Origin of the sequence: Streptomyces sp. WG5 (genome assembly GCF_049974565.1) — a bacterium.
Classification (GTDB): domain Bacteria; phylum Actinomycetota; class Actinomycetes; order Streptomycetales; family Streptomycetaceae; genus Streptomyces.
Genome location: NZ_JBNGGC010000037.1, coordinates 1 through 56,764, shown reverse-complemented (window position 1 = coordinate 56,764; position 56,764 = coordinate 1). Strand labels below are relative to the sequence as shown.

At 72.8% G+C, this 56,764-nt stretch carries 49 protein-coding genes and 1 pseudogene (1 of these 50 cut by a window edge); 32 read left to right on the top strand and 18 right to left on the bottom strand.

The genetic code is table 11. The annotated features are described in order from the left end of the window. On the bottom strand, positions 1–1,081 hold the 5' portion of the coding sequence (locus tag ACP4IX_RS30305; protein WP_426524080.1) for an SAM-dependent methyltransferase. 50 nt of this gene lie to the left of the window's left edge; 1,081 of the gene's 1,131 nt are visible here — the first part of the coding sequence; it begins with the start codon at positions 1,079–1,081; its stop codon lies beyond the left edge, outside the window. Between the two features lie 118 nt (positions 1,082–1,199). On the opposite strand from ACP4IX_RS30305, the gene ACP4IX_RS30300 reads away from it, so the two are divergent. The 3 genes from ACP4IX_RS30300 to ACP4IX_RS30290 all read left to right on the top strand — a co-directional run bounded on the left by ACP4IX_RS30300 (position 1,200) and on the right by ACP4IX_RS30290 (position 3,873). After that, positions 1,200–2,405, top strand: coding sequence for a sensor histidine kinase (locus ACP4IX_RS30300; protein WP_426524083.1), 1,206 nt, complete (start codon positions 1,200–1,202; stop codon positions 2,403–2,405). 58 nt (positions 2,406–2,463) lie between these two features. Next, on the top strand, positions 2,464–3,138 hold the full coding sequence (locus tag ACP4IX_RS30295) for a response regulator (RefSeq protein ID WP_426524085.1): 675 nt from the start codon (positions 2,464–2,466) through the stop codon (positions 3,136–3,138). A gap of 102 nt (positions 3,139–3,240) precedes the next feature. Next, a complete protein-coding gene (locus ACP4IX_RS30290) occupies positions 3,241–3,873 on the top strand; it encodes an ATP-binding protein (protein ID WP_426557728.1) in 633 nt (210 codons plus the stop codon). 107 nt (positions 3,874–3,980) lie between these two features. Here ACP4IX_RS30290 and ACP4IX_RS30285 read toward each other — a convergent pair whose 3' ends face one another. After that, positions 3,981–5,087, bottom strand: a complete 1,107-nt coding sequence (locus ACP4IX_RS30285) for a DUF5937 family protein (protein ID WP_426557726.1) — start codon at positions 5,085–5,087, stop codon at positions 3,981–3,983. A gap of 155 nt (positions 5,088–5,242) precedes the next feature. On the opposite strand from ACP4IX_RS30285, the gene ACP4IX_RS30280 reads away from it, so the two are divergent. Then, positions 5,243–5,458, top strand: coding sequence for a hypothetical protein (locus tag ACP4IX_RS30280; protein ID WP_426557724.1), 216 nt, complete (start codon positions 5,243–5,245; stop codon positions 5,456–5,458). A gap of 206 nt (positions 5,459–5,664) precedes the next feature. Here ACP4IX_RS30280 and ACP4IX_RS30275 read toward each other — a convergent pair whose 3' ends face one another. Continuing rightward, positions 5,665–6,903, bottom strand: a complete 1,239-nt coding sequence (locus ACP4IX_RS30275; RefSeq protein ID WP_426557722.1) for a threonine aldolase family protein — start codon at positions 6,901–6,903, stop codon at positions 5,665–5,667. A 221-nt stretch (positions 6,904–7,124) separates the two neighbouring features. Between ACP4IX_RS30275 and ACP4IX_RS30270 the strand changes: the two genes are divergently transcribed. The 10 genes from ACP4IX_RS30270 to ACP4IX_RS30225 all read left to right on the top strand — a co-directional run bounded on the left by ACP4IX_RS30270 (position 7,125) and on the right by ACP4IX_RS30225 (position 15,576). Continuing rightward, positions 7,125–8,186 (top strand): Rossmann-like and DUF2520 domain-containing protein, encoded by a 1,062-nt coding sequence (locus tag ACP4IX_RS30270; RefSeq protein ID WP_426557720.1) that lies wholly within the window; start codon positions 7,125–7,127, stop codon positions 8,184–8,186. Further along, positions 8,183–9,184, top strand: coding sequence for a pantoate--beta-alanine ligase (gene panC / locus ACP4IX_RS30265; protein WP_426524097.1), 1,002 nt, complete (start codon positions 8,183–8,185; stop codon positions 9,182–9,184). Before ACP4IX_RS30270 ends, panC begins: the two co-directional genes overlap by 4 nt. Then, the gene (locus ACP4IX_RS30260; protein ID WP_426557718.1) at positions 9,181–10,914 is read left to right on the top strand and encodes an L-aspartate oxidase; all 1,734 of its coding nucleotides are present in this window, start codon (positions 9,181–9,183) and stop codon (positions 10,912–10,914) included. The genes panC and ACP4IX_RS30260 overlap by 4 nt, the downstream gene beginning before the upstream one ends. A 5-nt stretch (positions 10,915–10,919) precedes the next feature. Continuing rightward, a complete protein-coding gene (gene nadC, locus ACP4IX_RS30255) occupies positions 10,920–11,900 on the top strand; it encodes a carboxylating nicotinate-nucleotide diphosphorylase (protein ID WP_426524179.1) in 981 nt (326 codons plus the stop codon). 5 nt (positions 11,901–11,905) lie between these two features. Continuing rightward, the gene (locus ACP4IX_RS30250) at positions 11,906–12,703 is read left to right on the top strand and encodes a type III pantothenate kinase (RefSeq protein WP_395572929.1); all 798 of its coding nucleotides are present in this window, start codon (positions 11,906–11,908) and stop codon (positions 12,701–12,703) included. A gap of 343 nt (positions 12,704–13,046) precedes the next feature. Further along, positions 13,047–13,694 (top strand): hypothetical protein, encoded by a 648-nt coding sequence (locus ACP4IX_RS30245; protein ID WP_426557716.1) that lies wholly within the window; start codon positions 13,047–13,049, stop codon positions 13,692–13,694. Between the two features lie 23 nt (positions 13,695–13,717). After that, the gene (locus tag ACP4IX_RS30240; protein ID WP_426524106.1) at positions 13,718–13,897 is read left to right on the top strand and encodes a hypothetical protein; all 180 of its coding nucleotides are present in this window, start codon (positions 13,718–13,720) and stop codon (positions 13,895–13,897) included. A 148-nt stretch (positions 13,898–14,045) separates the two neighbouring features. Next, positions 14,046–14,456, top strand: a complete 411-nt coding sequence (locus tag ACP4IX_RS30235; protein WP_426524108.1) for a BlaI/MecI/CopY family transcriptional regulator — start codon at positions 14,046–14,048, stop codon at positions 14,454–14,456. A 9-nt stretch (positions 14,457–14,465) separates the two neighbouring features. After that, complete coding sequence (locus ACP4IX_RS30230) at positions 14,466–14,975, top strand: amino-acid N-acetyltransferase (RefSeq protein ID WP_426524110.1); 510 nt, start codon at positions 14,466–14,468, stop codon at positions 14,973–14,975. 265 nt (positions 14,976–15,240) lie between these two features. Next, a complete protein-coding gene (locus tag ACP4IX_RS30225; RefSeq protein ID WP_426524112.1) occupies positions 15,241–15,576 on the top strand; it encodes a histone-like nucleoid-structuring protein Lsr2 in 336 nt (111 codons plus the stop codon). 43 nt (positions 15,577–15,619) lie between these two features. Here the strand turns inward: ACP4IX_RS30225 and ACP4IX_RS30220 are convergent, their stop codons facing one another. Then, positions 15,620–16,297, bottom strand: a complete 678-nt coding sequence (locus ACP4IX_RS30220) for an SCO3374 family protein (RefSeq protein ID WP_426557714.1) — start codon at positions 16,295–16,297, stop codon at positions 15,620–15,622. A 431-nt stretch (positions 16,298–16,728) separates the two neighbouring features. On the opposite strand from ACP4IX_RS30220, the gene ACP4IX_RS30215 reads away from it, so the two are divergent. Then, a complete protein-coding gene (locus ACP4IX_RS30215; RefSeq protein ID WP_426557712.1) occupies positions 16,729–19,254 on the top strand; it encodes an ATP-dependent Clp protease ATP-binding subunit in 2,526 nt (841 codons plus the stop codon). A gap of 68 nt (positions 19,255–19,322) precedes the next feature. Here the strand turns inward: ACP4IX_RS30215 and ACP4IX_RS30210 are convergent, their stop codons facing one another. Together ACP4IX_RS30210 and ACP4IX_RS30205 are read right to left on the bottom strand one after the other, a co-directional pair. Beyond that, a complete protein-coding gene (locus tag ACP4IX_RS30210; RefSeq protein WP_426557711.1) occupies positions 19,323–22,289 on the bottom strand; it encodes an NACHT domain-containing protein in 2,967 nt (988 codons plus the stop codon). A gap of 46 nt (positions 22,290–22,335) precedes the next feature. Beyond that, entirely contained in the window at positions 22,336–22,974 is a 639-nt protein-coding gene (locus ACP4IX_RS30205; RefSeq protein ID WP_426557709.1) for an HAD family acid phosphatase, read from the bottom strand. Between the two features lie 880 nt (positions 22,975–23,854). Between ACP4IX_RS30205 and ACP4IX_RS30200 the strand changes: the two genes are divergently transcribed. After that, positions 23,855–24,529 carry a M23 family metallopeptidase gene (locus tag ACP4IX_RS30200; protein ID WP_426524122.1) on the top strand — a complete coding sequence of 225 codons (675 nt, stop codon included), beginning with the start codon at positions 23,855–23,857 and terminating at the stop codon, positions 24,527–24,529. Between the two features lie 52 nt (positions 24,530–24,581). Here the strand turns inward: ACP4IX_RS30200 and ACP4IX_RS30195 are convergent, their stop codons facing one another. Beyond that, positions 24,582–25,169, bottom strand: coding sequence for a TetR/AcrR family transcriptional regulator (locus ACP4IX_RS30195; protein WP_426524124.1), 588 nt, complete (start codon positions 25,167–25,169; stop codon positions 24,582–24,584). Between the two features lie 179 nt (positions 25,170–25,348). Here ACP4IX_RS30195 and ACP4IX_RS30190 point away from each other — a divergent pair, with 179 nt between their 5' ends. Next, positions 25,349–26,953: an MDR family MFS transporter gene (locus tag ACP4IX_RS30190; RefSeq protein ID WP_426557707.1), complete on the top strand. Its 1,605-nt coding sequence runs from the start codon at positions 25,349–25,351 to the stop codon at positions 26,951–26,953. A 246-nt stretch (positions 26,954–27,199) separates the two neighbouring features. Here the strand turns inward: ACP4IX_RS30190 and cseC are convergent, their stop codons facing one another. The 5 genes from cseC to ACP4IX_RS30165 form a co-directional block, all read right to left on the bottom strand. Beyond that, on the bottom strand, positions 27,200–28,804 hold the full coding sequence (cseC, locus tag ACP4IX_RS30185) for a two-component system sensor histidine kinase CseC (RefSeq protein ID WP_426557705.1): 1,605 nt from the start codon (positions 28,802–28,804) through the stop codon (positions 27,200–27,202). 16 nt (positions 28,805–28,820) lie between these two features. Next, positions 28,821–29,525 carry a two-component system response regulator CseB gene (gene cseB / locus ACP4IX_RS30180; protein ID WP_426524130.1) on the bottom strand — a complete coding sequence of 235 codons (705 nt, stop codon included), beginning with the start codon at positions 29,523–29,525 and terminating at the stop codon, positions 28,821–28,823. A 177-nt stretch (positions 29,526–29,702) separates the two neighbouring features. Next, positions 29,703–30,383 (bottom strand): hypothetical protein, encoded by a 681-nt coding sequence (locus ACP4IX_RS30175; RefSeq protein ID WP_426524132.1) that lies wholly within the window; start codon positions 30,381–30,383, stop codon positions 29,703–29,705. Next, complete coding sequence (locus tag ACP4IX_RS30170) at positions 30,371–30,910, bottom strand: SigE family RNA polymerase sigma factor (protein ID WP_426524134.1); 540 nt, start codon at positions 30,908–30,910, stop codon at positions 30,371–30,373. The genes ACP4IX_RS30175 and ACP4IX_RS30170 overlap by 13 nt, the downstream gene beginning before the upstream one ends. A gap of 419 nt (positions 30,911–31,329) precedes the next feature. Continuing rightward, positions 31,330–32,388 (bottom strand): A/G-specific adenine glycosylase, encoded by a 1,059-nt coding sequence (locus tag ACP4IX_RS30165; RefSeq protein WP_426557703.1) that lies wholly within the window; start codon positions 32,386–32,388, stop codon positions 31,330–31,332. 346 nt (positions 32,389–32,734) lie between these two features. Here ACP4IX_RS30165 and ACP4IX_RS30160 point away from each other — a divergent pair, with 346 nt between their 5' ends. Beyond that, a complete protein-coding gene (locus tag ACP4IX_RS30160) occupies positions 32,735–34,294 on the top strand; it encodes a histidine kinase (protein WP_426557701.1) in 1,560 nt (519 codons plus the stop codon). Between the two features lie 98 nt (positions 34,295–34,392). Continuing rightward, entirely contained in the window at positions 34,393–35,064 is a 672-nt protein-coding gene (locus ACP4IX_RS30155; RefSeq protein WP_426557699.1) for a response regulator transcription factor, read from the top strand. A gap of 6 nt (positions 35,065–35,070) precedes the next feature. Here ACP4IX_RS30155 and ACP4IX_RS30150 read toward each other — a convergent pair whose 3' ends face one another. After that, positions 35,071–35,724, bottom strand: coding sequence for a phosphatase PAP2 family protein (locus ACP4IX_RS30150; RefSeq protein WP_426557697.1), 654 nt, complete (start codon positions 35,722–35,724; stop codon positions 35,071–35,073). Positions 35,725–35,899: 175 nt separating this feature from the next. Here ACP4IX_RS30150 and ACP4IX_RS30145 point away from each other — a divergent pair, with 175 nt between their 5' ends. Then, on the top strand, positions 35,900–36,754 hold the full coding sequence (locus ACP4IX_RS30145; protein ID WP_426557695.1) for a hypothetical protein: 855 nt from the start codon (positions 35,900–35,902) through the stop codon (positions 36,752–36,754). Between the two features lie 219 nt (positions 36,755–36,973). Here ACP4IX_RS30145 and disA read toward each other — a convergent pair whose 3' ends face one another. After that, on the bottom strand, positions 36,974–38,098 hold the full coding sequence (gene disA, locus ACP4IX_RS30140; protein ID WP_426524146.1) for a DNA integrity scanning diadenylate cyclase DisA: 1,125 nt from the start codon (positions 38,096–38,098) through the stop codon (positions 36,974–36,976). Positions 38,099–38,179: 81 nt separating this feature from the next. Further along, a complete protein-coding gene (gene radA / locus ACP4IX_RS30135; RefSeq protein WP_426524148.1) occupies positions 38,180–39,589 on the bottom strand; it encodes a DNA repair protein RadA in 1,410 nt (469 codons plus the stop codon). A 387-nt stretch (positions 39,590–39,976) separates the two neighbouring features. On the opposite strand from radA, the gene ACP4IX_RS30130 reads away from it, so the two are divergent. Then, on the top strand, positions 39,977–41,920 hold the full coding sequence (locus tag ACP4IX_RS30130; protein WP_426557693.1) for a BACON domain-containing protein: 1,944 nt from the start codon (positions 39,977–39,979) through the stop codon (positions 41,918–41,920). 19 nt (positions 41,921–41,939) lie between these two features. Here the strand turns inward: ACP4IX_RS30130 and ACP4IX_RS30125 are convergent, their stop codons facing one another. Then, positions 41,940–42,869 carry a hypothetical protein gene (locus ACP4IX_RS30125; RefSeq protein ID WP_426557691.1) on the bottom strand — a complete coding sequence of 310 codons (930 nt, stop codon included), beginning with the start codon at positions 42,867–42,869 and terminating at the stop codon, positions 41,940–41,942. 71 nt (positions 42,870–42,940) lie between these two features. Here ACP4IX_RS30125 and ACP4IX_RS30120 point away from each other — a divergent pair, with 71 nt between their 5' ends. From ACP4IX_RS30120 to ilvD, 4 genes are all read left to right on the top strand, one after another. Beyond that, a complete protein-coding gene (locus ACP4IX_RS30120; RefSeq protein ID WP_426557689.1) occupies positions 42,941–43,873 on the top strand; it encodes a Ppx/GppA family phosphatase in 933 nt (310 codons plus the stop codon). Between the two features lie 243 nt (positions 43,874–44,116). Further along, positions 44,117–45,046: a sugar phosphate isomerase/epimerase family protein gene (locus tag ACP4IX_RS30115; RefSeq protein ID WP_426557687.1), complete on the top strand. Its 930-nt coding sequence runs from the start codon at positions 44,117–44,119 to the stop codon at positions 45,044–45,046. Continuing rightward, complete coding sequence (locus ACP4IX_RS30110) at positions 45,043–45,654, top strand: TetR family transcriptional regulator (RefSeq protein ID WP_426524156.1); 612 nt, start codon at positions 45,043–45,045, stop codon at positions 45,652–45,654. Before ACP4IX_RS30115 ends, ACP4IX_RS30110 begins: the two co-directional genes overlap by 4 nt. 142 nt (positions 45,655–45,796) lie before the next feature. Further along, positions 45,797–47,650 (top strand): dihydroxy-acid dehydratase, encoded by a 1,854-nt coding sequence (gene ilvD, locus ACP4IX_RS30105; RefSeq protein ID WP_426524158.1) that lies wholly within the window; start codon positions 45,797–45,799, stop codon positions 47,648–47,650. Positions 47,651–47,767: 117 nt separating this feature from the next. Here ilvD and ACP4IX_RS30100 read toward each other — a convergent pair whose 3' ends face one another. Then, on the bottom strand, positions 47,768–49,939 hold the full coding sequence (locus ACP4IX_RS30100; protein WP_426557686.1) for a serine/threonine-protein kinase: 2,172 nt from the start codon (positions 49,937–49,939) through the stop codon (positions 47,768–47,770). A gap of 196 nt (positions 49,940–50,135) precedes the next feature. Here ACP4IX_RS30100 and ACP4IX_RS30095 point away from each other — a divergent pair, with 196 nt between their 5' ends. From ACP4IX_RS30095 to proC, 7 genes and pseudogenes are all read left to right on the top strand, one after another. Beyond that, positions 50,136–50,465, top strand: coding sequence for an SH3 domain-containing protein (locus tag ACP4IX_RS30095; RefSeq protein WP_426524162.1), 330 nt, complete (start codon positions 50,136–50,138; stop codon positions 50,463–50,465). Between the two features lie 233 nt (positions 50,466–50,698). Then, positions 50,699–50,869 (top strand): annotated as a pseudogene (locus ACP4IX_RS30090) (DUF4232 domain-containing protein); the annotation flags it as partial. 67 nt (positions 50,870–50,936) lie between these two features. Further along, the gene (locus ACP4IX_RS30085) at positions 50,937–51,437 is read left to right on the top strand and encodes an EamA/RhaT family transporter (protein ID WP_426524164.1); all 501 of its coding nucleotides are present in this window, start codon (positions 50,937–50,939) and stop codon (positions 51,435–51,437) included. A 226-nt stretch (positions 51,438–51,663) separates the two neighbouring features. Continuing rightward, the gene (locus ACP4IX_RS30080) at positions 51,664–52,458 is read left to right on the top strand and encodes a class I SAM-dependent methyltransferase (protein WP_426557684.1); all 795 of its coding nucleotides are present in this window, start codon (positions 51,664–51,666) and stop codon (positions 52,456–52,458) included. A gap of 32 nt (positions 52,459–52,490) precedes the next feature. Next, a complete protein-coding gene (locus ACP4IX_RS30075; protein ID WP_426557682.1) occupies positions 52,491–53,315 on the top strand; it encodes an ABC transporter ATP-binding protein in 825 nt (274 codons plus the stop codon). Beyond that, the gene (locus tag ACP4IX_RS30070) at positions 53,312–54,109 is read left to right on the top strand and encodes an ABC transporter permease (protein WP_426557680.1); all 798 of its coding nucleotides are present in this window, start codon (positions 53,312–53,314) and stop codon (positions 54,107–54,109) included. The genes ACP4IX_RS30075 and ACP4IX_RS30070 overlap by 4 nt, the downstream gene beginning before the upstream one ends. A 116-nt stretch (positions 54,110–54,225) precedes the next feature. After that, entirely contained in the window at positions 54,226–55,038 is an 813-nt protein-coding gene (gene proC / locus ACP4IX_RS30065) for a pyrroline-5-carboxylate reductase (protein ID WP_426524172.1), read from the top strand. 166 nt (positions 55,039–55,204) lie between these two features. Here proC and trpS read toward each other — a convergent pair whose 3' ends face one another. Next, positions 55,205–56,215: a tryptophan--tRNA ligase gene (gene trpS, locus ACP4IX_RS30060; RefSeq protein ID WP_426557679.1), complete on the bottom strand. Its 1,011-nt coding sequence runs from the start codon at positions 56,213–56,215 to the stop codon at positions 55,205–55,207. Positions 56,216–56,764: the final 549 nt, after the last annotated feature.

The following is a 56,764-nucleotide window of genomic DNA, read 5'->3' as shown; positions in this document are numbered from 1 at the left end:
CGGGCCCGACCGGCTGGATCAGCCACCGGAAGTCGCCCAGCCCGCCGAGCCCGCCCGGCGCGATCAGCTCGGCGGCCTGCGAGGCGGCCGCGAGGGCGCGCACGTACGCCGCGGGGTCGGTGGAGGCCAGCGCGAGCGGGGGGCGTGCGCCCGCGACACCGAGGGCCCGCAGAGCCTCGCGCTGGGGGCGCAGAAGCGCACCCGAGGGCGTGTGCTCCGGAGTGCACCTCGCGGTGTGGGACGCCGCGCACGCGTCCAGCGCGACATGCGCGGTGATGTCGCACGACCCGTCCGGCACCGGCGGCGTCTCCCGCCCCGCCCGGAAGCCGGTGAGCGTCCCGAACGGCGGACGGTCGTCCACGGTGTGCGCGTAGTCGGCGGCCACGGCGAGCCCCGCGTCCAGTGTGGACACGGCGGACGCCCAGGCGGTGTCCCGAGGGAGCCCGATCTCGGCCCGCAGCCCCTCCTCGCCGGGCAGCGGCCACCACCGCGCCAGCCACGCGGCCTCAGCCCCGTCCACCGGCTCCCCGAGCCGCTCGGTCCCGTCGTCCCGGACGAGGACCCGCCGCGCCACACCCGCGGAGTCCACCTCCGCCACCTCCACCGGTACGTTGTCCAGCCACTCGTTGGCGAACAGCAGCCCGGTCGTGCCGGGCGGCGGCTCGCCGAGCCACTCGATCCGGTGATCCAGCCCGTCGGGGCGGCCGGCGACCTCGACGGCGTACGCGCGCGTGCGGGCGGCCACGTCGGCGGGGAGCGCGGCCAGTACCCCGGTGACCAGTTCGCCCCGCCCGGCCGCCATGTCCACGAAGTCCAGAGCCGCGGGCCGCCCCAGCGCCTCGTCGACCCGGCACAGCAAACGCGCCACGGCCCCGGCGAACAGCGGCGACGCGTGCACGGACGTGCGGAAGTGCCCGGCCGGGCCCTCGGGCCCGCGGTAGAACCCGGCCGGTCCGTAGAGGGCGTCCTGCGTGGCCTCCCGCCAGCTGCGCCAGCCCGCACCCGCCCCTGAGACCTCTGTGGGCCCTGCTGCCCCTGCTGCCCCAGCTTCCCCCGCTGCCCCTGCTGTCTCTCGCGTCACCCGCCCAGGCTAGGCGCACGGGAGAACGAAGCCTCCACCTTGCGGAGTATGCGCGGGGAGCGCGGATCGGCCCTCCGGTTGACCCCTGCACCTATTCCGCTTCCATACGCTGGGTTACGTGCAGCGCCTCTACGACTTCATCCGCAGACACCCGACCGGGGTCGACAGTTTCTGGGCCCTCGTCGTGCTCGGGATTTCCGTGGTGTTCGTGGTCTCCCCGCAGCCGCGGGGGTACGGGACGGACTCGACGGCGTTGATCCTCGCCTTCACGGCGCCGCTCTGCGTCGTGATCGCGCTGCGGCAGCGGCTGCCGGAGAAGATGCTGCTGCTGGCCGCCGGACTCGGCGTGGCACAGCTGGCGCTGGACGTCGCCACGTTTCCGGCCGACTTCTCCTTTCTCGTGATCGTCTACACGGTGGCCGCGAAGGGTGCCCGGTGGGCCTCCCGTACCGCGCTGGTCATGGGCCTGTGCGCGTCTCCCGTCGCCCAGCTGCGCTGGTCCGACGGCGAGCTGGGGATAGGCGCCAACATCGCCATAACGGTCTTCCAGGGCGTGCCCTTCGCCCTCGCCTGGGTGCTCGGCGACTCCGCCCGCACCCGCCGCGCCTACTTCGCGCAGCTGGAGGAGCGGGCCGCCCGGCTGGAGAAGGAACGCGAGGCGCAGTCCAAGGTCGCGGTCGCGGCCGAGCGCGCCCGGATCGCGCGCGAGCTGCACGATGTCGTCGCGCACAACGTCTCCGTGATGGTGGTGCAGGCCGACGGCGCCGCCTACGTCCTGGACGCGGCCCCCGACCAGGCCAAGAAGGCCCTGGAGACGATCTCCTCCACAGGCCGCCAGGCGCTCGCGGAGATGCGCCGCCTGCTCGGCGTACTGCGCACCGGCGAGCACCAGGAGGCCGGCGAGTACGTCCCGCAGCCCGACGTCCAGCAGATCGAGGAGCTCGTCGAGGAATGCCGCGGCTCCGGCCTGCCCGTCGACTTCAAGGTCGAGGGCACTCCGCGTCAGCTGCCCAGCGGTGTCGAGCTCACCGCGTACCGCATCGTGCAGGAGGCGTTGACCAACACGCGCAAGCACGGCGGCCCCAACGCGGGCGCGAGCGTGCGCCTGGTCTACTTCGACGACGGACTCGGGCTGCTCATCGAGGACGACGGCAAGGGCGCCCCGCACGAGCTGTACGAGGAGGGCGGCTTCGACGGCCAGGGCCACGGCCTGATCGGCATGCGCGAGCGGGTCGGCATGGTCGGCGGCACCCTGGACGCGGGTCCGCGGCAGGGAGGAGGGTTCCGCATCAGTGCGCTGCTGCCGCTGAAACCCGCACACTGAGACCCGTCCCCCTACGCACGTACGGCGTTGACACCTGTAAGGAAGAAGAGGACCCACGATGGCGATCCGTGTCATGCTCGTCGACGACCAGGTGCTGCTGCGCACCGGGTTCCGGATGGTGCTGGCGGCCCAGCCGGACATGGAGGTCGTCGGGGAGGCGGGCGACGGCGTCGAGGCCCTCCGGGTGCTGCGCTCCACCTCCGTGGACGTCGTCCTGATGGACGTCCGCATGCCCAAGCTCGACGGAGTCGAGGCCACCAGCCGGATCTGCGTGGACCCGAACGCGCCGAAGGTGCTGATCCTGACCACCTTCGACCTCGACGAGTACGCCTTCTCGGCACTGAAGGCGGGCGCCTCCGGTTTCATGCTCAAGGACGTGCCGCCCGGCGAGCTGCTCGCCGCCATCCGCTCCGTGCACAGCGGCGACGCGGTGGTCGCCCCCTCGACCACCCGCCGGCTCCTGGACCGGTTCGCGTCGATGCTGCCGGCCACCGGTCAGGAGCCCCGGCACGCGGGGCTCCAGCGGCTCACCGAGCGCGAGCGCGAGGTGATGGTGCTGGTCGCGCAGGGCCTGTCCAACGGAGAGATCGCGGCCCGGCTCGTGCTGTCCGAGGCGACCGTGAAGACGCACGTGGGACGCATCCTGACCAAGCTCGGCCTGCGCGACCGGGTGCAGGTGGTCGTCCTGGCCTACGAGACCGGGCTGGTGCGGGCCGGCGGCGGACCGGGCTGACGGCGGACCGGGCCGGCGGCGGGCCTGGCCTACGAGACCGGGCCGATGGCGGACCGGGCTGACGGCGCCCGCGGCGGGCCCCGCGTCGGTAGGGTCTCCGGCATGCTCCTGTGGATCAGCGGCCCCTTCGGGGGCGGCAAGACACAGACCGCGTACGAGATGCACCGCAGGCTGCCCGGCAGCATCGTCTGCGACCCCGAGCACGTGGGCTTCGGCCTGCACCGCATGCTGCCGCCCGGGCTGCGGGGTGACTTCCAGGACCTGGCTGCCTGGCGGCAGGGTGTCGTGGAGGTCCTCGACCTGGCCCTCACCGAGCACGACGGTGTGGTGATCGCGCCCATGACGGTCACCGACTCCGGGTACTTCGCCGAGACCGTCGGCCGGCTGCGCGGACTCGGGCACGACGTCCACCACTTCACCCTCCTCGCCGAACGCGGGACCGTCCTGCGACGGCTGCACGAGCGCGGCCTCGGACACGTCCTGCGGTACGTCGCCGGGAAGGACGCCGGGCTGCGCCGCGAGAGCTGGGCCGTGGAGCAGCTCGACCGCTGCCTGGAACGGCTGCGGGAGCCGGAGTTCGCCGAGCACCTGTGGACGGACCACACGACCGTCCCGAAGACCGCGGACCGGATCGCCGTGCTGGCGGGACTCACCCTGAAGCCCAACAACGAGGGCGCGCTGCGTACGCGTCTGAGGCAGGCGGGGGTGGGAACCCGCCACATCCGGTTCGACTGACCTGCCGGTGGACCGGGCCCGCCGGCCGCCCCGCCCCGGCCTGCCGGTGGACCGGGCCCGCCGGCCGCCCCGCCCCGGCCTGCCGGTGGACCGCTGTGTGACGGCGGCTACCGGAGTATTCCCTCCAGGAAGTCGCTGCCCAGCCGGGCCACCACCGTCACGTCCAGCTGGTGCAGTACGTACCGCCCGCGGCGGCGGGTGCTGATCAGACCCGCCTTCTTCAGCACCCCGAGGTGCCGGGATATCTCCGGGGCCGTCATGCCGTGCGCCTGCGCCAGCTCGCTCGTGGTGTACGCGCTGCGGGCCAGATGGCGGCAGATCCGCATCCGGACCGGGTGGGACAGTGCGGACATCCGCAGGGTGAGCTGCTCGACCGACGGCGGCGAGGCCAGCTCGGGGGAGCCGACGGGATAGTGCAGCACCGGCTGCCAGTCGTGCCGGTGGAGGACCATCAGGTGCGGCCAGCCCAGGCTCGTCGGGACGAGCAGCAGCCCGCCGTCCCCCGTCGCCGAACGGCCGTCGCCCAGCTTGTCGACCGTGATCCGCGCGGCGGACTCGTCCAGCGCCACCGCCGGGGACACGGCGGCCAGCGCCTCGGCGAGCCCCTTGCGGTGCAGCAGGTCCGTCTTGTGGCGGGCGTCCGCCGCGAGCTGGTGGCGCAGCCGCGCCCAGGCATCCGCGAAGAACGCCTCGTCGCAGTCCTGCGCGAACTCCCGCAGCCACCCCCGGATCCGCGGCGGATCGGCCAGCAGGCGCTCGCTGAAGCGCAGCTGCTGCGGCCCGCGCGCGGCGGCCAGGTCCAGCGCGCGCCGGCGCGTCTCGGCGTCCGCGAGCGCGGAGGCCCCGCCGGTGCTGTAGGGCAGGGCGCAGGTGAACTCCAGCGCCGCGTCCACGAACTGCTCGTCGGACAGCTTGTCGAGCAGGTCCAGGTCCTCGGCGAGGGTGGCGCCGGGCAGTGTGCTGCGTCCCGGTACCCCGGCGAACGGCATGAACAGGTCCGAGAACGTCGTCCGCCACAGGAAGTCGGCCTCGCACATCCGGTCGGCCAGATGCGAGTCGAGCCGGGCGGTCACACCCGTCGCCCAGCCCTGCAGACCCGGGTGGTGCCCCGGCTCGGACAGGGCGTGCAGCGCCATGCCCAGCTCGGCCAGGGGCGAGGGCACGACGGCGACCCTCTCCGGCCGCAGCCCCGCGATGTCGATACGCACGCTCATGCCCTCATGGTGCACCCCACCACCGACAACGCCACCGCCGATTGACGCCCGCCGTCAATCGGCGCGACGGGAGGGCCGTACCGGAGCAACCTGGAGGCACCGGGGCAGCCGCGGAGCCCGATTCCCACCACACGTTCCTTCGAGAAGGCGACCCCATGAGCATCACCCAGCAGTACCTCCTCGACACCTACCGGGCCCGGCAGCTCGGCGAGCCCGCGCCGCCCGCGCCCGGCGCGCACGACTGGCAGGTCGTGCGCGAGTGGCACGACCGCCGACAGTTCCACGCCGTCCTCGCCGGCCGCCCGGCGCACGGCCGGGCACGGCGGGCCCTGCGCCGGTGGTGGTCCCTGTGGCCGCGTGCCCTCGGCTGACCCGGGTGGCCGGCGCGGGGCCGGGCAGCACTCCGGTCCGACCGGCCAGTCCGCCGGGGTCGCCCGGTCCTGACCGGTCCGCCCGGTCAAATCCGCCCGGTCTTCCCGGCCCGACCGGTCGGTCATCCCGGTCCGACCGGTCAGGACTGCCGGCCTGACCGGTCAGCAGTCCCGACCTGACCGGTCACTACGCGAGCCCGGTCGCGTCAACCCTCCAGCCTGGCCGCGAAGTCGGCGACCGCCGCCTTCACGTCGTCCGCCGTCCACCGAAGGCCCGCCTCGTCCACGCTGACCTCCGTGACGGCGAGTCCCGGGCCGGGTGTGAGCCACCCCCGGGAGAAGAGCATGGTCCCCGTCTCCTCGCCGTGCCGGACCGCGGCCTCGCCGACGACCTCGGCGTCGTACGGCAGCCAGACCTGGAACTCGTGGGTGTGCGGCTCCTCGGGCTGTACCCGCGCCCACGGCAGCCCGGCTTCCGCGAAGCCCTCCCGCAGCGCGGCGGCCACCACGCGCGCGTGGGTCACGTACTCCGGCAGCCGGGGCAGTTCGCGCTCCAGGCCGGCCAGTGCCGACAGCGCCGTCGGGAACTGCTGGAACACCGCGCCGCCGTACCGGTGCCGCCATGCCTTCGCCTCCTCGGTCAGCGTCCGGGGGCCTGCCAGGGCGGCGCCTCCGTAGCCCTTGAGGGACTTGTAGAACGAGACGTACACGCTGTCCGCGAGGCCCGCGATCTCGGCCAGGGGGCGGCCGAAGTGGACGGTGGTCTCCCACAGACGGGCCCCGTCGAAGTGGACCACGGCGTCGCGCTCCCGCGCGGCCTCGACGACGTCGGTGAGCTCCTCCCAGGTGGGCAGGACGAAACCGGGCTCCCTGAGCGGCAGTTCCAGCATCAGGGCCCCGAACGGCTCCTCGAAGTCGCGCACCTCGGCGGCGGTCGGCAGCCGGGGCGCGCTGGTCACCCGCACCGGGCGCAAGCCGCTGACCAGGCTGAAGGCGTTGCGCTCGTGCATCTCGGGATGGCTGAGCCCGTGCAGGGCGACGACCGGACTGCCGGTGCGGCCCGCCCAGCAGCGCAGCGCCACCTGCTGGGCCATCGTGCCGGTGGGGAAGAAGGCCGCGGCCTCGGTGCCGAGCAGGGCGGCGACCTTCTCCTCCAGGGCCTCCACGACACCGTTGCCGTACATGTCGGACGGCTCGTCGAGGTCGTACAGCTCGGCGGCGCCGCCGAGCAGGGCGAGTCGCTCGCGCAGGGTCGTGCCGAACCCCGGCCCGGCGAGCACCCGCCGGGCGTTGCGGTGGGCGGCCACGCGCCGTTCCCGGAGTCGCCGGCTCCGTTCCTCCGCGGATCCCTCCGCCGGCTCCGCCCCGGCCACCTTCCCGGCCACCTCCCCGGGCCGCCGCTCGTTCTGTTCCGCTCGCTCGTCCTGTTCCGCCGTATCGCTCATGCCGCGATCATGCCGCGCGGACGCCGGAGCGGGCACCCGGTTTCCCGTACGTCCCGCCGCACGTTCTCTTGCTACGCGCGCGGGAGTGCTGGGGTGTGCCCCGCCGCCGCACGGAAACCCACAGCCTGTGGACGACCGGACGTACCCCGAACCAATCGCGTTAACATGACGAGAAATCGTCCGGTACCCCGAGCGGACTGGAACGGGAAGGCCGCCGTCGCGTGAACACAACCCCACAGCCAGACCCCAAGGACCGCCCCGCGCGGCTCACCGTAGGCGTCGTCGGCGCCGGACGCGTGGGCCCCGCGCTGGCCGCGTCCCTCGCGCTCGCCGGGCACCGCCCGGTGGCCGTCTCCGGGGTCTCCGACGCCTCCAGACGACGTGCCGCGGCGCTGCTCCCGGACGTGCCGCTCGTGCCGCCCGCCGAGGTGCTCCGGCGCGCCGAGCTGGTCCTGCTGACGGTCCCCGACGACGCCCTGCCCGGCCTGGTGACCGGACTCGCCGAGACCGGGGCGGTGCGGCCGGGCCAGCTGCTCGTGCACACCTCCGGGCGGTACGGCGCGAGGGTCCTGGACCCGGCGTTGCGCGCCGGTGCCCTGCCGCTGGCCCTGCACCCGGCGATGACCTTCACCGGCACCCCCGTGGACGTCCAGCGCCTGGCGGGCTGCTCCTTCGGCGTCACCGCGCCCGAGGAGCTGCGGCTGGTCGCCGAGGCCCTGGTCATCGAGATGGGCGGCGAGCCGGAGTGGATCGCCGAGGACAGGCGCCCGCTGTACCACGCCGCGCTCGCCCTCGGGGCCAACCACCTCGTCACCCTGGTCGCGCAGTCGATGGAACTGCTGCGCACCGCGGGCGTCGAGGCCCCCGACCGCATGCTCGGCCCGCTGCTGGGCGCCTCCCTCGACAACGCCCTGCGCTCCGGCGACGCGGCCCTCACCGGCCCCGTCGCGCGCGGGGACGCGGGCACGGTCGCCGCGCACATCGTGGAGCTGCGCGCACACGCCCCGCAGGCCGTCGCCGGCTATCTGGCGATGGCGCGCGCGACCGCCGACCGGGCGCTGGACCACGGCTTGCTGAAAGCCGAACTCGCCGAGGACCTGCTCGGGGTACTCGCCGACGGGGCCGGTGGAGCCGTCGGGGCCGCCCGGAGCAGCGGCACCGGCACGGGCACCACGGGGACCACGGGCACCACGGGCACCAACAGCACCGAAAAACACCCCGACAGCACCGAACACCCCGACGGCACCGACAGCTCCGACGGCACCGAGGGAGACGCCCGATGACCCCCACCCCGCCCGTCCTGCTGCGCACCGCCGACGAGCTGCACGCGCGCGAACGGCACGGCCGCCGGGCCGTCGTGATGACCATGGGCGCCCTGCACGAGGGCCACGCCACCCTGATCCGTACGGCCCGTGACCTCGTGGGCCCGGACGGCGAGGTCGTCGTCACCGTCTTCGTCAACCCGCTGCAGTTCGGCGCCGGTGAGGACCTCGACCGCTACCCGCGCACCCTGGACGCCGACCTGGCGATCGCCGGGCGGGCGGGCGCGGACGCCGTCTTCGCCCCCGCCGTCGACGAGGTCTATCCGGGCGGCGAGCCCCAGGTGCGCGTCACCGCGGGCCCCATGGGTGAACGCCTGGAGGGCGCCTCCCGCCCCGGCCACTTCGACGGCATGCTGACCGTCGTCGCCAAGCTGCTCCACCTCACCCGCCCGGACCTGGCCCTCTACGGCCAGAAGGACGCCCAGCAGCTCGCCCTGATCCGCCGCATGGTCCGCGACCTGAACTTCGGCATGGAGATCGTCGGCGTCCCCACCGTGCGCGAGGAGGACGGCCTGGCCCTGTCCAGCCGCAACCGCTACCTCTCGACGCGGGAGCGCCGCACCGCCCTCGCGCTCTCCCAGGCGCTCTTCGCCGGCCTGGACCGGCACGCCGCCCAGGAGGCGCTGCGCGCACGGGCCCGCGAAGTGCCCGCCACACAGGCGCGCGCCGAGGCCCTCAGCGCCCTGGGCGAGTCCCGCGCGGCGGCCGACGCCCATGCCGTCGCCACGTCCGTGCCGGGCAGCGCCACGGCCGTCCGGGCCGCCGCGCGCCTCGTGCTGGACGACGCGGCCCGCGCCGATCCGCCGCTGGAGCTGGACTACCTCGCCCTGGTCGACCCGTCCGACTTCACCGAGATCGGTGACGACCACACCGGCGAGGCCGTCCTCGCCGTCGCCGCCCGGGTCGGCGCGACCCGGCTGATCGACAACGTCACCCTCACCTTCGGAGCCGCCTCGTGACCAGCACAGGCATACGACTGCACGCGCCCGCGCCCGGCTGGGCCATCGCCGCGGACGTGGTGGTCGTCGGCTCCGGCGTCGCCGGCCTCACCGCCGCCCTGCGCTGCGAGGCGGCCGGCCTGCGGACGGTCGTCGTCACCAAGGCCCGCCTCGACGACGGCTCCACCCGCTGGGCGCAGGGCGGCATCGCCGCGGCCCTGGGCGAGGGCGACACCCCCGAGGAGCACCTGGACGACACCCTGGTCGCCGGCGCGGGCCTGTGCGACGAGGAAGCGGTCCGCCTCCTGGTCACCGAGGGCCCCGACGCCGTACGCCGCCTCATCGCCACCGGCGCGCACTTCGACGAGTCCGCCGAGGGCGGCCTGGCCCTCACCCGCGAGGGCGGCCACCACCGCCGCCGCATCGCGCACGCCGGCGGCGACGCCACGGGCGCGGAGATCTCCCGGGCCCTGGTGGAGGCGGTACGCGCGCGCGGGATCCGCACGATCGAGAACGCCCTCGTCCTGGACCTCCTGACGGACCCGGACGGCCGGACCGCCGGCGTCACCCTGCACGTCATGGGCGAAGGACAGCACGACGGCGTCGGGGCGGTCCACGCCCCCGCCGTCGTCCTCGCCACCGGCGGCATGGGCCAGGTCTTCTCGGCCACGACGAACCCGTCCGTCTCGACGGGCGACGGTGTCGCGCTCGCCCTGCGCGCGGGCGCCGAGGTGAGCGACCTCGAGTTCGTCCAGTTCCACCCCACGGTCCTCTTCCTCGGCCCGGACGCCGAGGGCCAGCAGCCCCTGGTCTCCGAGGCGGTACGCGGCGAGGGCGCCCACCTGGTGGACGCGGACGGCGTGCGCTTCATGGCGGGACAGCACGAGCTGGCCGAACTCGCCCCCCGCGACATCGTCGCCAAGGGCATCATGCGCCGCATGCGGGAGCGGGACGCCGAACACGTGTACCTCGACGCCCGGCACTTCGGCGCCGAGATGTGGGAGCACCGCTTCCCCACGATCCTCGCCGCCTGCCGCGCGCACGGCATCGACCCGGTCACCGAACCGATCCCGGTCGCCCCGGCCGCCCACTACGCCTCCGGCGGCGTCCGCACCGACGCCTCGGGCCGCACCACGGTCCCCGGCCTGTACGCGTGCGGCGAGGTCGCCTGCACGGGCGTGCACGGCGCCAACCGCCTGGCCTCCAACTCCCTCCTGGAGGGCCTGGTCTACGCCGAGCGGATCGCCGCCGACATCGCGGCGAGCCACGCGGACGGCACCCTCCCCGCGCGCGTGCCCGCCCCCGTCCCGCACCCCGACCTCCCGGCGCACCCCCTCCTCCCGCCCGAGGCCCGCCTCACGATCCAGCGGATCATGACCGCGGGCGCCGGCGTCCTGCGCTCGGCCGGCTCCCTCACCCGGGCCGCCGACCGGCTGCACCACCTCCACACCGAGGCCCGCGAGGCCCTGCACGAGAACGGCAAGACGTCCGAACCGGGCGTCGACACCTGGGAGGCCACCAACCTCCTGTGCGTGGCCCGCGTCCTGGTGGCCGCGGCGGCCCGGCGCGCGGAGACCCGCGGCTGCCACTGGCGCGAGGACCACGCGGACCGCGACGACACGACGTGGCGGCGCCACATCGTCGTACGCCTGAACCCGGACCGGTCCCTCGCCGTGCACACCACGGACACGCCAGAATTCCCCCCGACCACCCACGGCCACCGGCCGGCGCAGCGTCCCCAGGAGCAGTGACAGCAGTGAACACCCCCGACCTTCCCCTCGCCTCCGCCGGAGGCTGCGGCGACGGCTGCGCCTGCGGCGCGGACACCGACGAAGAGGCCTACATGGAGTGCGGCCTCGACCCCGCGCTCGCGGCCCTCATGCTGGACTCCGGACTCGACCCCGTGGAGGTCGAGGACCTCGCGAACGTCGCCGTCCAGGAGGACCTGGCGGGCGGCGTGGACGTGACGACGGTCGCCACCATCCCCGAGGAGGCCGTGGCCACCGCCGACTTCACCGCGCGTGAGGCGGGCGTGGTGGCGGGCCTCAGGGTCGCCGAGGCGGTCATGTCGGTCGTCTGCACGGACGAGTTCGAGGTGGAGCGCCACGTCGAGGACGGCGACCGGGTGGAGGCAGGCCAGAAGCTCCTCTCCGTCACCACCCGCACCCGCGACATCCTCACCGCCGAGCGCAGCGCGCTGAACCTCCTGTGCCGCCTGTCGGGCATCGCGACGGCCACACGCGCGTGGGCGGACGCCCTGGAGGGGACGAAGGCCAAGGTCCGCGACACCCGCAAGACCACCCCGGGCCTGCGCTCCCTCGAGAAGTTCGCGGTCCGCTGCGGCGGCGGCGTCAACCACCGCATGTCCCTCTCGGACGCGGCCCTGGTCAAGGACAACCACGTGGTGGCCGCGGGCGGCGTGGCGGCGGCCTTCCAGGCCGTGCGCGAACGCTTCCCCGACGTCCCCATCGAGGTCGAGGTCGACACCCTGCACCAGCTCCGCGAGGTCGTGGACGCGGGCGCCGACCTGATCCTCCTGGACAACTTCACCCCGGAAGAGTGCGAGGAGGCGGTGGCGCTGGTCGCCGGCCGCGCCGCCCTGGAGGCGTCCGGCCGCCTCACCCTGCGCAACGCCGAGGTGTACGCGGCGACGGGCGTCGACTACCTGGCCGTGGGGGCCCTCACCCACAGCTCCCCCATCCTGGACATCGGCCTGGACCTTCGAGCGGCGGAGTAGAGCCCATGCTGCTGACGATCGACGTAGGCAACACACACACCGTCCTCGGCCTCTTCGACGGCGAGGACATCGTCGAGCACTGGCGCATCTCCACGGACTCGCGCCGCACGGCCGACGAGCTGGCGGTCCTCCTCCAGGGCCTGATGGGCATGCACCCGCTGCTCGGCGACGAACTGGGCGACGGCATCGACGGCATCGCCATCTGCGCGACGGTCCCCTCGGTCCTGCACGAACTGCGCGAGGTCACCCGCCGCTACTACGGCGACGTCCCCGCGGTCCTCGTCGAACCGGGCGTGAAGACGGGCGTCCCGATCCTCACCGACCACCCCAAGGAGGTCGGTGCCGACCGCATCATCAACGCGGTCGCCGCGGTCGAGCTCTACGGCGGCCCGGCGATCGTCGTGGACTTCGGCACGGCGACGACGTTCGACGCGGTCAGCGCGCGCGGGGAGTACATCGGCGGGGTCATCGCCCCCGGCATCGAGATCTCGGTCGAGGCGCTCGGCGTCAAGGGCGCGCAGCTCCGCAAGATCGAGGTGGCGCGTCCCCGCAGCGTGATCGGCAAGAACACGGTCGAGGCCATGCAGTCCGGGATCATCTACGGCTTCGCCGGCCAGGTCGACGGGGTCGTCAACCGCATGGCCCGCGAGCTGGCCGACGACCCGGACGACGTCACGGTCATCGCGACGGGCGGGCTCGCCCCGATGGTGCTGGGGGAGTCCTCGGTCATCGACGAACACGAGCCGTGGCTGACGCTGATGGGGCTGCGGCTGGTGTACGAGCGGAACGTGTCCCGCATGTAGCCGGCGGCGGGGCGCGTGCGCGGGCCGGGGGTGCGTACCTACCCGGGGGCTTCCGGCCCGAGTGGGGGCAGTGCGTCAGCCCCCCCGCCACCCCGGCAGGCGCCCCGTTCCGCCGCTGTTCCGAGGACGGAACACGCCGCCCGTCTCCCACGGAGGCGCCACCCGCCTCCCACAGAGGCGCCACCCGCCTCCCACGGACGCGCCCCCCGTCCCCCCGTGGAACGTGCCGTCCGCCCCCCACCGAACGCGCACAGGGCGCCGCGGGCGCCCGCATCCGAGTGGCCCCTCACGCCACACCCGCACCCTATGCCGGGTTTGTCTGATTAGCGCGTATCGTCGCCGCATGCCCACGCCCTACGGATCCCGCGGCGGTATGGCGTTCGGTGCCCAGGAGCTGCGTGTGCTCCGGCGCGCCCTCGCCCTCGCCCTGAACCCCAGCCCCGTCTCGACGGAGGAGGCCCGGGACTGCCTGCGCCTCGCGGAGTCGCTCGACGAGGCGATGCGGGAGAGCGCCCGGCTGCGCGCCTTCCTGGTGGCCGACCTCGCCCGGTACCGCGCCGCGCTCCCCGGCACCGCCACCGGCTACCTCACGCTCCTGGACGAGGCTCTGGGCGCCGGACACCGCCCGGACACGGACGATCTCGCCGCCCTGGGAGCCCTGCGCGGCAACCCTGCCGCGGCCGCCCTCCTGGCCCGCTGCGGGCCCGCATCCGCCAGGACAGCCGCAGCCGCCACAGCCACGGTCACCACGGCCGCCACGGCCGCCACGGGGGGCACCATCCCCCTCCCCGCCGCGCGCACCCGCCTCCACGCCCTTCCCGGCGGCCAGCAGCCGGACGGGAAACCCGCGCAGAAGCCCGCCCGGAAACCGGCCCCCCAGCCCACCCCCGCCACCCCCAAACGCCCCGTCCCCACCCCCGGCGAGGTCTTCCCCCGCCGCAGGCCGGCCCCGCCCGCCCCCGGCTCCCGGCACCACCTCGTCGCCGGCTGACCCGGGCTGGCTACCCTGGGCCCATGGACTACGTCTCCGCGCTCCTGCCCCCGGCCGTCATGGCCGTGTTCTTCATCGGCGTGATCAGGGTGATCGTGAAGACCCAGGGCGGCGCCAACAAGGCCAAGGAGGACGCGGCCGTCGACGCCGCCCTCGCACGGGCGGAGGGCGCCCGCCAGGTGCCCGCGCACCCCGAGGCCTGACCGGCCCGCCGCCCCGGGGCCGGCACCTCACCCGCGTACGGCTCCCCGCACCCGCCGCGAGGAGTCGTACGCCCTTTTTGCGCCTGTGTGCCCACAGGGGTGCACGTTCGGCACGCGGTGGCCGGGATCTCCCACTATCGTTCGGAGCGTGCCTCGCCCATTGGGAGAACTCGAAGACGCGGTCATGACGAGGGTGTGGAAGTGGAACCGCCCCGTGACCGTTCGAGAAGTCCTGGAAGATCTCCAACAGGAACGGTCCATCGCGTACACCACCGTGATGACCGTTCTGGACAATCTCCATCAGAAGGGCTGGGTGCGCCGCGAGGCGGAAGGCCGGGCCTATCGATATGAGGCGGTCTCCACCCGCGCCGCGTACGCCGCCGCGCTGATGAACGACGCCTGGTCCCAGAGTGACAACCCGGCCGCCGCCCTCATCGCCTTCTTCGGCATGATGAGCGAGGAACAGCGCGAGGCGCTCAGAGACGCCATCCGCATCGTGCAGGGCCCCGAAACCCCCGCACCGGGCCCCGGCTCGGCGCCGGACGCCGGCGGGCGATAGCGTCCCCACATGTCAAAAGCCATCACCGTCCGGCGGGCCCGCACCAGCGATGTCCCCGACGTGCGCCGGCTCCTCGACGCGTACGTCCGTGACCGCATCCTGCTCGACAAAGCGATGGTGACGCTTTACGAGAGCATCCAGGAGTTCTGGATCGCGGAACGGGACGACAACGCCGAGGTGGTCGGGTGCGGTGCCCTGCACGTGATGTGGGAAGACCTCGCGGAAGTGCGCACTCTCGCGGTGAAGCCCGGCCTGAAGGGCGCCGGCGTCGGCCATCAGTTGCTGGAGAAGTTGCTGGACACCGCGCGCCGGCTCGGTGTTCGCCGCGTTTTCTGCCTGACCTTCGAAGTGGACTTCTTCGTCAAGCACGGCTTCGTGGAGATCGGTGAGACGCCCGTCGACGCGGATGTCTACGCGGAGCTGCTGCGTTCCTATGACGAGGGCGTAGCGGAGTTCCTGGGTCTCGAACGAGTGAAACCGAACACCTTGGGCAACAGCCGGATGCTTCTGCATCTGTGATCGCCGGGCATCGTCCGGCATCCGCACTCCTGCTCGGCCCTTCGCCGCAGTTATTCCGCCGACGGACCGTTCGCGGGTTCCCTATGTCCGAAACGCGTATCTTTTCGGCCCGGGGCAGGCTACCGGTCTCCGCCGGGGGTTTGTGTTTTTCCGGCAAAAGCGGTTTGCTTTCCGGCGTAGTGCAGTACTGCATATAACAAGGGGCGGCGATACGGCGGACGCCGGCGGACCTCCGGCCCTCAAGTTATCGATGAAAGGAAATCCGGTGGCACAGAAGGTTCAGGTCCTTCTTGTCGATGACCTCGACGGTGGCGAGGCAGACGAGACCGTGACGTTCGCGCTGGACGGCAAGACCTACGAGATCGATCTCACCACCGCCAATGCGGACAAGCTCCGCAGTCTTCTCGACCCTTATCTGAAGGGCGGCCGCCGTACCGGGGGCCGTGCTTCGGGCGGCCGAGGCAAGGCGCGCGCCTCTTCCGGCGGCACCCAGGACACCGCGGCGATCCGCGCCTGGGCGAAGGAGAACGGCTGGGACGTCAACGACCGCGGCCGTGTTCCCGCGAAGGTTCGCGAGGCGTACGAGCAGGCCAACGGCTGACCGCCGCACCCGGCCCGCGCCGCGGGATCCGTCCCGGACGGCCTCAGCGCGTCGGCCGGCAGGTCCGGGAAGGCGGGGAGAGCCGGACCCGGTGGCACTGAGTCGCCAGCGTGTGGACGAGCCGTGCGAGATCGGGGGCCGGTCCAGTGCCCCCCCTGGCCGACAGCGTCGGCAGCGAGGCCTCGACCCCGCACCCCGGTTCCGGGGGGCGCAGCCAGACGGCGGCCCCCTGCGGGCCGTCGCGGCCCGGGGGGCGCGGCGGCAGCCCGGACGACCCGGGTCCGGGTGTCATGGGCGCCTCCACGGAGCCGCCCGCACCGACCGCCGTCAGGTCGAGCGGCAGCGCGCCCCACTCCAGCCACTCCAGCAGCCCGGGCAGTTCCTCCGCGCTTCCCGCCGCCACGAGCAGCGACATCCGCCCGCCCCGCACGGCCACCGGAAAGCCGGGGCGCCGCAGGGCCGGACCGGGGCGCCCGAGCCGTTCCAGCGCCGCGTGGCCGGCCTCGGCGGGGACGTCCAGGACGTCGAAGCGGACACCCGTGCGGAGCCGTACCGGCACCCCGGGCACCGTCGGCCAGCCGAGCACGTTCTCGTACCACCACCGCCCCCGCTCCCAGGGGGACGGGGCCGAGCCCGGGCCGCCCGCGTCGAGCGGTCGGCGAGGGAACGGAAGCGTGGGGGCCGCGGGGTGCGCGGGAACCGAGGGCGGGGCGCCGGCCATGCCAAGTGCAACAGCCGGAAGGGCGCTCGGGTTACGCTGAGTACCGGGACGAATGCGCAGGGTGCAGGAAGTGGGGGGCGTGCGGGGGTGCGGGACGGCGCAAGGTTGTTCGCCCGTAGCGGAGGGAATCGATGCGCGCGGCATGGAGTGTCAGTCCGTGCGGGTAAGACATCCCTAGTGGGAGGGGGCGACACGCAGATTGGGCCGTCTCACGTTCGCCATCGGCGTACTGGCGAGTGGGGTAAGTGCTTGGCCTGCGGGAACATCGTCTCGCACCATCGGGTTGTGGCAGATGTCGGCGTCAGGGGTCAGGAGGCCATCGACGGTGTCGGCAGTTGGAATGAGCGGTCCCCGCTTGCGGGACTAAGCTGCGGAAGGACAGGGAGGGGAAGTTCCCCTTACTGCCTGACCGCTCTGAGGAGCGATTAACGATGTTCGAGAGGTTCACCGACCGCGCGCGGCGGGTTGTCGTCCTGGCTCAGGAAGAAGCCCGGATGCTCAACCACAACTACATCGGCACCGAGCACATCCTCCTGGGCCTGATCCACGAGGGTGAGGGTGTCGCCGCCAAGGCCCTTGAGAGCCTCGGGATTTCGCTCGAGGCGGTCCGCCAGCAGGTGGAGGAGATCATCGGGCAGGGCCAGCAGGCCCCGTCGGGTCACATCCCCTTCACCCCCCGTGCCAAGAAGGTCCTGGAGCTGTCGCTCCGCGAGGCCCTCCAGCTGGGTCACAACTACATCGGCACGGAGCACATCCTGCTCGGCCTGATCCGTGAGGGCGAGGGCGTCGCCGCCCAGGTCCTGGTCAAGCTGGGTGCCGACCTCAACCGGGTGCGGCAGCAGGTCATCCAGCTGCTCTCCGGCTACCAGGGCAAGGAGACCGCCACCGCCGGCGGTCCTGCCGAGGGCACGCCCTCCACGTCCCTGGTCCTCGACCAGTTCGGCCGGAACCTCACCCAGGCCGCTCGTGAGTCCAAGCTCGACCCGGTCATCGGGCGCGAGAAGGAGATCGAGCGGGTCATGCAGGTGCTGTCCCGCCGTACCAAGAACAACCCGGTCCTCATCGGTGAGCCCGGCGTCGGCAAGACCGCCGTCGTCGAGGGCCTCGCGCAGGCCATCGTCAAGGGCGAGGTGCCCGAGACCCTCAAGGACAAGCACCTCTACACCCTGGACCTCGGCGCGCTGGTCGCCGGCTCCCGCTACCGCGGTGACTTCGAGGAGCGCCTGAAGAAGGTGCTCAAGGAGATCCGCACCCGCGGTGACATCATCCTGTTCATCGACGAGCTGCACACGCTGGTCGGTGCGGGTGCCGCCGAGGGCGCCATCGACGCCGCTTCGATCCTGAAGCCGATGCTGGCCCGCGGTGAGCTGCAGACCATCGGTGCGACCACGCTGGACGAGTACCGCAAGCACCTGGAGAAGGACGCGGCCCTCGAGCGCCGCTTCCAGCCGATCCAGGTCGCGGAGCCGTCGCTGCCGCACACGATCGAGATCCTCAAGGGCCTCCGCGACCGCTACGAGGCCCACCACCGCGTCTCCATCACGGACGAGGCCCTGGTCCAGGCGGCGACGCTCGCCGACCGTTACATCTCGGACCGCTTCCTGCCGGACAAGGCGATCGACCTGATCGACGAGGCCGGCTCCCGGATGCGCATCCGCCGGATGACCGCGCCGCCGGACCTGCGCGAGTTCGACGAGAAGATCGCCGGCGTCCGCCGCGACAAGGAGTCCGCGATCGACTCGCAGGACTTCGAGAAGGCCGCCTCCCTCCGCGACAAGGAGAAGCAGCTCCTGGCCGCCAAGGCCAAGCGGGAGAAGGAGTGGAAGGCCGGCGACATGGACGTCGTCGCCGAGGTCGACGGCGAGCTGATCGCCGAGGTCCTCGCCACGGCGACCGGCATCCCGGTCTTCAAGCTGACCGAGGAGGAGTCGTCCCGCCTGCTGCGCATGGAGGACGAGCTCCACAAGCGGGTCATCGGCCAGGTCGACGCCGTCAAGGCGCTGTCCAAGGCGATCCGCCGTACCCGGGCCGGCCTGAAGGACCCGAAGCGTCCCGGTGGCTCGTTCATCTTCGCCGGCCCGTCCGGTGTCGGTAAGACCGAGCTGTCCAAGGCGCTCGCCGAGTTCCTCTTCGGTGACGAGGACGCGCTGATCTCCCTCGACATGTCGGAGTTCAGCGAGAAGCACACGGTGTCGCGTCTCTTCGGTTCGCCCCCCGGCTACGTGGGCTACGAAGAGGGCGGCCAGCTGACGGAGAAGGTCCGCCGCAAGCCGTTCTCGGTCGTCCTCTTCGACGAGGTCGAGAAGGCCCACCCGGACATCTTCAACTCGCTGCTGCAGATCCTGGAGGACGGTCGCCTGACCGACTCCCAGGGCCGGGTCGTGGACTTCAAGAACACGGTCATCATCATGACGACCAACCTCGGCACCCGGGACATCTCCAAGGGCTTCAACCTCGGCTTCGCCGCAGCGGGCGACACGAAGACCAACTACGAGCGCATGAAGAACAAGGTCCAGGACGAGCTCAAGCAGCACTTCCGGCCCGAGTTCCTCAACCGCGTCGACGACGTGGTCGTCTTCCCGCAGCTCAGCCAGGACGACATCCTGCGGATCGTCGACCTGATGATCGACAAGGTCGACGAGCGCCTCAAGGACCGGGACATGGGCATCGAGCTCTCCCAGTCCGCCAAGGAGCTGCTGTCCAAGAAGGGCTACGACCCGGTGCTGGGCGCGCGTCCGCTGCGCCGCACGATCCAGCGCGAGGTCGAGGACACGCTGTCGGAGAAGATCCTCTTCGGCGAGCTGCGCCCCGGCCACATCGTGGTCGTGGACACCGAGGGCGAGGGCGACGCCAAGACCTTCACCTTCCGGGGTGAGGAGAAGTCGGCGCTCCCCGACGTCCCGCCGATCGAGCAGGCGGCCGGCGGCGCCGGGCCGAACCTGAGCAAGGAGGCGTAGCCCTCCGAGGGTGCGTCGAGCAAGGGGCTGCCCCGGGACTCCGGTCCCGGGGCAGCCCCTTTGCCGTGTCAGCGTTCGTCCTGGACCAGCTCCGCGTCGGGGAAGAAGGCGGCGATCCGGGCGGTGTCGACGCGGGTGCCGCGGGGGGTGTGGAGGACGACTGAGCGCACGCCGGGGACCGGGGTCATCGGCCCGAGGCCGTCCTGGAAGAGCGAAGCGCTCAGGTACAGAGTGGTGAGCAGCGGAAGCCGGGAGACCTCGGCCCAGTCGTCCGCCGTGAGTGGATCGGTGAAGAGGAGGGCGAGCCACTCCAGACCGGCCCAGTGGGACAGGCCTCGAAGACCGGCGTCCGCGGTGGTGCCCTGGCCGAGGAAGAGCTGCCGCAACGGCGCGTCGACGGGGAGGGAGTCGGTCAGGCTGGTCCCCGGAAGCCGTTGCACCACGGACAGCTGGTCGAGCGAGTCGAGTTCCTGGAGACCGGTGAGATCGGCGAGCTTGATGATCATGAGCTCCTTGAGTCGCAGAGCCGAGAGCTGCCCGATACCCCGGGCCGACCGGCAGCCGAACACGGACAGGTGGCGCAGGGAGTCGAAAGCCAGCAGGTCACCCAGGTCGGTCACTTCCGGGTTGTCCTTGAGGCGAAGCTTCTCGACGGCACCCGGTTCCGCCACGCACCCGAGGATGTCGGTCATACCGTGCGTCCCGCGAAACTCGAGACGGCTCCACGGCCGCATGTCCCGGAGGGCGGCACGCTGTGCCCGGTTCGCACAGGTCAGGTACAGGTCCGCGCGGTCCAGGTGGTCCAGGACCTCCGTCGCGTAGCCCCGCGCATCGAACCGCTCCCACGTCCCCACCAGCTGCCGCCGGACCTCGAGATCCGGATGCTCTCTGAACCGGCGCAGCACGGCGAGCGCCCCGCCCGGTTCGCGTTCGGCCAGGAGCGAGGCCGTCACCGCGACGCCGTGCGCCTCCGTATCCGTCAGCCCCTCCGGTCCCGGCAACAGCTCCAGCACCAGCGGGCCCGCCTCCGCCAGTGCCTTTGCGTCCTCCTTCGACCGGGGCGGAATCAGCTCCCCGGCCCGCGCCTCCACGTCCGCCCGCACCACCGGATCCAGCGCGGTGGCGTGCTCCAGGCACGCCAGGGCCAACAGCGTCAGACGCGGGACGTCCTGGGCCAGCAGCCGGCGCAGCAGGTGCGCCCGTTCCCCGGGGCGGGCGTGGGCCACCGCCATGCGGATCACGTCCTCCCACTGCGTGTCGCCCGCGTGGCCCGCGATGACGTCGAGGTGGCCCTCCTCGACCGCGTACCGCGCGCCCAGGTAGTCCTGGAAGGTGCGGTGGACGATGTCGAGGGATCCCTCGCCGGGGCGCCGGAGCAGCCCGCTGCGCAGGACCAGCGCCCGCAGGACCGTCGCCGCGTCCCCCTGCCCCGCCGCCGAGGCGACCGACGGCAGGGCACGCTCCACGATGCCCTCGGCGGTCTCCACGTCCATCTCCGTGCGTCCGCTCAGCACCAGCGCGTACGCCAGCCGCTGGAGCAGTTCCAGCTGCGCCTCCTCGCTCAGCTCAACCGCCTCCATGCCCCGCTCCCGGTCCCGGCGGGCCAGCAGCATCGTCAGGGCGGCGTCGTACAGCTCCTTGCGGCCCGTGGGGAGGTAGCCGCGCCGCTCCCGGTGCAGGGCGCAGATCAGGCCGCACATCAGCGGGTTGGTGGCGAGCCGGGCGAGGTCCCGCTTGGTGCGCAGGGCGTCCAGCAGCTTCGCCTCGTACTCGGGGGCGTCGGCCGCCGCGTGCCAGCGCCGTACGAAGGTGGTGACGTCGTCCTGGCGCATCGGGGTGAGGGTCAGTTCCCGGAAGCCCTCCGCGGCCAGCCAGTCGGGGCGTACGGCGGTGGGGCGGGAGGTGAGCAGCCAGCGGTTGCCGGGGAAGGCACGGATGAGGGCGAGGAGCCAGTCGCGGGTGCGGTTCCGGTCGGCGGCGGGGATCTCGTCCAGGCCGTCGACGAGGAGCAGGCCCCGGCCGGCGCTCAGCACACGCTCCGCCCAGCCGTCCGGCGGGGTGAGCGGGCAGCCCACGGTGGTGAGGAAGGCAGCCGGAGCAGGGAGCGCGCCCGCGCGGATCAGGGTGCGCAGCGGCAGGACGTAGGGGACCCGGGAGGTCTCCCGCGCGGCGGTCACCGCCAGCCACTGCACCAGGGTCGTCTTGCCGGAGCCCGCGTCGCCGCGCAGCAGCACGCGATCGTCGTTGTGCAGAGCCTCCTCGGCGGAGAGGAGGACGGTGCGTTCCGGCTCGGGGGGCTCCCCGGGGAGGGTGGCCCGCTCCTCGATGCCGGTCGCCTCCAGGTTCAGATAGGCGACTTCGAGGGGCCAGCGGTCGGGGGAGTCGCGCAGGTCGATGCCGTAGATCGTGAGGTGGTTGTGGCGCTCGGCGACGTAGGGCAGGTACCGGCGCTCGAAGGCGGTGTCGCGGGCGTCGGGGCGCGGGGTGCGGGCGATCAGTTCGTCGACCTTCGCGATCAGCTCGGCCTGGCCGCGGGTCTGGGCCACCAGGGTCCGTGCGACGAAGGTGGAGCGCCGGGTGAAGAACTCCAGGATGTGCAGGCAGGCCCACTCCGTCACCGAGTCGAGGAAGTAGCAGGCGTCGGCGGACAGGCCCCCGGTGGTCGAGGGCGTCCGGCGCCGCAGTTGCTCGGCGAGTTCCCGGTGGCCCAGCCGCACCGCTTGGACGTCGTCCATGTCCAGCTCGCCGAGGGCGAGCAGACGGGTCGTCAGCGCGTGGTTGACGGCCTCCGTCTCGTCCGGCGGGAAGGGCGGCTCGCCGGGGGAGTCCAGGGACGCCCCGACGAGCCGCCCGGCGAGCCTGCGCACCTCCGCCTCACCGAGGTGGCGCTGTTCGCCCCGGAAGGAGACCAGGCGGGTCAGCCGGACCGGCCGGTCGACCAGTCCGGCGCCGGGCCCGTCCGTGACGAAGAGCTTCTTCACCAGCGGGGCGACCAGGCTGGACGCCAACTTCCCGCCGAGTACCGCCGGTTCCATGTGCCACCCCCGTGGTCGATCGACCAGGGGAGCTTATCGGTCGGCGTCAGGACAACTGGCCGTCGTAGTCCGGGAGCTTGAAGGTCTTCTCGGCGTGGCCGCCCGACAGGTCGGTGGCGCTGTTGCCGATGTTCGCGATGATCGTGTAGCCCTTCGACTCGATCTCGGCGCGCTGTTCGGTCTTGTACTCGGCGACGTCCCGGAACAGGTCGAGGAAGCCGCGGACGTGGACGCCGGAGGACTCGTAGCCGGCGTGGGCGAGGTTCCACTCGGTGGGCGCCTCGATGATGCCCGGGCGGGCGGTCACGAAGAACAGGGCGACGCCGCGTTCCTGGGCGTACTGGGCGGCCTCCAGGACCGGCCGGTTGGCGGGCTGCGGGTAGCTGAAGCCGAAGTCGGTCTCCAGGGAGGTGTTGTCGATGTCGAGGACGATCGCCTGCTTCTCGCCGGGGGCGGCGTCGGCGATGCGCTCCTTCAGGTACGGCAGCGCCTGGTCCATCACGGCCCGGCAGTCCTTCTGCCAGGTGTCGTAGTCGACGTCGGCCGCGGCGGAGGCTGCCGCGGCGGTGGTGAGCGCGGGTGCGTCGGTGCCGGTCGCGGCCTCCGCGGGGTGGGCGAGGGCGACAAGGGCGGCGGCGGAGACGGCGGCCGTCGACACGCGGCGCAGCCGAAGCTGTCTGTTCATGGGGGGTCCTCTCACGTCCGTACGCGCAGCTGTTCGTCGTGTGCATGCTCGGTTGCGAGGATGGCGTGAGAGGAACCGTAGGGTTACCGAACGGTAAGTGGCTAGAGCTGTGCAGGGGTTCGGTGGATGCTGACCGGGGACGGGCGGGCGGGCGGCCGGCGTCGGGCCGGGTGAGGGTGCGCCGGAGGAGGGTGAAGGGCAGGGCGCGTGGGCCGACAGGCGGGCGGGCCGTCCGGTGGAGCGCACCGGTCGCGGCGTCCAGCCGGGTCTCGCCGCGGACGCGTCGTGCGCACCCCGCTCCACCGGCTCGCGGACCGGCCGGCGCGGCTCCCGCTCGCCGGGGTCCGCTCCGCGCCCGGAAGGGCACCGGCGCGGACAGCCGTACGGGCCCGTCGGCCGGCCCGGTGCCCGGGCCCCCCGCACGAACAGCTTCTTCACCGGCGGGCCGGCCGGGCCCGTCGCGATCCTGGTCCGAACGCTGCCGGATCCGCGTCCCCCACCCCGCTCACGAACCGCAAAGGAAAGGCCGCTTCGGCGTAGCCCCCGTCACATTCACCAGCCCTTCGATCATGGCCGCCGGTGATGTGCCGCACAGGCCGTTCGCCCTGTACTACGGGGAATAGTGGAAGCCGCAAGAACTACGAAAACGGGCATATCGGAGCGCTCGGGTGCGCGATATGCAGGCGTCTGAGCTGGTTCTGTCCGTTATGAGGGCTCTGTCGAGAGTTGAGAAGTATCGTGCTGAAGTACTACATAGCGTCGTAGGTCACACCTTTGTGCGGTTCGGGCCCCTCGGGTTACCAATGTGGAGCCCGCCCGGTGAGCGCCTTCGCGTCACGCCGGAGGGGCATCCCTCTGATCCCGTCCCCATGAGGTTCGAATGTTCCCGCGTGTCACGTCCCGTTCTTCCCGTACGACCATCCGCACCCGCGCCGCGGTGATGGCCGCCGGCCTCGGAGCCTCGGTCGCACTGGGAGCCGGGGTCGCGGCCGCCACCGGCACCACGGCGGCCAGCACCTCCACCGCCGCGAGCGCCGTCGAGGCCCAGGCCGCGGCGCAGGCCAAGGCGGCGAAGGCCGAGAAGGCCGGCGCGAGCACCGTCAACGCCAAGAAGACGGCCACCAAGAAGAAGGCCGCCTCCTGGGTGGACCCGGTGAAGAACTACAAGCTCACCGCGAGCTTCGCCCAGAACGGCGGCATGTGGGCGAGCAAGCACAGCGGCCAGGACTTCGCCGTGCCGATCGGCACCAACGTCGTCGCCGCGCACGGCGGCACCGTCGTCAAGGCCGGCGGCAACGGCGCCGGTGACGGCCCCGCCTACGGCAACGCGATCGTGATCAAGCACGGCAACGGCACGTACTCGCAGTACGCGCACCTGTCCAAGATCAACGTGAGCGCCGGCCAGGTCGTGAAGACCGGCCAGTCCATCGCCAAGTCCGGCAACACCGGCAACTCCAGCGGCCCGCACCTGCACTTCGAGATCCGTACGACCCCGAACTACGGCTCGGCCGTCGACCCGGTCGCCTTCCTGCGCGCCAAGGGCGTGACCGTCTGAGGAAGCAGTGCCAGGAGCCGGGGCCGGGAGCCCAGGCCAGGGGCGCGGGGGGCTACGCGCCCCCCGCGCCCCGGTGCGCCTGGGCCACCAGGTCGGTGGCGACCTCGAGAACGGCCGCGCGCCTCTTCTCGGGGTCGTCCTCCAGGTCCTGGAGGACGAACATCCCGGCGTGCAGGGTGAACAGCGCACTGACGCAGCGGACCTGGTCGACCAGGTCCGCTTCCGGGTCGATGAGGATGTCGCGCAGGCCGAGCATGCGGGTCTTGAACATCTCGCCGATGCGCAGGTCCCGCACCGTCGCCTGGTTCTCCTGCATGAAGCGGAACAGCGGCGCCGCGCCCGCCAGCACCTCGCCGTAGCGGCGGACGATCTCCTGCTTCGTCTCCAGGGTGTGCGGCTGCTCCCGCCCCCACGCGATCAGGTCCCCGATCGGCCGCGTCAGGTCCTCGAAGATGCCGACGAGGATCTCTTCCTTGGTCTTGAAGTGGTAGTACAGCGCCGCCTTGGTGACCTCGAGGCGCTCGGCGATCTCGCGCAGTGAGGTCTTCTCGTACCCCTGCTCGGCGAAGAGCTCGAGTGCCACGTCCTGGATGCGCTGGCGGGTGTCCCCGCGGCGTCGCTGCTGCCTGGTGCTGTCCATCGTGCCGCCCATCCTCCTACGCACCTCCTGTTCCGCGCACTTCCCGGACCGCACCGCGCACTTTCCGAAAAACTTACTTGACGCCCGGCTAGTTACGCGTCTACCTTCCCGAGTGTAGTCAACTTGCCGGTCGGCAAGTAAGTAAGCGGTGCACAGCGGTAGCTGGGGGAGTGGGAGCGATGGCGGACGCAGCGGAGGCAGGGGCCGGCGTCACCGGCGGTGGCAAGCAGCCGAGAAGCGTGCGGGTGGTCCTGCTCGCGCTCATGATCGCGATGATGCTCGCGATGCTCGACAACATGATCATCGGCACGGCGATGCCGACGATCGTGGGCGAGCTGGGCGGTCTGGAACACCTCTCCTGGGTGGTCACCGCCTACACCCTCGCGACCGCGGCCTCCACCCCGCTGTGGGGCAAGCTCGGCGACATGTACGGGCGCAAGGGCGCCTTCATGACGTCGATCGTGATCTTTCTGATCGGCTCCGCGCTCAGCGGCATGGCCCAGGACATGGGCCAGCTCATCGGATTCCGCGCCGTCCAGGGTCTCGGCGCCGGCGGTCTGATGGTCGGCGTCATGGCCATCATCGGCGACCTCATACCGCCCCGGGAACGCGGCAAGTACCAGGGCATGATGGCCGGTGTCATGGCGCTGGCGATGATCGGCGGACCGCTGGTCGGCGGCACCATCACCGACCACTGGGGCTGGCGCTGGTCCTTCTACATCAACCTGCCGCTCGGCGCGGTCGCGCTGGTCGCCGTCAGCGCCGTACTGCACCTGCCGAAGAAGCGCAGCCAGGCGCGGATCGACTACCTGGGCGCCGCGCTCCTGACCATCGGCATCACCGCCATCGTGCTCGTCACCACCTGGGGCGGCACCGAGTACGCCTGGACCTCCGCGCGGATCATGGAGCTGATCGGCATCGGCGTCGCCGCGCTGGTCGGTTTCGCGTTCTGGCAGACCCGGGCCGCCGAGCCGATCATGCCGCTGCACATCTTCCGCAGCCGCAACTTCACGCTGATGTCCGTCATCGGCTTCATCGTCGGCTTCGTGATGTTCGGCGCCACCCTCTTCCTCCCGCTGTACCAGCAGGCGGTGCAGGGCGCGTCCGCGACCAACTCCGGGCTGCTGCTCCTGCCCATGCTGGGCGCGATGCTGGTCACGTCGATGGTCGCGGGCCGGGTCACCACCAACACCGGCCGCTACAAGATCTTCCCGGTGGCCGGCGGCGCGCTGATGACGGTGGGGCTGTACCTGCTCTCCCTGATGGACACCGACACCAGCCGCTTCACCTCCGGGGTGTACATGGCCGTCGTCGGTCTCGGCATGGGCTGCCTGATGCAGATCACCATGCTGGTGGCGCAGAACAGCGTGGAGATGAAGGACATGGGCGTCGCGTCGTCCTCCACCACGCTCTTCCGCACCCTCGGCTCCTCCTTCGGCGTCGCGATCATGGGTGCCCTGTTCAACCACCGCGTCCAGGACGTCATGGCCGAGAAGGCGGGCGCGCTGGGCTCCAAGGTGACGGAGCAGTCGGCGCAGCTGGACGCGGCGAGCCTGGCCGAGCTGCCGGAGGCGGCGCGCGTGGCGTACCAGGACGCGGTGTCCTCCGGCACGCACGGTGCGTTCCTGCTCGGCGCCGCGGTGGCGGTGGTCGCCCTGGTCGCCGCGGTCTTCGTGAAGGAGGTGCCGCTGAAGGGGGCGGGGCCGAAGGCGGCGGAAGGGCCGGCCGACGGGGACGGCGGCGCCGGGACCACGGCGAAGGCGTCGGTGGCCGAATCCGTCTGACGGCGAGGCGCCGGCCGCTTGCCGGAGGTCTCCGGTGGTCTCGGTGGTTTCGGTCGTCTCCGGTGGTCTCCGGTGGTCTCCGGTGGGTCTCCGGGTGGTCGCGCCTTGCGTCCGCCCGGAGACCGTCGTCGTACTGCCGGACGGGTGAGACGGGCTGGACGGGCGGGACGGGTGGGACAGGCGATCGGTTCTCTTCACCCGGCCGCACGAGGGGGCGGGTGACGGCACGGGCCGGGACCCCGCCTGCTAGGACGAGCCCCGGGACGAGGCGTTCCGGGACGACCGGCCCGGTACACCCTGCGACGACCGGTCCGGCAGCATCGGGTAGCTCCCGGTGTTCGTCGGCGCGTGCTCCGGCAGCCACAGCACGGCGACCGCACCCTCGGCCGGTACGTGTTCCGGAGCCCCCGCCGGCCGCACGTTGCGGAAGGTGAGCCGGGCGCCCAGCACCCGGGCCTGGCCGGCCGCGATGGTCAGGCCGAGCCCGTGTCCGCGGCCCGCCCGGTCCGTACTGCCGGTGCGGAAGCGGCTCGGGCCCTCGGCGAGGAGGTCCTCGGGGAAGCCCGGTCCGTGGTCGCGGACCCGGATCACCCGGCCCTCGACGCTGACCTCGACGGGGGGCCGGCCGTGCCGGGCGGCGTTGGCGAGCAGGTTGAACAGCACGCGCTCCAGGCGGCGCGGGTCGGTGGTGACCTCCGACTCGTGCACCACGTGGACGGTGACGTCCGGGTCCTTGGCCGCCACCCGCCGGGTCACGAAGTCGCCCAGCATGATGTCCTGCAGTTCGGCCCGCTCCGACGCGCCGTCGAGCCGGGCCACCTCCAGGACGTCCTCGACGAGCGTGCGCATCGCCTTCGCCCGGTCCAGCACCAGCTCGGTCGGCCGGCCCGGCGGCAGCAGCTCGGCGGCCGTCAGCAGCCCGGTGACCGGGGTGCGCAGTTCGTGCGCGATGTCCGCGGTGACCCGGCGCTCGGCCTCCAGCCGCTGCTGCAACGCGTCCGCCATCGCGTCCACGGCACTGGCGAGGTCGTCGGTCTCGTCCCGGACGACACCGCCGATGGCGTCCCGCACGCGGACGTCCGGCTCGCCGTTGGCGACCTGGTTCGCGGCGGTGGCGGCCTTGCGCAGCCGGCGCGACAGCTGACCGCCGATGAGCACGCCGAGCGCGCTGCCGCCGAGGACGACGGCGATGGAGCCGATGACCAGGGCCTGGTCGAGGTCCTGGAGGATGTCGGCGCTGCGGTCGGTGAACCCGGTGTGCAGGGACATCACGTGCCCGTCCTTGAGCGGTACGGCCGCCCAGATGTCCGTGAGGCCGCTCGGCCGGTCGGAGACGTACGTCGCCCGCCGCCCGCTCTCGACCTTGCGGCGCAGTTCCGCCGGCAGCGCCGGGTCGTCGATCTGGGCGTTGGGGAAGTTCAGCCGACCGGACAGCTCGTAGTTGCGCTGGGCGATCAGGACGCGTTCGTCCGCGAGGTCGCGGGCGTTGTCCAGCATCGACACCCGGGCCGCGTTGTGCACGACCAGACTCAGCGCGACCGCCACCAGCGCGCCGACCAGCGCGATGGCCGCGCTGAGCTTCCAGCGCAGCCCGCTGCGGATACTGAGCCCGTTGCGCATCCCCAGCCCCGTGCGGATGCCACGAGTCCTCAGCCCCGTCCGGATGCGCAGCCTCGCCGGCCTGCTCAGCCTCGCGGTCCTGCGCGGCGCCGTGCGGCTGCTCGGCCCCGCGGGCGTGTCCGGCCCCGCAAGCGTGTTCGCCCCCGCGGGCGTGCTCGCCCCCGGGGCGCCCCTGTGGATGCCCGGGCGCCCCGGCGGCGAGGCGGTCCGGCGTCGGAAGAACCCCCGCATATCCCTGTGTCCCCGCTCAGGCCTTCAACTTGTAGCCGAAGCCACGGACCGTCTCGATACGGTCCTGGCCGATCTTGGTGCGCAGCCGCTGCACGTGGACGTCGACGACGCGGGTGTCACCGCCCCAGCCGTAGTCCCACACGCGCTCCAGGAGCTTGTCGCGCGAGAGCACCGTGCCCGGAGCGGAGGAGAACTCCAGCAGCAGCCGCATCTCGGTCGGGGTCAGCGCCACCGGCCGCCCGGCCCGGCGTACCTCCATGCCGTCCGTGTCGACCTCCAGCTCGCCGAAGGTGAGCACGCCCCCGGTGTCCGCGGTGTTTCCCGCCTCCGCCCGGTCGCCCCCGCCGGCGTGGCCGAAGCGGCGCAGCACCGCGCGGATCCGGGCGACCAGCACGGCTCCGTCGAACGGCTTGGTGACGTAGTCGTCGGCGCCCGCCTCCAGGCCCAGTACGACGTCGATGGAGTCCGCCCGCGCCGACAGCATGATCACCGGCACGGTGGACTCGTCCCGGATCCGGCGGCACAGGCTGACCCCGTCGAGGCCGGGGACCATGACGTCGAGGAGTGCGATGTCGGGGCGGTCGGCCCGGAACGCCTCCAGGCCGGACAGCCCGTCGGGCATCGCGGTGACCGCGAAGCCGTCCCGCTCCAGGGCGAGCTGGGTGGCCTCGCGGATGACGTCGTCGTCCTCGACGAACAGGACGTGGGTCTGGTCTGCCATCCCGGTGCTCTCAGTCCTCGTTGTGTGATGGTCGGGCCGGCCCCGCCGGATGCGGTCGCCGGAAGCGTGTGCGGGCACGTGCGGCACGTGAGGTCACTCGGGCAGACGCCGGGATCGCGCACCGCGTTCACTTGGCCATCGGTTCGAGCGGCCCGATCGGTTCACGCGCCGTGTGCGTCAGCTGTCCGGCTCCGGCTCCGGAACCTCGGTCGGGGCGGTCCCCACGGCGTTGCTGTAGTCGTTGTGCGTGCGGTACTCCTCGGTGAACCGGCCCGCCGCCCAGCGGTACGTGATCACGTTCTCGCTGGACGGACCGGACACCGGGTCGTCCTTCCCGTACACCTGCTTGGTCACCACCAGGTCGCCGCGGTCGATCTCCGCGTAGACCGGAGGCTCCTCGGCCTTGAACACATTCTGGTACGCGTCGCCCTCCTCGCGGTACACGTACGTGCCCACCCCCACCGCGTCACCGCACGTCAGCACGTTGACCAGGACGTCCTCCGCCGAGCCTCCGGTCAGCTGCCCGTACGACACGTCGACGGGGTACTGGTCGCCGACGCACGGCTTCAGCTCGCGCTTGACCTCCGCGGAGACCTCGGGGTCGTCCTTGACGAGCCGCACCGCGTCCACTCGGCCGGGGACCCTGGAAGGGGAGGCCGTGGGCGAGGAGGACGAGACGGCGGCGGCCCCGCCCACCGCGTCCGCGTGGGCCGGGCCCTCGTCGCGGGCGCCGGTGCCGCCGGCCCCGCAGCCGGAGAGGGAAACGCCGAGGGCGACGAACACGGCCACCGCCGTACTCGCCGCCTGTACGTTCCTGCGGGCCTCCCCGGGGGACCGGCCGATGGTCAGGCCGCGCAACGCTCCCGCTCCTCACGCTCCAGCGCCCGTGCGTCCAGATCGCGGGCGACCAGCTCCTCGCGGAGCCGGGCGAGCGCCCGGTGCAGCGTGCTCTTGACGGTCCCGGCCGACATACCGAGCGCGGCGGCCGTCTCCTCCGTTGACATCTGCTCCCAGTGTCGCAGCACCACGACGCTGCGCTGCTTCGGGGCGAGCACCTTCATGACGTCCATCAGCAGGGCGCGGTCCGCGTGCTGCTCGGTGGAGTCGTCCACGCAGGCCTCCGGGAGCTGCTCGGTCGGCACCTCCTCCAGCTTCCGCGCCCGCCACCACTCGGTCCGCGTGTTGATCATCACCCGGCGCAGGTAGGCGTCCGCCAGCCGCTTGTCCTCGATGGTCTCCCAGCGGCGGTACGTCCGCGCCAGCGCGGTCTGCAGCAGGTCCTGGGCGTCGACGGGGTCCGGGACCAGACGACGGGCGCTGCGCAGCAGCGCGTCCTGCCGGGTGCGGACGTACTCCTCGAACCCGAGTACCTTGCCCTGCGCCATGGTCAACCGCCTTCCGATCCCCGTCTTCCGGCGGTCTGGTCACCCGCCGGCCCACTGCCTGTGGTCCGTAGTCGTTCCTGTGCCCGGGGGCACAGGAACGAAGGTAGGGAAGCGTTGTCACGGCGCTGTGCGAAGCAGCCTGCGGCAAACCCTCGGCTGTCCGTCGGTTGTGTAACGGAAACCGGGCCGGGGTGGAGCAGTGGGCTGCTTGATGGCGGTAGGGGGTGATTCGCCCCGCGGCGCCGCCGTCACAGAAGGCGCCGCGGCATGGCTCCACCACTGTGCCGCGGCTGTACGTCACCTCTGCGCGACGGCCGACACCACTCTGCGGCCGACGCCACTCTGCGGCCGACGCCACTCTGCGGCCGTACGCCACTCTGTGGCCCTGTGGCCCTGCGGCCCCGTGCCGCGGCTGTGCGTCAGCTCAGCGGCAGCCGGTACATCCCGTCCGCCAGTGGCTCCACCAGTCCGTCGGCGACCAGGCCGTCCAGGGCGCGGGCGCGCTGGACCGGTTCGTGCCACACCTGGTCGAGGGCCGCCTGCCGCACCGGCCCGTGGGCCTCCCGCAGCACCGCGAGCAGTCGGCCGCGCACCTGCCGGTCGGTACCCGCGTACGTCTGGCCGCGCCGCGGCGGCCCGTCGTGCGCGGGTTTGCCGGCCAGCCGCCAGGCGCACCGGTCCGCGATCGGGCAGCGGTGACACGCCTCGTTCTTCGCCGTGCAGACGAGTGCGCCCAGCTCCATGGAGGCGGCCGCCCAGCGGGCGGCGCGCGCCTCGTCGTCCGGCAGCAGCGCACGCGCCAGTTTCCGCTCGGCGGCGGTGGTGGCGTTCGGCGGGTACTGGGCACCGGTGACCGCCCGGGCGAACACCCGGCGGACGTTGGTGTCCAGTACAGCGTGCCGCTGGCCGTAGGCGAAGGAGGCGACCGCGGCGGCCGTGTACTCGCCGATGCCGGGCAGCGCCAGCAGCTGGGCGTGGTCCGCCGGTACGTCGCCGCCGTGCCGTTCCGTTATGGCCGCGGCGGCGCCGTGCAGGCGCAGGGCGCGGCGCGGGTAGCCGAGCCGGCCCCAGGCGCGGACGGCCTCGCCGGGCGCTTCCGCGGCGAGGTCGGCGGGGCGCGGCCAGCGGGCCAGCCACTGTTCGTAGACGGGCAGGACGCGGCTCACCGGCGTCTGCTGGAGCATGAACTCACTGACCATCACACCCCACGCGCCGGCCTCGGGGCGCCGCCACGGCAGATCGCGGGCGTGCTCGTCGAACCAGTCGATGACGGGGGTGTGCAGCAGCACACCGGACACGGCCCGCTCGCCACCCGTGGCGGACACCTGGACACGGGCACCGGTACCGGCACGGACACCGGTCGCGGAGGCGGCGGCGGGGGCCGGGGCAGGGGCAGGGGCAGGGGTGACGGCGGCCGGGGCCGGGGTCGCGGCGGGGTCGGAGGGGCCGTTGTTCGAGGGCTTCGTGGGCGCAGTCATGACCCTCCGATCCTGCCACGGGAGGACCACCGCACGGGCGCACCGCCACCCGGTGGCGGCCATGACACCTGACGATCGGCAGGGGCGCCGCCCCGTCCGCCGCTTGTAGCGTCGACCCATGGAAGGTATCCGTCCGGCCGACGACGCCGGGATCGGTGCTGTCGGACCTGGCGGCGGCACGGGTCCCGGTGGAGCCAAAGCCTCCGGTGGAGCTGAGGCGTCCGGTGCCGCCAAGGCGTCCGGTGGAGCTGAGGCGTCTGAAGGCGGCACGGGTCCTGGCCGCGCCCCCGCCCGACTCGCCCTCCCCACCCGACTCGCCCCCCTCGGCAGAGGTGCTCTCCTCTGGGTGGCCCTCGCGCTCCCCGCCGTCACCGCGGACCGGCTCGGGATGAACGAGCCGCGTCCCCTCTGGCAGCAGCTGGCCGGCCTGGGCGTGCTCGCCGTGGCCGCCGCCCTCTCCCGGCGGCGGCCGCTCGTCGCGTTCGTGTGGACGGCGGGCCTCGGCCTGTCCGCCGCCCCTGCTCTGTTCAGCGTCTCCTACGGCCCCGCCCTCGGCGTCTTCGCCCTGCTGCTCGGCCTGCGCGCGGAGCGGGCGCGCCCGGCGGTGGCCGGCTTCGTAGGTGCCGGCGTCGTCGGTACGGTACGGATCGCGCTGGTCGGAGTCGATCCGGCACCCGAGTGGCTGGTACTGACGGGCACCCTGCTCTTCGGCTGCGTCTTCCCCTGGCTCGGCGGACGCTACTGGCGGCAGAGCCGGGCGCTCGCCGAGGCCGGCTGGCTCAGGGCGGCCCGGCTGGAGGACGAGCAGCGGCACGCCGAGGAACGGGCGAGGCTGCGTGAACGGGCCCGGATCGCCCAGGACATGCACGACTCCCTCGGGCACGAGCTGAGCCTGCTCGCCCTGCGCGCCGCGGCCCTCCAGGTCGCCCCCGGACTCGCCGCCGACCACCGTGCCGCGGCGGCGGACCTGCGCGCCGCCGCCGCCGACGCCACCGACCACCTGCACCGCATCATCGGCGTACTCCGCGACGTGTCCGTCAACGACGAGCCCGCCCCGCTGTCCCCGGCGGGCGAGAGCGTCGAGGAACTCGTCGCCCGGGCCGCCGAGTCGGGGCTCCCCGTCCGCTGGGCACCGCGGGACACCGCCGGCCCGGCCCTCGAGCCCGGCGGCATCGTCGAACGCCTGCTGCACCGGGTGGTGCGCGAGGCGCTGACCAACGCGGCCCGGCACGCGCCCGGCGCTCCCGTCGTCGTGGCGGTCACCGGGCATGCCCGCGGTACGACCGTCACCGTCACCAACGGACGGGCCGCCGAACCCGGCCCCCCTTCGTCGGGCGGCTCGGGCCTGCTGGGACTGCGCGCCGCCGTCGCCTCGGTCGGCGGCGACTTCCGGGCCGGCCCGCACGGAGCGGGGTTCCGCGTCCGCGCGTACCTCCCCGCGCAGCAGGCCCCCGCTCCCGCCCCCACCGCCCGGTCCGTGCCCTCGGCGCCCTTCGCCCACGCCCGCCGCCGCGTCGCCCTGGGCCTGGGCGCCGCCGCCGGTGCGGGCATCCTGCTGGTCGGCGCGGCCTTCGGCTGGTACGCGTACACCGAGACGCACTCGGTACTCAGCCCCGCCGCCTACGCGGAGCTGCGCCCGGGCACGTCGTACGACGAGGTCGCCCCCTTCCTGCCGGACCGTGCGGTTCACGATCCTCCCGTCGACCGCGCCCCCGCACCTCCGGACGACACCGAGTGCCGCTATTACCGGTCGAGTGGTGAACTCCTCGTCTCCGTCGACCACTTCCGCCTCTGCTTCGACGACGAGGGAGGTCTGGTCGCCAAGGACGTCGTTCCCCGCGTGGGCCTGTCCGGCGAGGGCCGCGGACAACACGGCCGGCAAGAGCAGCAGAGGCAGCACGAGTAGCGGAAGAACCAGAAGAACCAGAAGAACCGACAGCAGCAGAAGAACCGACAGCAGCAGAAGCAGCAGAAGTAACGGAAGCAACAGGAGGAGTCCGTACGGTGATCCGGGTACTGCTGGCCGACGACGAGGCGATGGTGCGGGCCGGGGTGCGCGCCATCCTGGCGAGCGGTGGCGAGAGCGAGGTCGTCGCCGAGGCGGGCGACGGCCGCGCGGCGGTCGAACTGGCCCTCGCCCACCGCCCCGACGTCGCCCTGCTGGACATCCGCATGCCCCGCCTGGACGGGCTCGCCGCCGCGCGGGAGATCGTACGGACCGTCCCCGGCACGGCCGTCGCCATGCTGACCACCTTTTCCGAACAGTCCTACGTGGCCCGCGCACTGGCCGGCGGCGCCACCGGATTCCTGCTCAAGTCCGGGGACCCCTACGAACTGATGGCGGGCGTACGGGCCGTGGCCGAGGGTGCCGCCTTCCTGTCCCCGAAGGTCGCCCGGTACGTCATCGAAGACCTCGGCCGGGGCGGTGGCGGCGGCCGGCTCGCCCGCGAGGAGCACGCACGCGCGCGTGCGGCGCGGCTCAGTCCCCGCGAACGCGAGGTCCTCGGCCTCGTCGGCGCCGGTCTGTCCAACCCGGAGATCGCCGCACGGCTGCACCTCGTCGAGGGCACGGTGAAGGCGTACGTGAGCGCGGTCCTGGAACGGCTGGAGGTACGCAACCGGGTGCAGGCGGCGATCGTTGCGTACGAGGCGGGACTGGTCGAGACGGACGCCTGAGGCGTTTCAGCGGCGCCGGTGCGAGGTGGCGGCGTACGCGGCGGCGGAGGGGACGGCCGGCCCCGGACCGGTCAGCCACCGCACCGCCGGCGCCGACGACGCACGCATCGCCTCGGCCAGCCGCGTCACCGGACGTGTACCGAGGCGTACGGCCGTGGCGGCGACGACGGCACCGAGCAGCAGTCCGGCGGCGACGTCGTGTGGGTAGTGGACGCCGACGAAGACCCGGGAGAAGGCCATCAGCAGGGCGAGCGGCGCCGTCAGCCAGACGACCGCCCGCCGGATCATGGCCAGGGCGACGGCGGAACCCCCCGCTATCGTCGCGTGGTTGCTCGGAAAGGACCAGTCGCCGGTCGGCGGGCACTCCGCCAGGGACGGCACCGCCGCGGCGACCGCCCGGCACGGACGCTCTTGAGTGAAGCCGGACTTGAGCAGCTCACTGCACACATACGCCACAGCCGTGGCCACGGGTGCAAGGACCGCGATCGCGAACGCGTGGGGAGTGCCGCGACGCGACCGCCACCAGGCGATGACGAACAGCGCGCCGAACAACAGGATTCCTCCCTCCGTCCACACCTCCGCCGTGTGCTGGACCCACGTTGGGGTGTCCTGGGCGAAGCCGGTGATGTCGCGGTAGAGCTCGTCGTCCTTGAAGGTCATGCTCACGGACAGTAAGGGGAGGCGTAGTTCCGTCACACCCTGCGATCGGCAGGTGTGGAACCTGTCGATCGGCAGGGGGTCCGAGGCGGTCTCCGGAATGATGATCCGTAAAAGTTGCCGGTCTGAACGGCGGGTGGGACAAGGGAACGCGCCGATCTCTCGTACAGTTTGCGCCGTGGGATCTCTGCGCAATCCGGTCGGTCCGCTTCCCTCCACCATCTACTGGCGACGGAGGGCCGTACTGCTGTCTGTGTTCGCCCTGTTGGCACTGTTGATCACGTGGGTCGTGGTCGCCGGCGGCGGAGGCGGCGGCAAGGACCGAGAGGACAGCGCCAACGGCAAGAACCCGGCACCTTCGATCACTCCCGGGCCCTCGGGTTCCGGGCCGGCGATCAGTCAGGCGCCGGGCGGCCGCGACGAGTCGGAGAACGGGGACTCCAGCGGGTCGGGCGCGGGGTCCGGGAACGGCGACGGTTCCGGTTCTGGATCCGGTTCCGGTTCCGGTGGCAGTGAGTCCGGCGGTGGCGCAGGGTCCGACGGGTCGGGCAGTGCCGGCGGCGGCGGTTCCGGGGACGGTACGGCGACCGGCGTCGGCGCGGGTGACGTCCTGCCGGGTGGGTCGGGCTTGCCCAACTGCACCTCGGCAGCGGTCAAGTTGAGCCTGCGCAGCGTCCGCAACACCTACGCCCCCGGCCAGACGCCCACCTTCGAACTGACGGCACGGAACACCTCCGGCAGCGACTGCAAGGTCGATCTCGGCCCGAAGCACGCGGTGTTGACGATCACGCCGGCCAGCGGCGACGACGCCTACTGGTCCTCCGACGACTGCGTCAAGGGCACGGGCAGCCTGCAGTACCGGGTGGCCGCCGGCAGCGGAATCACCTACACCGCGAAGTGGGACCGCAAGCCGAGCGCCCCCGAGTGCGCGACGCCTCCGGCGGGCTCGGCCAAGGCGGGGACCTACCTGGTGGAGGCCCAGGCGGCCGGGTTCGAGAAGGTGCGGACGTCGTTCGTGCTGAAGAACGACTGACGAACGACTGACGGCAGCCCGACGTCGGCGCGGCTCCGGCCACGCCGACGCCCAGACGTACGGCCCACACGTACCGTCCAGGCACACGGCTGAGACGTACCGTCCAGGCACACGGCTGAGACGTACCGCCCGGACACACCGCTCAGGCCTGCGGCCCGGACACACCGCTCAGGGGTGCCGTCCAGGCACACCACTCAGACGTACCGCCAGGCACACGGCTCAGACGTACCGCTCCAGGATCGACGACTCCGCCAGCCGCGACAGGCCTTCCCGTACGCTGCGCGCCCGCGCCTCGCCGACGCCGTCCACTGTCTGGAGGTCGTCGACGCTGGCGGCGAGCAGCTTCTGCAGGCCGCCGAAGTGCTCCACCAGCCGGTCGATGATCGCGCCCGGCAGTCGCGGAACCTTCGCCAGCAGCCGGAAACCGCGGGGGGACACGGCGGAGTCCAAGGCCTCGGGGGAGCCGGTGTAGCCCAACGCGCGGGCGACCGTGGACAGTTCGAGCAGTTCGGCGTGGCTGAGCTTGTCCAGCTCGGCGAGCGCCTCGTCGACCGTGCGGGAGCGCTTGGCGGTCGGCTCGGGCACGTAGTCCCGCACGACCAGCTCGCGCTCGGGTTCCACGCCGGCGATCAACTCGTCCAGCTGGAGCGCCAGGAGCCGTCCGTCCGTGCCCAGCTCCACCACGTACTCGGCGATCTCGGTGGCGATGAGGCGCACCATCTCCAGGCGCTGGGCGACCGCCGACACGTCCCGGACGGTGACCAGGTCCTCGATCTCCAGCGCCGACAGCGTGCCCGCGACCTCGTCGAGGCGGAGCTTGTAGCGCTCCAGGGTCGCCAGGGCCTGGTTGGCACGGGACAGGATTGCCGCGGAGTCCTCCAGGACGCGGCGCTGGCCGTCGACGTAGAGGGCGATGAGCCGCATGGACTGGGAGACGGAGACGACGGGGTAGCCGACCTGCTTGCTGACCCGGTCCGCCGTACGGTGACGGGTGCCCGTCTCCTCCGTGGGGATCGTCGGGTCCGGAAGCAGCTGCACGCCCGCCCGCAGGATCTTGGACAGGTCCGAGGACAGCACGATGCCGCCGTCGAGCTTGCACAGCTCGCGCAGCCGGGTCGCGGTGAACTCGACGTCCAGCACGAAACCGCCCGTGCACATCGACTCGACGGTCTTGTCGGAGCCCAGCACCATCAGGCCGCCGGTGTTGCCGCGAAGGACCCGCTCCAGGCCGTCCCGCAGCGGTGTGCCGGGCGCCACCGCGCTCAGCGAGGCGCGCATCAGGCCATCGGTACCGGCACTCCCACCGGACCTTCCGGGGGCTGCTGCCCGGTCGTTGGCTGCCACTGCACTCCTCCGGTCGCAGGTTCTTCAGGTGCTCCCCTGTCGCACACTTGGTCGTACGGACGGGCGAGACCAGGGCAAAGTCTACCGGCGGTCCTCCTCCTCCCGTGGGGCCTCTCGCCGACGCGAGCGCGGAAGCACCCGCAGGGCGTCCCCTATGTCCGCGACTTCCAGGACCTTCATGCCGTCAGGGACCCTGCCGGGATCGGTCGGTACCAAGGCGTGCGTGAAGCCCAGACGGTGGGCCTCGGAGAGCCTGCGCTGCACACCCGTGACCCGTCTCACCTCTCCGGCGAGGCCGACCTCGCCGATCGCGACGAGGTTCTTGGGCAGCGGGGTGTCGCTGGCGGCCGAGGCGAGGGCGAGCGCGACGGCCAGGTCGGCGGCCGGCTCGGAGAGCTTCACACCGCCGACCGTCGCGGAGTAGATGTCCCTCTTGCCCAGGGCGCTGATGCGGCCGCGCTGCTCCAGGACGGCCAGCATCATGGACACGCGGGACGTCTCCAGGCCGGAGGTCGTGCGTCGCGGGGACGGGATCTGGGAGTCGACCGTGAGCGCCTGCACCTCGGCCACCAGCGGCCGGCGGCCCTCCAGGGTGACGGTCAGGCAGGTGCCGGGCACGGGCTCCGCGCGGCGGGTGAGGAACAGGCCGCTGGGGTCGGTCAGGCCGGTGATGCCCTCGTCGTGCAGCTCGAAGCAGCCGACCTCGTCGGTGGTGCCGTAGCGGTTCTTGACGCCGCGCACCAGCCGCAGGCGGGCGTGACGGTCGCCCTCGAAGTGCAGGACGACGTCCACGAGGTGCTCGAGCAGGCGGGGGCCGGCGATGGCGCCGTCCTTGGTGACGTGGCCCACGAGGAGCGTGGACATGCCGCGGTCCTTGGAGGCGCGGATCAGGGCGCCCGCCACCTCCCGCACCTGCGCCATGCCACCGGGGGCGCCGTCGATCTCGGGGGAGGCCACCGTCTGTACGGAGTCGAGGATCAGCAGGGACGGCTTGACCGCGTCCAGGTGGCCGAGGACCGCCGCGAGGTCCGTCTCGGCGGCGAGGTAGAGATGGTCGTCGATGGCCTTGATGCGGTCGGCGCGCAACCGCACCTGGCTCGCCGACTCCTCACCCGTGACATAGAGGGTCCGGTGCTCGTCGCTCGCCGCCTTGGCCGCCACGTCCAGCAGCAGTGTGGACTTGCCGACGCCGGGCTCGCCCGCGACGAGCACCACGGCGCCGGGCACCAGACCGCCGCCGAGCACCCGGTCCAGCTCGGGCACGCCGGTGGAGCGGGCGGTCGCCTGCCGGCCGTCGACCTGGCCGATGGGCAGCGCGGAGGTGGTGACGCGCCCCGGCGTCGTCGTACGGACCGCGGGCGCGCCGTACTCCTCGACCGTGCCCCAGGCCTGGCATTCGGGGCAGCGGCCGAGCCACTTGGCCGTCTGCCAGCCGCACTCGGTGCAGCGGTAGGACGGCCGGTCCTTGGTGGTCTTCGCACGGGCAGCCATGCACGAACCGTAACCGCCACCACTGACAACCCGTGCCACGGGAACGAAGCCCCACGAGACCTGCCCGCCGCCCCGCCACCGCCGGCACCCCGTTCCACCCGGGCCGACCCGCCTGGCGTCCGGGACAGCCGGCACGCAGCCCTCCTGCACAGATACAGACCACCGCCCCCGAGGGGAGGCCCTCGCTCCACCCTCGACCGGCCCCTCGACCGGCCCTTCGGCCGGCCATATCCACCGCTTCCACCCCGAACGGGTCACCAGCCGCCCCGCAGCAGCCGCGGAACAACAGCTTCCTGTCCCCTTATGAGGGATCGTTTCACCCGTACGGGTTAAAAGTGCCCAACGCGCCACTTCGCGCCACCCATGGCCCCCTACGGTCGCCGAGTGATGAGCAGCAGTCCGGAGACAACGACCCGCACGACCGGTACGCACCGGACGCACCGGGAGGCGCGTGACCGCGCCGCGGCGCGCACGCTGGCGCAGCGGCCGCCCGCGCGTTACGACGCCTACCTGGACGGCCTGTTCACCTACTGCCTGTCCGTACTCTGCGACCACGCCGCCGCGACCGACGCCCTGGGTGACGTGCTTGCGCTCGCCGAGCGCCGCGGCCACCGAGGTCCCGGGGCCGCCGGTGACCGCAGGGCCTGGCTGTACGCGCTGGCCCGCTGGGCCTGCCTGCGCAAGCTGGCCGAGGCCCAGCAGAAACGTCCTGGCAGCTATGCGGCGGGCCGCCCCGGCACCGGCCGGCACCGCATCGCCCCGCAGCGCCCCGCGCCCCCGTCCGCCGCGTACGGCGAGCGGACCAGGCGGGCCGGACGCGCCGGACTCGACGGACGCGCCGGACGCGAGTCGTACGACACCCCCAACGCATCCAACGCACTCGACGCACACGGCGCCTCCGGCGCATGCCGCACACCCGACACATGCGACACAACATGCGACACATCCAGCGCATGCGACGAGGAACAGCAGCGGCACCGCCGTGAACTCGCCCTCCTCGCCTGGCCGGAGGCCGCCGGCACCACCCCGGAGCAGCGCGAGGCCCTCGAACTCGCCGTGCGCCACCACCTCGCCGCCCACGAGGTCGCCGCCGTCCTCGGCCTGGGCCCGGCCGCCGCCCGGGAACTGCTCGCCTCCGCCGCCTGCGAGGTCGAACGCACCCGCGCGGCCCTCGCCGTCGTCGAGACCGGCACCTGTCCGGGTGTCACCCGCCTGGCCGGCGACAACCAGTACGTGCTGAGCGCCGCCCTGCGTCGCGAGCTGGTCCGGCACGTCGACGACTGCCCGCGCTGCCGCCGTACCGCCGAGCGCGCGGTCCCCGGCCACTGGCCCGGCACGAGCGTGACACCCGCCGAGCTGCCCGTCCTGGAGGCACCCCGCGCGGCATTGCACGTCGCCATGGCGCACCCCCCGCGCGCGCGGGGGGCGACGCCCCGCTTCGACCGGCGCGGCTTCCCGATGGACCCCAAGGACCGCGCGGCCCGACGGGAGCGCCTGCGCGCGCGTGCCGTCACCACGACCGTCGTCGCCACCGTCGTCGCCGCCCCCGTGCTCGCCCTGTGGGCGGCCCACCGCGGCACTCCGGTCGTCGAGGGCGACGACGGCCGCTCCGCCACCGCCAGCGAGGAGCGGAGCCCCGACGGTCTGCACGGGAGGTCCGCGGACGGCACCCACGGCTACGAGAACACCGGCAACACCCGGACCACCCCAGGCCCCCGCTTCGGCGAGAACGGCAAGGCCGACGTCTCCGTCGAGGTCGTCAGCGTCGCCGGCGCCGGCGACGGCGAGAAGGGCGTCGGCCACCTGGCGGTGACGGCCGGCCACGACGGCGACACCACGCTGGTCACCCTCACCGCGACCGGCGGCGCACCGGTGCGCTGGGCGGCGTCCACCGGCGCCTCCTGGCTGTACCTGAGCCAGTCGTCGGGCATCCTGCGGCCCGGCGAGACCCTGACCATCAGGGTGTACGTCGATCACCTGCGCGAGCCGTCCGGCCACTGGAGCGCACGGGTGGCCGTCTCGCCCACCGGCGCCGTCGTCTCCATCGAGGGCTACGGCACCGCGCCCAGCCCGTCGCACCCGGGCCCGCGCCCCGGCACCCCCGACGCATCGCCGCCCCCGTCCGGCCCGGGACCGGCCCCCGGCCCGGGTCCGTCGGCCTCGGCACCCGCCGACCCGACGCCCACCGGCGACGCGTCACCCACGTCGCCCGCCCCGGACCCGACGCCCACCGGACCGCCCCCGACCGGCGGCACCGGGGGAGCCGGGGGCGCGGGCGGCTCCCCACCGCTGCCGGGCGACAGCGGCGGCCCGAGCCCGACCAGCCCGTAGAGCGCCTCGCAGGCCGGCCTCAGCGGGCAGGGTCCGCCGGATGCGGGGCCAGCAACGGCAGCTGCGAGGCCAGCCGCTCCTCGCACAGCTCGACCAGCCGGTCGTAGCCCGCCTTGCCCATCAGCTCGACCAGCTCGGGCCGGTAGGAGACGTACACCGGGTCGCCCGCGCCGTGCGCCGAGGTCGCCGAGGTGCACCACCAGTGCAGGTCGTGCCCGCCCGGACCCCAGCCGCGCCGGTCGTACTCACCGATCGACACCTGCAGCACCCGCGTGTCGTCGGGCCGGTCGATCCACTCGTACGTCCGCCGGACCGGGAGCTGCCAGCACACGTCGGGCTTGGTCTCCAGCGGCTCCCGGCCCTCCTTCAGGGCCAGGATGTGCAGCGAGCAGCCCGCGCCCCCGGCGAAGCCGGGCCGGTTCTGGAAGATGCACGAGCCCTGGAAGGGACGGGTCTGGCGGGAGCCCTCGTCGTCCTCGGAGACCCAGCCGCGCTCGGTGCCCTCGGCGTGGTGCTGCCAGACGTCCGGGGTGAGCCTCGCCACGTGTTCGGCGACCCGCTTCTCGTCGTCCTCGTCGGAGAAGTGGGCGCCCAGCGAGCAGCACCCGTCGTCCGCGCGGCCCGCCTGGATGCCCTGGCAGCCGCTGCCGAAAATGCAGTTCCAGCGGGAGGTCAGCCAGGTCAGATCGCACCGGAAGACCTGCTCGTCGTCCGCCGGATCCGGAAACTCCACCCACGCGCGCGCGAAGTCGAGGCCCTTCTCGTCGCCCGCCGAAGAACCCGCTGGGGCCCCCGACGGAACCGACGGCGAACCCGACGACGAACCCGACGGCGAATCCGTCGACGGCGCAGTGGACGACAACCCGATCAGCACGTCCTTCTTGTTCTTCTTGCTCTTCTTGTCCGTCTTGGGCGACTTTTCGTCCTTGGCCTTTTTCGTCTTTGGCACGGCTCCAGGGTAAGACGCCCGAGCCGGATGACGGCACCGCCGTCCGACCCGCTGGCAGTAGCGTTCGGTACATGAGACTCGGTGTCCTCGACGTGGGTTCGAACACGGTGCATCTGCTGGTGGTGGACGCGCACCCGGGCGCGTGCCCGCTGCCCGCCCACTCGCACAAGGCGGAACTGCGCCTCGCCCAGCTCCTCGACGAGGACGGCGCGATCGGCCCCGACGGCGTCGACCGCCTGATCGCGGTCGTCCGGGACGCGCTCCAGGCCGCCGAGGACAAGGGCGTCGAGGACCTCCTGCCGTTCGCCACCTCCGCCGTGCGCGAGGCGAGCAACGCCGACGACGTCCTCGCGCGCGTACGGGCCGAGACCGGCGTCGAGCTGTCGGTGCTCAGCGGCGCGGAGGAGGCCCGGCTCACCTTCCTCGCCGTCCGCCGCTGGTTCGGCTGGTCCGCCGGCAAGCTGCTGGTCCTCGACATCGGCGGCGGCTCACTGGAGATCGCCTACGGCATCGACGAGGAGCCCGACACCGCCGTGTCGCTGCCGCTCGGCGCGGGCCGGCTGACCGCCGCCCGGCTGCCCGGCGACCCGCCCCACCCGGACGACGTCAGGGCGCTGCGCCGCCACGTCCGTACGGAGATCGCCCGCACGGTCGGCGACTTCAGCCGCTTCGGCGCCCCCGACCACGTGGTCGCCACCTCCAAGACCTTCCGGCAGCTGGCCCGCATCACCGGCGCCGCCCGCTCCGCCGAGGGCCTCTACGTCCAGCGCGAGCTGAAGCGGGCCTCCCTGGAGGCCTGGGTGCCGCGCCTGGCCGCCATGACGAGCGCCGAGCGGGCCGAGCTCCCGGGCGTGTCCGAGGGCCGCGCGGGCCAGCTCCTGGCCGGCGCGCTGGTGGCCGAGGCCGCGATGGACCTCTTCCACGTGGAAAGCCTGGAGATCTGCCCGTGGGCGCTCAGGGAGGGCGTGATCCTCCGCCGCCTCGACCACATGGGCCAGGGATGACGATGACCCTCCCCGCGAGGGGCGCGGGACGGTGCCGGCGGAAGGGGTGCGCGACCGTGTGCGGTTCGCCGTACGGGCACGGGACCGTGTGTGCGGCTCGCCGTACGGGCACCGAACGGTGTCGGCGGCTCGCCGTACGGGCGTGAGCAGCCGCGACGCACGCCGCGCCCGCCCTATGGCACGCACCACAACGGCGCGCAGGCACCCCGCACCCACCCAGCCCCACCCCGTAACCTGACCCTCGTGGCAGAACCAACGGACGCCGTCCGGATCCCGGACGCGAAGGTCGCCCTGTCGACGGCTTCCGTCTACCCGGAGTCGACGGCGACGGCCTTCGAGATCGCCGCACGCCTCGGATACGACGGGGTCGAGGTCATGGTGTGGACCGATCCGGTCAGCCAGGACATCGACGCGCTGCGCAGACTCAGCGACTACCACCGCATGCCGATACTCGCCGTGCACGCCCCGTGCCTGCTCATCACCCAGCGCGTGTGGTCCACCGACCCCTGGGTCAAGCTGCAGCGCGCCCGCGCCGCCGCCGAGAAGCTCGGCGCGTCGGCCGTCGTCGTCCACCCGCCGTTCCGCTGGCAGCGGCAGTACGCCAGGGACTTCGTCAGCGGCATCTGGCGGATGGCGAACGAGACGGACGTGCGGTTCGCCGTCGAGAACATGTACCCCTGGCGCTACCGCGACCGCGAGATGCAGGCGTACGCCCCCGACTGGGACGTGACGAAGGACGACTACCGGCACTTCACGATCGACCTCAGCCACGCCTCCACGTCCCGCACCGACGCCCTCGACATGCTCGACCGCATGGGCGACCGTCTCGGCCACGTCCACCTCGCCGACGGCAAGGGCTCCGCGAAGGACGAGCACCTCGTTCCCGGCCGTGGCGACCAGCCCTGCGCCGAGGTGCTGGAACACCTGGCGCGCACCGGCTTCGACGGGCACGTCGTCATCGAGGTCAACACCCGTCGCGCGATGTCCAGCGCCGAACGTGAGGCCGATCTCGCCGAGGCCCTGGCCTTCACCCGCCTGCACCTGGCGGCGTCCGGCCCGTCCGGCCCGTCCGGTTCATCCGGCTCGTCCGGATCGGCGGGCCCGTCCGGAGCAGCGGGCTCGACGGGCTCGACGGGCTCGACGGGCTCGGCGGCGAAGGCGCACCGGCGGTGAGCGACACCGCCGGGGGAACCCGCCGCCGCGGCAGGCCCCCGCGCACGGAGTCCGCCGGCACCCGCGACCGCATCCTCACCACGGCCCGCGAGGAGTTCTCCGAGCGCGGCTACGAGAAGACGTCCGTACGCGGCATCGCCAAGGCGGCGGGCGTGGACCCGGCCCTGGTGCACCACTACTTCGGCACCAAGGAACAGGTCTTCGCGGCGGCCGTCGAGGTCGCCTTCGCGCCCGCCCTGAAAGCCCCCGAGGCCATCGGCGACGGCCCCCTCGGCGAAGTGGGCGAGCGGCTCACCCGTTTCGTCTTCGGCCTCTGGGAGAACCCCGCCACCCGTACGCCGCTGCTGGCCATCGTCCGCTCCGCCGTCGACAACGACACCGCCGCCGCCGTCTTCCGCCGCCTGATCGCCGCCCAGCTGCTGCGGCGGATCGCCGCCCAGCTGGACCTGCCCGACGCGGAACTCCGTGCCGAGCTGGCGGCGGCGCAGCTGGTGGGGTGCGCGATGCTGCGGTACGTGATCAAGGTGGAGCCGTTGGCCTCGGCCGACCCGGAGCGGGTCATCGCCCGCGTGGCACCGGTCGTACAGGGGCATCTGACCGGGCCCTGAGGCCGCGTTCCGGCGTCGCCACCGGGCATCGCGGACGGGACGGACGAGACATACGTCCCGCATCCCGGACGCCTTGTCCCGGTCCATGGATGACCGGCGTACGCTCGACGACAGTCATTACTCTCCGAAGGAGCGAGCGACGATGCCCGAACTGAGGTCCCGCACAGTCACCCACGGCCGCAACATGGCGGGCGCCCGCGCCCTTATGCGTGCCTCCGGTGTACCCGGCGCGGACATCGGGCGGAAGCCGATCATCGCCGTCGCCAACAGCTTCACGGAGTTCGTGCCGGGCCACACGCACCTCGCCCCCGTCGGCCGGATCGTCAGCGAGGCGGTCACCGCGGCCGGCGGCATCCCGCGCGAGTTCAACACGATCGCCGTCGACGACGGCATCGCCATGGGCCACGGCGGCATGCTCTACTCCCTGCCCTCCCGCGACCTGATCGCGGACAGCGTGGAGTACATGGTCGAGGCCCACTGCGCCGACGCCCTGATCTGCATCTCCAACTGCGACAAGATCACCCCGGGCATGCTCAACGCCGCCCTGCGGCTGAACATCCCGACGGTCTTCGTCTCCGGCGGCCCGATGGAGTCCGGCCGCGCCACCCTGGTCGACGGCACGGTCCGCACCCTGGACCTGGTCGACGCGATGTCGGAAGCGGTCAACGACAAGATCTCCGACGCGGACATCCTCCGCATCGAGGAGAACGCCTGCCCGACCTGCGGCTCCTGCTCCGGCATGTTCACCGCCAACTCGATGAACTGCCTCACCGAGGCCATCGGCCTCTCCCTCCCCGGCAACGGCTCGGTCCTGGCCACCCACACCGCCCGCAAGGCGCTCTACGAGAACGCCGCCCGCACGGTGCTGGACCTGACCCGCCGCTACTACGAGCAGGACGACGACTCGGTCCTGCCCCGCAACATCGCCACCCCCGCGGCCTTCGGGAACGCCATGGCGCTGGACATCGCGATGGGCGGCTCCACCAACACGATCCTGCACCTGCTGGCCGCCGCCCAGGAGGCGGAGGTCGCCTACGGCCTCACCGAGATGGACGCCCTCTCGCGCCGCGTCCCGTGCCTCGCCAAGGTCGCGCCGAACGTCGCCAAGGACCGCACGTACTACATGGAGGACGTGCACCGCGCGGGCGGCATCCCGGCCCTCCTCGGCGAACTGCACCGCGGCGGCCTGCTCAACGAGGACGTGCACTCCGTGCACAGCCCGTCCCTGGCCGACTGGCTGAAGACCTGGGACATCCGCGGCGGCTCGCCCTCCCAGGAGGCCGTCGAGCTGTGGCACGCGGCCCCCGGCTGCGTCCGCTCCGCCGAGGCCTTCTCCCAGTCCGAGCGCTGGGACTCCCTGGACGAGGACGCCGAGGGCGGCTGCATCCGATCCGTGGAGCACGCCTACTCCAAGGACGGCGGTCTCGCCGTCCTGCGCGGCAACCTCGCCGTCGACGGCTGCGTCGTCAAGACCGCCGGCGTCGACGAGTCGATCTGGACCTTCGAGGGCCCGGCCGTCGTCTGCGAGTCGCAGGAGGAGGCCGTCCAGAAGATCCTCACCCAGCAGGTCAAGGAGGGCGACGTCGTCGTCATCCGCTACGAGGGCCCCAAGGGCGGCCCCGGCATGCAGGAGATGCTCTACCCGACCTCGTACCTGAAGGGCCGCGGCCTCGGAAAGGCCTGCGCCCTGGTCACCGACGGCCGCTTCTCCGGCGGCACGTCCGGCCTCTCCATCGGCCACGCCTCGCCCGAGGCGGCGGCCGGCGGCACCATCGCCCTCGTCGAGGACGGCGACCGCATCCGCATCGACATCCCGAACCGCTCCATCGAGCTGCTGGTCGACGACGCCGAGCTGACCCGCCGCGAGCAGGCCCTGAACGGCGTGTACGCCCCGAAGAACCGCGAGCGCAAGGTCTCCGCGGCCCTGAAGGCGTACGCCGCGATGGCGACGAGCGCGGACAAGGGCGCGGTGCGCGACGTCAGCAAGCTGGGCTGACCACCGGGTCCGACGCCCGACGCGGCTCCCCCCGGCCCCGGTCCGACGACTGTCCGGCGCGGCTCCGCCCGACGCGCGGCCCGACGTCCGGCGCGGCCCCGGCCCGGCCCGGCGGTGTCACCAGGCGGCCGGGTTCCGCCCCGCCACGCCGAACACGGTCCCGTCGGGCGCACCGGCGTAGACGTGGCCGCCCGCGAGCACCGGCGCGGGCAGCGTGGCGGGGACGCGGTCGGAGTCGGCGCCGAGCCGCGGCCGGGTCTGCCCGAGGAGCTTCCCCGTGCGGGCGTCGACGCCCAGCAGCCGGCCGTCGGGAGCGGTGACGTACACGTGCCGTCCGTCGGAGACGGGCACCGAGCCCCGGCTCACGCCCGTCTCCAGCCGCCACCGCTGCCTGCCCGCCGCCATGTCCACGGCCACCAGCGAGCCGCCCGCGCCCATGAGGTGCACGGTGTCCCCGCGCACGCCGGCCGCCGCCTGCGCGACCGGCACGGGCAGCGTCACCCGGCGGGTGGCCCCCGTGCCGGGCGTGTAGCGGACCACCGCCTTCACGTCCCCGTAGACGGCGCCGCCGACGAGGAGGTACACGGACCCGTCCGCCGCCCCCACGGGCGTCAGCGCCCCCTCCAGCTCCGCGTCCCACCGCACGTCCCCCGTCGCGGGATCCACCGCGGTGACCCGGGTGCTGTTCCCGTCCTCGGACAGGCTCGTCGCGTACGCCGACGGTTCTTCCGGCTCTCCGGTGAACGACGAGAAGTACGGCACGGCCTGGCCCGGAATCCGTCCGGACCACCTGGTCTCGCCCGAGGCGCTGTCCACACCCGTGACCGTTCCGTCGGAACGGGTGAGCAGGAGCATGTCGCCGACCGCCCGCACTCCGTCGTACTCGGGCATCTCCTCCTGCCACACGGGTTCGCCCGTGGCCGGGTCGAGCGCCTCCAGGTCACCGATGCGGTCGAGGACGGGCTGGACGAGGCCGCTCGACACGACCGGCGGTTCGCTGCGGGTCGTCCCCGCGACCTCGTGCCGCCACAGTGTGCCGCCGTCGGCCGGATCGAGGGCGAAGACCAGTCCCGGCCGCGCGCACAGCAGCCTCTGGGCCCCGTACGAGCACAGGGGCATGCCGGTGCCCTCCGAAGCGGGCGTCTTCTCCCACACGCCGAAGCCGCCCCGTGCGCTCTGCGCGGCGGTGGTCTTCCGCGCCGGTTCCGTGCCGTCGATCAGCTGGAGCGAGGTCAGCCCGCCGAGCACGGCGAGGCAGACCGCCCCGGCCATCAGAGCCGTCCGCCCGCCGAGGCGCCACGCGGGCCGCCGCTCCGCGGGCGCGTCCGCGTCCCGGACCTCCTGGACTTGCTGGACTTCCTGGGCCTCTTCCGCCTCCCCGCTTCCCTGCGCCACCCCGCTCTCCTGGGTCTCCCGCGCATGCGTCCACGGGGCCGGTACGAACACCTGCGTGTCGTACCCCGCCGCCACCGACCGCAGCTGCCGCATCAGCTCGTCCGGCGTGGGCCGGTCGGCGGGCTCCTTCGCGAGACACCGCAGCACCAGTGGCGCGATCGTCTCCGGTACGCCGGTCAGGTCGGGCTCGTCGTGCACGACCTGGTAGGCGACGACGTACGGGCTGTCGGAGTCGAAGGGCCCGCGCCCGGTCGCCGCGTGCACCATGAGCGAGCCGAGGGCGAAGACGTCGGCCGCGGGACCCACTTCCCGGGGCCGCCGGAACTGCTCCGGCGCCATGAACGGCGGCGTACCGATCAGCTTCCCGGTCTCGGTGCGCAGTTCGCTGTCCTTCGGCCGGGAAATGCCGAAGTCGATGACCTTCGGCCCGTCCTCGGCCAGCAGCACGTTGCTCGGTTTCAGGTCCCGGTGCACGACCCCGACCCGGTGGATGTCCCGCAGCGCCTCCGCGAGCCCGGCCATCAGCCGGCGCGCCTGGTCCGGGTCCATCGGCCCGTTCCGCTTCACCTGCTCGGCGAGGGTCGGTCCGGGGATGTACAGCGTGGCCATCCAGGGCCGTCCGCCCTCCGGGTCGGCGTCGACGACGGGCGCGGTGAACGCCCCGCTCACCCGCCGCGCGGCGGCCACCTCCTGCCGGAACCGCCCTCTGAACTCGGGATCCATGGCGTACCGGGCGTGCACGACCTTCACCGCGACCCGCATTCCGGAGGTGCTCCGGGCCAGATGTACGACGCCCATGCCACCCGAGCCCAGACAGGACTCCAGACGGTAGTGGCCGGCGTATTCCGGAAGTTCCGCTTCCGCGCCCGCTCCGGCGTTCCTCTGCGGCGCCATGGAACCTCCCCCGTACTGTTCGTTCGCGCGCGCGACGCTCGGAGCCTAGTCGATGGGTCGTACGGGACCGAGGCGGCTTGCTAGCCTCCGCGTGCGAGTTGCGAACTTGTGTTCCGTGGCTTGTTTTGCACTGCTTCCATGTCCATGGACATCACGCGACCCACGGCAGCCGTGGGTCCGACGGGGGAGGTTTTTCATGTCTGCCGACCAGATCTCGGACATCGAGGGCGGGGACGAGAAGACGGCCGCGGAGGCCGTCACCACGGTGGCGGCCACGGCCGCCCGCTCCTACCCGGTCGCCCCGGGCTACCGGCTGAACGTCCGCAGCGGCCCCGGCACCGGCTACTCCGTCGTCCGGTCCCTGCCCGAGGGCGCCAGGGTCCAGATCAACTGCCAGACACCGGGCACCCGGGTGTCGGGCCCGTACGGCACCTCGAACATCTGGGACAACATCGGCAGCGGCCAGTACGTCGCCGACGCGTACATCCGCACCGGCAGCGACGGCTACGTGGCTCCTCGCTGCTGAGTGCGCGACAGGTGGGTGGGTAACAGAGCTGTCCTGACGCTGTATGAGAGAGGTGGGGGCGGAACGGGATGCCGGCCGGGCGGGTCTCGGTGATCAGAAACGCTCGCTCGTGCCCACGGGCCGGCACCCCCACCGATACCGAGGAAAAACCATGCGCGTTCGCAGGATCACCCTCGCAGCCGTGGCCGTCGTCGCGGGTCTCTCGCTCACCGCCTGCCAGAACGACGACGACAAACGACTCGGGCGGCTCCGGCGTCCGCGTCACGGGCCTGGTGGTGACCCCGCCGGACGAGACGAAGGCGGTCACGCTCGACTGGCCGGGCGGCGCCACGCTGCCCGTCACGGACGGTTCCGGCTCCCCGGTGGAGGTCGGCCCGATCGGCAGCGCCGGCCAGGGCGGCTGACCGCACGTTCCGCGAGGCGGGCCCGCCCGGCGCCGGGTCCGCGACACCCCGGCGCCATAATCGACCCGTGAGCGCAGAGAACGGCACGAACGGCATCCCGGACATCCCCGCGGGCCCCCGCCCCGAACCCATCCGGTTCTACGGCACCACCTGGGTGAACCACGACAACGGCTACGCCGCCCGCCGGGCCGGCCTCGCCGTCGGATCCCTCGCCGCGGCGGCCGCCGCCTGCTTCGTGCTCCGCATCGCCTACCAGGGCCTCCAGATCGCCGACATCGGCGGCTTCGTCTCGCTGCTGATGACCGTGATGTTCGCGATCTGCAGCGCCCTGGCCTTCCGCCACACCTGGTCCGCCTTCACCAGCCGCCCCGACCCCGACCGCCAGGCCTCCCTCCGCGGCCTGCTGGCCATCGGCTTCGTCGGCTCGCTCCTCGCCTACTTCTTCCGCACCTTCACCGAAGCCCCGGGCGAGAAACTGCACCGCGCCGAGTACGACAAGGCCCGCGAGGACTACGAGAAGCGCACCACCCGCCGCTCGGGCAACCCGTCGAAGAAGCGCCGCCGCTAGCCGCACTGCCCTCGGCGCCTGCCCGGCAGCCGTCCGCCGCACCTGCCGGGGCTTGCCCGGCAGCCGTCCGCCGCACCCCGCCGGCGCCTGCCCGGCAGCCGTCCGCCGTACCCGCCGGGGCGTCCCCGACGGCCGTTCGCCGTACCCGCCGGGGGCGTCCCCGACCGCCACCCGTCCTTCCCGAAAACCTCCCTGCGCCCCGAAGCCGCCCGGCCACCATGGCCGCATGACGACACCCGCGCCCTCCGGGCCCACGCACAGCGCCCGCGCCCACTCCTTCAACGCCGCCGCCGCCCAGTACGCCGCCAACCGCCCCTCCTACCCGCCCGCCCTCTTCGAGGCGCTGGAGGAGTTGGCCGGCCGTCCGCTGGCCGGCGCCCGCGTCGTGGACGCCGGCGCCGGTACGGGCATCGCCACCGCCCGCCTCAACGCGCGCGGCGCCGAGGTGATCGCCGTCGAACCCGGCGCCGGCATGGCCGCCGAGTTCCGCCGCACCCTCCCCGGCGTGCCCGTAGTGCGGGGCGACGGCAACGCCCTCCCCCTCGCCGACCACTGCGCCGACTTCCTCACCTACGCCCAGGCCTGGCACTGGACCGACCCCGCCCTGGCCGTCCCGGAGGCGCTGCGCGTGCTGCGTCCGGGCGGCGCGCTCGCGCTGTGGTGGAACACCGGCGCCCACGACGTGCCGTGGATCGCGGCGGCCGCCGACCGTGCCGACCGGTACTTCGGGCTGGACCTCGCCGCCGAGAAGCGGAACCTCGACGCACGTGTCGCCGACCCCGCCGGCCGCCTCGACTTCACCCGCCGCGACATCCGCTGGAGCCGCCGCGTCCCGCTCGCCACCCACCTGGCCAACCTCGGCAGCCACTCGGTCTTCCTGACCGACACCGAGGAACGCCGTGCGGCCTTCCTGGCCGAGGAGCGCCGGCACCTCCTGGCCGCCTTCCCGGACGGAATCGTCGAGGAGACGTACGACGTCCGCCTCCTGCTCGCGACGACCCCGGCGACCCCGACCGCTTGACGCGGCGCACCCCCGGGAGGAGTATTCATCACATGATGAATTACTCCTCCCCGCCCCCCGAAGTACCGCCCCCCGGAGGACGAGGCGGCACCCCCGCCCCACCCGCTGTCCGCGCCGAGAGCCTCACCGTCACCCGCGGCCCCCGCACCGTCCTGCGCGCCCTGGGCTTCACCGTCCCGCGCGGCCGGATCACCGGCCTCCTCGGCCCCTCCGGCTGCGGCAAGTCGACCCTGATGCGCGCGATCGCCGGCACCCAGGCCAAGGTCTCCGGCACCCTGGACGTCCTCGGCCGCCCGGCCGGCCACCCGGCCCTGCGCAGCCGCATCGGCTACGTCACCCAGGGCCCGTCCGTCTTCGACGACCTGACCGTCCACCAGAACCTGGCCTACTTCGCCGCGGTCCTCGCCCCCGGCCGCGCAGCCGCCGGGACCCGCCACGAGAACGTCACCCGCGTCCTCGCCGAGGTCGGCCTCACCCCCCACGCCGACGCCCTGGCCGGCAACCTCTCCGGCGGCCAGCGCAGCCGCGTCTCCCTCGGCGTGGCCCTCCTCGGTGCCCCCGAACTCCTGGTCCTCGACGAACCGACGGTCGGCCTGGACCCCGTACTCCGCCGAGACCTCTGGACCCTCTTCCACTCCCTGGCCGCCGACCGCGGCACCACCCTCCTCGTCTCCTCCCACGTCATGGACGAGGCCGAGCGCTGCCACCGCCTCCTCCTCATGCGCGAGGGCGAGATCCTCGCCGAGGACACCCCCGACGCCCTGCGCACCCGCACCGGCTCCGAAACGGTCGAGGAAGCCTTCCTGCACCTGGTCGACGAGGCGACGGCGGCCCGCACGAAGGAGACGGCCCCATGACCACCCCCGCGGCCCCCGCCCCCGCAACCTCCCTGCACCCCGCCCCCACCCGCCCTCTGACCCTCTCCCGCACCACAGCCACCGCGACCCGCGTCCTGCGCCAGCTGAGCCACGACCCCCGCACCATCGCGCTCCTGATACTGATCCCCTGCGCGATGCTGTTCCTGCTGCGCTACGTCTTCGACGGCAGCCCGCGCACCTTCGACACCATCGGCGCCTCGCTCCTCGGGATCTTCCCGCTGATCACGATGTTCCTGGTCACCTCCATCGCGACCCTGCGCGAGCGCACCTCCGGCACCCTCGAGCGCCTCCTCGCCATGCCGCTGGGCAAGGGCGACCTCATCGCCGGCTACGCCCTCGCCTTCGGGGCCCTCGCCATCGTCCAGTCGGCCCTGGCGACCGGCCTGGCGGTCTGGTTCCTCGGCCTGGACGTGACGGGCAGCCCCTGGCTCCTCCTTCTGGTCGCGCTGCTCGACGCCCTCCTCGGCACCGCCCTCGGTCTCTTCGTCTCGGCCTTCGCGGCCTCGGAGTTCCAGGCGGTCCAGTTCATGCCGGCCGTGATCTTCCCCCAGCTCCTCCTCTGCGGCCTCTTCACCCCGCGCGACGAGATGCACCCGGTGCTGGAGGCGGTCTCCGACGTACTGCCCATGTCCTACGCGGTGGACGGCATGAACGAGGTCCTGAACCACGCCGACGTGACCACCGCCTTCGTACGGGACGCCCTGATCGTCGCGGGCTGCGCACTCCTGGTCCTGGCCCTGGGCGCGGTCACCCTCACACGCCGGACGCCCTAGCGCGCCCCACCGGAATCCCGCCCACCGGACGCCCCGGCCCCACCCGCCCCCGGGATGCGAGGATGACGACGACGGACGACGCACCCCCAGAGGGCACTCGGAGGGCACCGAAAGCCATGACCCAGAAAGTCGCAGTCCTCGGCACCGGCAAGATCGGCGAAGCCCTGCTCAGCGGAATGATCGGAGCCGGCTGGGCACCCGCCGACCTCCTGGTCACCGCCCGCCGCCGGGAACGGGCCGAAGAACTCCGCGCCCGCCACGGAGTCACCCCGGTCACCAACGCCGAGGCCGCGAAGACCGCCGACACCCTGATCCTCACGGTCAAGCCGCAGGACATGGGCACGCTCCTCGACGAACTCGCGCCGCACGTCCCCGCCGACCGCCTGGTCATCAGCGGGGCCGCGGGCATCCCGACCGCCTTCTTCGAGGAGCACCTCGCCCCGGGCACCCCGGTCGTCCGGGTCATGACGAACACCCCGGCCCTCGTCGACGAGGCCATGTCCGTCATCTCGGCCGGCACCCACGCCACCGCGGACCACCTGACCCACACTGAGGAGATCTTCGGCGCCGTCGGCAAGACCCTCCGCGTTCCCGAGTCCCAGCAGGACGCCTGTACCGCCCTCTCCGGCTCCGGCCCGGCGTACTTCTTCTACCTGGTCGAAGCCATGACCGACGCCGGTATCCTCCTGGGCCTTCCCCGCGACAAGGCCCACGACCTGATCGTCCAGTCCGCGATCGGCGCCGCGAAGATGCTCCGCGACAGCGGCGAGCACCCGGTCAGGCTCCGCGAGAACGTCACGTCCCCCGCCGGCACCACCATCAACGCCATCCGCGAACTTGAGAACCACGGCGTCCGCGCGGCCCTCATCGCCGCCCTGGAAGCCGCCCGCGACCGCAGCCGGGAACTCGCCTCCGGCACCAAGGACTGACAGGGCGGGCGACCGGAGCGAGCCCGGCGCGGCGCTCACTCCGCAGCTCCTCGACGCACCGGCCTGCCCATGCCCGAGGCCGCCCGCCGCGCGGGCTTCGGCAGCGAGGTCACGATGCGCCGGCCCTGCGCCTCCCGCGCATCGCGCCTCGCCACCGGCCCCGCGCCTACCGGGCCGCGTGCACGGGCGGCAGCAGCCCGATCGCCCGGTAGGCGGCATCCACGGTCGGCCGAGCCATGCCCCGAGCCTTGCCCGCGCCCTCCCTCAGCACGCCCTCCACGTGCCCGGGGTCCGCACACAGCTCCTTGTGCCGCTCCTGCACGGGCCGCAGCACCTCCACGACCGCCTCCGCGGTGTCCTTCTTCAAGGTGCCGTACGAGTCGTACCCACCCGCCAGCTCAGCCGGTCCCCGACCCGTGCAGGCGGCGAGGATCTCCAGCAGGTTCGCGAGCCCCGGCCGCGCCTCCCGGTCGTACACGACCTCGTGCCCACTGTCGGTCACGGCCCGCATGACCTTCTTCCGCACCACGTCCGGCTCATCGAGCAGGTAGACGATCCCGGGGCCGACGTCGTCGCTCTTCCCCATCTTCGACGCGGGCTCCTGAAGGTTCATCACCCGAGCCGCGACCGCCGGACTCGTGGCCCGCGGCACCACGAACGTGTGCCCGTACCGCTGGTTGAACCGCACCGCCAGATCCCGTGCGAGCTCCACGTGCTGGGTCTGGTCGTTCCCGACCGGCACCTCGTCCGTCCCGTACGCCAGGATGTCGGCCGCCATCAGCACGGGATACGTCAGCAGCGACAGCCGCACACTCCCGCCCCGCTGCCGCTCCCGCGCCGCCTTCTCCCTGTACTGGATCATCCGCCGCATCTCCCCGTCGGTGGCGACGCACTCCAGTACGTACGACAGCCGGGCGTGCTCGTCGACGTGGCTCTGCACGAACACGGTGCACAGCTCCGGATCCAGCCCTGCCGCCAGCAGCAGGGACGCCGCCTGCCGACTCAGTCTGCGCACCCGCGCCGGATCATGGTCCACGGTCAGCGCGTGCAGGTCGACGACGCAGAACAGCGCGTCCGATCGGTGCTGGTCCTGCGCGGCCCACTGCCGCATGGCTCCCAGATAGTTCCCCAGGGTCAGGTGCCCGGTCGGCTTGACCCCACTGAAGACCCGTGTCATCTCTCCACCTCCTGGTCAGGGCCGCCGCCCCTCGTCGGCCGCCCCTCCTGGAAGGAGATACGAGAACGGCCGCCGAAGCGGCGGCCGTCGAGTGCGTACGTGAGCGCGGCCGCCGTCAGGCGGCCCGCCAGAGCTGAGCACACGTACGCGTCATCACGCCTCTCACCGTACGCCCGCGGACGCCGCGCGACCCGGCATTTGACACGCCGGTCCCGTACTCGTAATGTTCTCCGAGTTGTCCGACGTGAGCGCCGACTCCGGTCGGTCCCCGGACAGCGATTCCGCAAGTACCAACCACTTCTCGACGAGCAGTCGCGCTGTCGGCGTCGTCGCATTGTCGGTGCGCGTATTTGCGGAATGAGGAATCCACGTCCGCAAGGACGCGGTCCCCGATTAGCTCGGGAGCCGGGAATCCGCTAGAGTCTCACTCGTCGGAACGGCCCAACAGCCGCGAAGACAACCCCCTCTGACGGGGAATCAGGGCCGAAAGGATCTGATAGAGTCGGAACCGCCGGAAAGGGAAACGCGAAAGCGGGAACCTGGAAAGCA

Excerpts from the sequence above, each read along its gene's own strand:
- ACP4IX_RS30170 (WP_426524134.1), bottom strand. The coding sequence starts at position 30,910 with ATGGCGCAGGGCAAGGTACTCGGGTTCGAGGAGTACGTCCGCACCCGG.
- ACP4IX_RS30290 (WP_426557728.1), top strand. The coding sequence starts at position 3,241 with ATGCTCCTGTGGATCAGCGGCCCCTTCGGGGGCGGCAAGACACAGACC.
- ACP4IX_RS30230 (WP_426524110.1), top strand. The coding sequence starts at position 14,466 with ATGTCAAAAGCCATCACCGTCCGGCGGGCCCGCACCAGCGATGTCCCC.
- ACP4IX_RS30250 (WP_395572929.1), top strand. The coding sequence starts at position 11,906 with ATGCTGCTGACGATCGACGTAGGCAACACACACACCGTCCTCGGCCTC.
- ACP4IX_RS30200 (WP_426524122.1), top strand. The coding sequence starts at position 23,855 with ATGTTCCCGCGTGTCACGTCCCGTTCTTCCCGTACGACCATCCGCACC.
- ACP4IX_RS30075 (WP_426557682.1), top strand. The coding sequence starts at position 52,491 with ATGATGAATTACTCCTCCCCGCCCCCCGAAGTACCGCCCCCCGGAGGA.
- ACP4IX_RS30120 (WP_426557689.1), top strand. The coding sequence starts at position 42,941 with ATGAGACTCGGTGTCCTCGACGTGGGTTCGAACACGGTGCATCTGCTG.
- ACP4IX_RS30220 (WP_426557714.1), bottom strand. The coding sequence starts at position 16,297 with ATGGCCGGCGCCCCGCCCTCGGTTCCCGCGCACCCCGCGGCCCCCACG.
- ACP4IX_RS30095 (WP_426524162.1), top strand. The coding sequence starts at position 50,136 with ATGTCTGCCGACCAGATCTCGGACATCGAGGGCGGGGACGAGAAGACG.
- ACP4IX_RS30210 (WP_426557711.1), bottom strand. The coding sequence starts at position 22,289 with ATGGAACCGGCGGTACTCGGCGGGAAGTTGGCGTCCAGCCTGGTCGCC.
- ACP4IX_RS30165 (WP_426557703.1), bottom strand. The coding sequence starts at position 32,388 with ATGACTGCGCCCACGAAGCCCTCGAACAACGGCCCCTCCGACCCCGCC.
- ACP4IX_RS30285 (WP_426557726.1), bottom strand. The coding sequence starts at position 5,087 with ATGAGCGTGCGTATCGACATCGCGGGGCTGCGGCCGGAGAGGGTCGCC.
- ACP4IX_RS30150 (WP_426557697.1), bottom strand. The coding sequence starts at position 35,724 with ATGACCTTCAAGGACGACGAGCTCTACCGCGACATCACCGGCTTCGCC.
- ACP4IX_RS30215 (WP_426557712.1), top strand. The coding sequence starts at position 16,729 with ATGTTCGAGAGGTTCACCGACCGCGCGCGGCGGGTTGTCGTCCTGGCT.
- ACP4IX_RS30245 (WP_426557716.1), top strand. The coding sequence starts at position 13,047 with ATGCCCACGCCCTACGGATCCCGCGGCGGTATGGCGTTCGGTGCCCAG.
- ACP4IX_RS30130 (WP_426557693.1), top strand. The coding sequence starts at position 39,977 with ATGAGCAGCAGTCCGGAGACAACGACCCGCACGACCGGTACGCACCGG.
- ACP4IX_RS30190 (WP_426557707.1), top strand. The coding sequence starts at position 25,349 with ATGGCGGACGCAGCGGAGGCAGGGGCCGGCGTCACCGGCGGTGGCAAG.
- ACP4IX_RS30275 (WP_426557722.1), bottom strand. The coding sequence starts at position 6,903 with ATGAGCGATACGGCGGAACAGGACGAGCGAGCGGAACAGAACGAGCGG.
- trpS (WP_426557679.1), bottom strand. The coding sequence starts at position 56,215 with ATGACACGGGTCTTCAGTGGGGTCAAGCCGACCGGGCACCTGACCCTG.
- ACP4IX_RS30240 (WP_426524106.1), top strand. The coding sequence starts at position 13,718 with ATGGACTACGTCTCCGCGCTCCTGCCCCCGGCCGTCATGGCCGTGTTC.
- cseC (WP_426557705.1), bottom strand. The coding sequence starts at position 28,804 with ATGCGGGGGTTCTTCCGACGCCGGACCGCCTCGCCGCCGGGGCGCCCG.
- cseB (WP_426524130.1), bottom strand. The coding sequence starts at position 29,525 with ATGGCAGACCAGACCCACGTCCTGTTCGTCGAGGACGACGACGTCATC.
- proC (WP_426524172.1), top strand. The coding sequence starts at position 54,226 with ATGACCCAGAAAGTCGCAGTCCTCGGCACCGGCAAGATCGGCGAAGCC.
- ACP4IX_RS30070 (WP_426557680.1), top strand. The coding sequence starts at position 53,312 with ATGACCACCCCCGCGGCCCCCGCCCCCGCAACCTCCCTGCACCCCGCC.
- radA (WP_426524148.1), bottom strand. The coding sequence starts at position 39,589 with ATGGCTGCCCGTGCGAAGACCACCAAGGACCGGCCGTCCTACCGCTGC.
- ACP4IX_RS30100 (WP_426557686.1), bottom strand. The coding sequence starts at position 49,939 with ATGGCGCCGCAGAGGAACGCCGGAGCGGGCGCGGAAGCGGAACTTCCG.
- ilvD (WP_426524158.1), top strand. The coding sequence starts at position 45,797 with ATGCCCGAACTGAGGTCCCGCACAGTCACCCACGGCCGCAACATGGCG.
- panC (WP_426524097.1), top strand. The coding sequence starts at position 8,183 with ATGACCCCCACCCCGCCCGTCCTGCTGCGCACCGCCGACGAGCTGCAC.
- ACP4IX_RS30280 (WP_426557724.1), top strand. The coding sequence starts at position 5,243 with ATGAGCATCACCCAGCAGTACCTCCTCGACACCTACCGGGCCCGGCAG.
- ACP4IX_RS30205 (WP_426557709.1), bottom strand. The coding sequence starts at position 22,974 with ATGAACAGACAGCTTCGGCTGCGCCGCGTGTCGACGGCCGCCGTCTCC.
- ACP4IX_RS30195 (WP_426524124.1), bottom strand. The coding sequence starts at position 25,169 with ATGGACAGCACCAGGCAGCAGCGACGCCGCGGGGACACCCGCCAGCGC.
- ACP4IX_RS30295 (WP_426524085.1), top strand. The coding sequence starts at position 2,464 with ATGGCGATCCGTGTCATGCTCGTCGACGACCAGGTGCTGCTGCGCACC.
- ACP4IX_RS30080 (WP_426557684.1), top strand. The coding sequence starts at position 51,664 with ATGACGACACCCGCGCCCTCCGGGCCCACGCACAGCGCCCGCGCCCAC.